Origin of the sequence: Flavobacterium panici (assembly GCF_903819335.1) — a bacterium.
Classification (GTDB): Bacteria; Bacteroidota; Bacteroidia; order Flavobacteriales; family Flavobacteriaceae; genus Flavobacterium; species Flavobacterium panici.
Genome location: NZ_CAIJDE010000031.1, coordinates 1 through 41,832, shown reverse-complemented (window position 1 = coordinate 41,832; position 41,832 = coordinate 1). Strand labels below are relative to the sequence as shown.

General features: G+C 33.9%; 32 protein-coding genes. 17 read left to right on the top strand and 15 right to left on the bottom strand.

All coding sequences use genetic code 11. The features are described from left to right. Window positions 1-442: 442 nt before the first annotated feature. Complete coding sequence (gene gldA, locus FLAPXU55_RS04955) at window positions 443-1,339, bottom strand: gliding motility-associated ABC transporter ATP-binding subunit GldA (protein ID WP_053470114.1); 897 nt, start codon at window positions 1,337-1,339, stop codon at window positions 443-445. A 147-nt stretch (window positions 1,340-1,486) separates the two neighbouring features. Here gldA and FLAPXU55_RS04950 point away from each other — a divergent pair, with 147 nt between their 5' ends. After that, the gene (locus FLAPXU55_RS04950; RefSeq protein ID WP_180856822.1) at window positions 1,487-2,068 is read left to right on the top strand and encodes an outer membrane beta-barrel protein; all 582 of its coding nucleotides are present in this window, start codon (window positions 1,487-1,489) and stop codon (window positions 2,066-2,068) included. 94 nt (window positions 2,069-2,162) lie between these two features. Continuing rightward, complete coding sequence (locus FLAPXU55_RS04945) at window positions 2,163-2,600, top strand: hypothetical protein (RefSeq protein ID WP_219637245.1); 438 nt, start codon at window positions 2,163-2,165, stop codon at window positions 2,598-2,600. Between the two features lie 93 nt (window positions 2,601-2,693). Here the strand turns inward: FLAPXU55_RS04945 and metE are convergent, their stop codons facing one another. Continuing rightward, window positions 2,694-5,015, bottom strand: a complete 2,322-nt coding sequence (gene metE, locus FLAPXU55_RS04940; RefSeq protein ID WP_180856821.1) for a 5-methyltetrahydropteroyltriglutamate--homocysteine S-methyltransferase — start codon at window positions 5,013-5,015, stop codon at window positions 2,694-2,696. Between the two features lie 157 nt (window positions 5,016-5,172). Between metE and FLAPXU55_RS04935 the strand changes: the two genes are divergently transcribed. Together FLAPXU55_RS04935 and FLAPXU55_RS04930 are read left to right on the top strand one after the other, a co-directional pair. After that, complete coding sequence (locus tag FLAPXU55_RS04935) at window positions 5,173-5,634, top strand: Lrp/AsnC family transcriptional regulator (RefSeq protein WP_029271860.1); 462 nt, start codon at window positions 5,173-5,175, stop codon at window positions 5,632-5,634. A gap of 271 nt (window positions 5,635-5,905) precedes the next feature. Then, on the top strand, window positions 5,906-7,252 hold the full coding sequence (locus FLAPXU55_RS04930; protein ID WP_053470117.1) for a deoxyguanosinetriphosphate triphosphohydrolase: 1,347 nt from the start codon (window positions 5,906-5,908) through the stop codon (window positions 7,250-7,252). A 72-nt stretch (window positions 7,253-7,324) separates the two neighbouring features. Here the strand turns inward: FLAPXU55_RS04930 and FLAPXU55_RS04925 are convergent, their stop codons facing one another. From FLAPXU55_RS04925 to FLAPXU55_RS04910, 4 genes are read right to left on the bottom strand one after another with little or no spacing between them, the layout of a single operon-like run. Further along, a complete protein-coding gene (locus tag FLAPXU55_RS04925) occupies window positions 7,325-8,326 on the bottom strand; it encodes a DUF3078 domain-containing protein (RefSeq protein ID WP_053470118.1) in 1,002 nt (333 codons plus the stop codon). A gap of 36 nt (window positions 8,327-8,362) precedes the next feature. After that, window positions 8,363-10,153 carry a 1-deoxy-D-xylulose-5-phosphate synthase gene (locus FLAPXU55_RS04920; protein ID WP_180856820.1) on the bottom strand — a complete coding sequence of 597 codons (1,791 nt, stop codon included), beginning with the start codon at window positions 10,151-10,153 and terminating at the stop codon, window positions 8,363-8,365. Window positions 10,154-10,205: 52 nt separating this feature from the next. Next, window positions 10,206-11,081, bottom strand: a complete 876-nt coding sequence (locus FLAPXU55_RS04915; protein ID WP_235991991.1) for a hypothetical protein — start codon at window positions 11,079-11,081, stop codon at window positions 10,206-10,208. A 3-nt stretch (window positions 11,082-11,084) separates the two neighbouring features. Further along, the gene (locus FLAPXU55_RS04910; protein ID WP_180856819.1) at window positions 11,085-11,852 is read right to left on the bottom strand and encodes an energy transducer TonB; all 768 of its coding nucleotides are present in this window, start codon (window positions 11,850-11,852) and stop codon (window positions 11,085-11,087) included. A 61-nt stretch (window positions 11,853-11,913) separates the two neighbouring features. Between FLAPXU55_RS04910 and FLAPXU55_RS04905 the strand changes: the two genes are divergently transcribed. From FLAPXU55_RS04905 to pbpC, 4 genes are all read left to right on the top strand, one after another. Continuing rightward, window positions 11,914-12,357, top strand: coding sequence for a nucleoside deaminase (locus FLAPXU55_RS04905; protein ID WP_180856818.1), 444 nt, complete (start codon window positions 11,914-11,916; stop codon window positions 12,355-12,357). A gap of 33 nt (window positions 12,358-12,390) precedes the next feature. Next, window positions 12,391-13,023: a hypothetical protein gene (locus FLAPXU55_RS04900; protein ID WP_180856817.1), complete on the top strand. Its 633-nt coding sequence runs from the start codon at window positions 12,391-12,393 to the stop codon at window positions 13,021-13,023. A 198-nt stretch (window positions 13,024-13,221) separates the two neighbouring features. Next, a complete protein-coding gene (locus FLAPXU55_RS04895; protein ID WP_180856816.1) occupies window positions 13,222-18,900 on the top strand; it encodes an alpha-2-macroglobulin family protein in 5,679 nt (1,892 codons plus the stop codon). Between the two features lie 110 nt (window positions 18,901-19,010). After that, the gene (pbpC, locus tag FLAPXU55_RS04890; RefSeq protein ID WP_180856815.1) at window positions 19,011-21,386 is read left to right on the top strand and encodes a penicillin-binding protein 1C; all 2,376 of its coding nucleotides are present in this window, start codon (window positions 19,011-19,013) and stop codon (window positions 21,384-21,386) included. A gap of 303 nt (window positions 21,387-21,689) precedes the next feature. Here pbpC and FLAPXU55_RS04885 read toward each other — a convergent pair whose 3' ends face one another. Both FLAPXU55_RS04885 and FLAPXU55_RS04880 read right to left on the bottom strand, forming a co-directional pair. Next, window positions 21,690-23,234, bottom strand: a complete 1,545-nt coding sequence (locus FLAPXU55_RS04885) for an Rne/Rng family ribonuclease (RefSeq protein ID WP_053470125.1) — start codon at window positions 23,232-23,234, stop codon at window positions 21,690-21,692. A gap of 382 nt (window positions 23,235-23,616) precedes the next feature. Beyond that, window positions 23,617-23,907, bottom strand: a complete 291-nt coding sequence (locus FLAPXU55_RS04880; RefSeq protein ID WP_007805026.1) for an HU family DNA-binding protein — start codon at window positions 23,905-23,907, stop codon at window positions 23,617-23,619. Between the two features lie 139 nt (window positions 23,908-24,046). Between FLAPXU55_RS04880 and mutY the strand changes: the two genes are divergently transcribed. From mutY to gldD, 4 genes are read left to right on the top strand one after another with little or no spacing between them, the layout of a single operon-like run. Further along, window positions 24,047-25,093, top strand: coding sequence for an A/G-specific adenine glycosylase (gene mutY, locus FLAPXU55_RS04875; RefSeq protein WP_180856814.1), 1,047 nt, complete (start codon window positions 24,047-24,049; stop codon window positions 25,091-25,093). Window positions 25,094-25,129: 36 nt separating this feature from the next. Further along, window positions 25,130-25,570: a single-stranded DNA-binding protein gene (locus tag FLAPXU55_RS04870; RefSeq protein ID WP_053470127.1), complete on the top strand. Its 441-nt coding sequence runs from the start codon at window positions 25,130-25,132 to the stop codon at window positions 25,568-25,570. Window positions 25,571-25,593: 23 nt separating this feature from the next. Further along, window positions 25,594-26,889 carry a gliding motility-associated protein GldE gene (locus FLAPXU55_RS04865; RefSeq protein ID WP_180856813.1) on the top strand — a complete coding sequence of 432 codons (1,296 nt, stop codon included), beginning with the start codon at window positions 25,594-25,596 and terminating at the stop codon, window positions 26,887-26,889. Beyond that, window positions 26,890-27,450: a gliding motility lipoprotein GldD gene (gene gldD, locus FLAPXU55_RS04860; RefSeq protein WP_053470129.1), complete on the top strand. Its 561-nt coding sequence runs from the start codon at window positions 26,890-26,892 to the stop codon at window positions 27,448-27,450. A 60-nt stretch (window positions 27,451-27,510) separates the two neighbouring features. Here gldD and FLAPXU55_RS04855 read toward each other — a convergent pair whose 3' ends face one another. Further along, window positions 27,511-27,888, bottom strand: a complete 378-nt coding sequence (locus FLAPXU55_RS04855; RefSeq protein ID WP_180856812.1) for a heavy-metal-associated domain-containing protein — start codon at window positions 27,886-27,888, stop codon at window positions 27,511-27,513. Window positions 27,889-27,989: 101 nt separating this feature from the next. Here FLAPXU55_RS04855 and FLAPXU55_RS04850 point away from each other — a divergent pair, with 101 nt between their 5' ends. Further along, a complete protein-coding gene (locus FLAPXU55_RS04850; RefSeq protein ID WP_180856811.1) occupies window positions 27,990-28,856 on the top strand; it encodes a DMT family transporter in 867 nt (288 codons plus the stop codon). 527 nt (window positions 28,857-29,383) lie between these two features. Continuing rightward, entirely contained in the window at window positions 29,384-29,617 is a 234-nt protein-coding gene (locus FLAPXU55_RS04845; RefSeq protein ID WP_180856825.1) for a hypothetical protein, read from the top strand. Window positions 29,618-30,063: 446 nt separating this feature from the next. On the opposite strand, the gene FLAPXU55_RS04840 is transcribed toward FLAPXU55_RS04845, so the two are convergent. Together FLAPXU55_RS04840 and FLAPXU55_RS04835 are read right to left on the bottom strand one after the other, a co-directional pair. Next, a complete protein-coding gene (locus FLAPXU55_RS04840) occupies window positions 30,064-32,112 on the bottom strand; it encodes a M16 family metallopeptidase (protein WP_235991990.1) in 2,049 nt (682 codons plus the stop codon). A gap of 12 nt (window positions 32,113-32,124) precedes the next feature. After that, window positions 32,125-33,447: a M16 family metallopeptidase gene (locus tag FLAPXU55_RS04835; RefSeq protein ID WP_180856810.1), complete on the bottom strand. Its 1,323-nt coding sequence runs from the start codon at window positions 33,445-33,447 to the stop codon at window positions 32,125-32,127. A gap of 276 nt (window positions 33,448-33,723) precedes the next feature. Between FLAPXU55_RS04835 and rplU the strand changes: the two genes are divergently transcribed. Both rplU and rpmA read left to right on the top strand, forming a co-directional pair. Further along, a complete protein-coding gene (gene rplU / locus FLAPXU55_RS04830) occupies window positions 33,724-34,164 on the top strand; it encodes a 50S ribosomal protein L21 (RefSeq protein WP_053472561.1) in 441 nt (146 codons plus the stop codon). Window positions 34,165-34,188: 24 nt separating this feature from the next. After that, the gene (gene rpmA / locus FLAPXU55_RS04825) at window positions 34,189-34,449 is read left to right on the top strand and encodes a 50S ribosomal protein L27 (RefSeq protein ID WP_012023622.1); all 261 of its coding nucleotides are present in this window, start codon (window positions 34,189-34,191) and stop codon (window positions 34,447-34,449) included. 347 nt (window positions 34,450-34,796) lie between these two features. On the opposite strand, the gene FLAPXU55_RS04820 is transcribed toward rpmA, so the two are convergent. After that, window positions 34,797-37,553 carry an AsmA-like C-terminal region-containing protein gene (locus FLAPXU55_RS04820; RefSeq protein ID WP_180856809.1) on the bottom strand — a complete coding sequence of 919 codons (2,757 nt, stop codon included), beginning with the start codon at window positions 37,551-37,553 and terminating at the stop codon, window positions 34,797-34,799. Window positions 37,554-37,598: 45 nt separating this feature from the next. Continuing rightward, window positions 37,599-38,180 carry a tRNA-(ms[2]io[6]A)-hydroxylase gene (miaE, locus tag FLAPXU55_RS04815; RefSeq protein WP_053472563.1) on the bottom strand — a complete coding sequence of 194 codons (582 nt, stop codon included), beginning with the start codon at window positions 38,178-38,180 and terminating at the stop codon, window positions 37,599-37,601. A 113-nt stretch (window positions 38,181-38,293) separates the two neighbouring features. On the opposite strand from miaE, the gene FLAPXU55_RS04810 reads away from it, so the two are divergent. Then, window positions 38,294-39,535, top strand: coding sequence for a glycosyltransferase family 4 protein (locus FLAPXU55_RS04810; RefSeq protein ID WP_180856808.1), 1,242 nt, complete (start codon window positions 38,294-38,296; stop codon window positions 39,533-39,535). Window positions 39,536-39,589: 54 nt separating this feature from the next. Here the strand turns inward: FLAPXU55_RS04810 and FLAPXU55_RS04805 are convergent, their stop codons facing one another. Both FLAPXU55_RS04805 and FLAPXU55_RS04800 read right to left on the bottom strand, forming a co-directional pair. Then, window positions 39,590-40,465, bottom strand: a complete 876-nt coding sequence (locus tag FLAPXU55_RS04805) for a helix-turn-helix domain-containing protein (protein ID WP_219637244.1) — start codon at window positions 40,463-40,465, stop codon at window positions 39,590-39,592. A gap of 92 nt (window positions 40,466-40,557) precedes the next feature. After that, window positions 40,558-41,097: a carboxymuconolactone decarboxylase family protein gene (locus tag FLAPXU55_RS04800; RefSeq protein ID WP_180856807.1), complete on the bottom strand. Its 540-nt coding sequence runs from the start codon at window positions 41,095-41,097 to the stop codon at window positions 40,558-40,560. Window positions 41,098-41,832: the final 735 nt, after the last annotated feature.

The window sequence follows — 41,832 nt, the reverse complement described above, 5'->3', positions numbered from 1 at the left end:
TTAAACTTAATCTAAAAGGAATGAGCCCGATACAATATCGAGCTCATTATTATAAAACTTAATTATTAATTTGTCTAAACTTTTGGGTGCAGTCTAAAATTAGCAGGCTCTTTTCTTTCAAAAAAAATAAAAAACAAAAAAAACAAGTTCAAGGGATTTAAATTCTATATGTTTGGAGTTAATGCAATAATAGGATTATCCAGATTATATCAATATAAATTTTACAGATGCAAATATAATATTATTTATAACAAGTCTAAATAAAAATAATTAAAAATTGCAATAAAATTTTACATGTTTGATACCAAGTAGATAAATATTTGATATTAAGAAAGATTAAGAGAGAAACAGAGATTCTTAGAAAAGAAAACCCGATTTATTCCTAAGAATAAATCGGGCTTTTATAATCTGAGACTGTAATCTGAGACTGCGACTAAAAAACTTACTTAGTAATTTCTCTAAAAACAGCTTCCAGGTTTTTATTTTTCTGGTTTAATTGTAATGTTTTTAAACCATTTTCTGTAGCGAAGTCAAAAATTGCAGGACGCATATCTTTATCAGTAACAAAAGTCAGTTCCCAAGTCATGTCATGCGTGTTTTTGTATGAAGAAATATTTTCTAATCTGGCTAAAAGCTGCTCTTCGACTTTATAATCAAACTCTACTTCAATAACTTGCTCTTTATTATCAGAAACTAAATGATCTAATTTATTGTCGGCAACAATTTGTCCTTTGTCAATAATTATGACACGATCGCAAATTGCTTCGACTTCCTGCATAATATGTGTCGATAAAAAAATGGTCTTATCCTTACCAATATTTTTGATTACGTTTCTAATTTCCATTAACTGATTCGGATCCAGACCTGTAGTTGGTTCATCCAAAATCAAAACATCAGGATTATGCAATAAAGCATTCGCAAGCCCAACGCGCTGACGGTATCCTTTTGAGAGCTGGCTGATCTTTTTATGGCTTTCCGGTGTCAGTCCTGTCAGTTGAATTACCTCTTCAATTCTTGACTTCGGTACTTTATATACATCGGCATTAAAAGCCAAATACTCACGAACATACAAATCCAAATATAACGGATTATGCTCTGGTAAATATCCTATCGACTGCTGCACTGCTTTTGCGTTTGTCATGACATCGTGGCTATTTACAAGGGCTGAGCCGCTGTCGGCAAGTAAATAAGTGGTCAAAATTTTCATTAAAGTAGATTTTCCGGCTCCGTTGGGACCAAGAAATCCTACGATTTCTCCTTTCTCAATTTTAAACGAAATTTCATTTAAAGCTTTTTGCTCTCCGTAACTTTTTGATATACTGTTTACTTCTATCGACATGACTTTTTATTTGCTACAAAAGTAAACAGAAATAGTCTCGATTGCTAAAATTTATCTTTTAAAGTAATTATAAAAAATTAAACAGCGCCCAGTATTCACGGCATCGTTATTGTTAAAGGAATGCTAAATTAAAATAAAACCCAAATTATGAAAAAAATTCTAGTGATGGCTGCATTGGCTATCTGCAGTTTTGCAAATGCACAAAAAGGAACAATCTTAGTAGGTGGAAACATCGGATATTCTTCTGAAACGGTTGATTATGGAGTTGGTGAAACAAAAACAAATCAATTTAGCTTTTCTCCTAAAGTAGGTTACCAATTTCACGAAAACTGGACAGTTGGAGGTGAATTTACGGTATCTTCAGCTAATGATGACAATGGTGCAAGAGAAATAAAAGATAATGATTTCAAATTAGGAGCTTTTGTACGTTATTCAGTGCCATTAAACCAAACTTTTTCTGTTTTTGCAGATATGGGCTTAGGTCTACAAAATAAAAAAAGAACTATTGATGGTCCTGGAAATGATTACTCAAAATCTAAAGCAGACGGAATGTACGTTGGAGTAACTCCAGCTCTTTTCATTAACATGAAAAAAGGATTTGGTTTAAACTTCAGCATTGGTGGTTTAGGTTACGATACTTACAGCTATGACAACAATGGTCCGGATGTTAGTAATTTCTACTTCAATTTTGGACAAACATTTAACATTGGAGTTTCTAAAAACTTCTAATCTTAAGTTACATATTCAATTTCAGAAAAGCACTCCAATTGGGGTGCTTTTTGTATTTTTGAAAAGAAAGTTATTCATTATAAATACGATGAAAATGGCATTGTTACCAATTGAAGCTAAAGAATTTATAGAAACTGCAAATAGGTTAGATATAGAAGTTGAATTATTGAACAAAGAGGATTCTCAAAAATATATTGAGAAAGTTTTAGATTCTTTTAAACCTTTTAGGGTAACAGGTCATTTAGGAATTGGAGATAATTCCATTTCAATACCATTAGACGAGAATGAATTTTCGTATTCTGAAAATTTAGATCAGGAAAGCGGTTATGTTTTTTTTGAGCAGTATAATTCTGAAGGAAAGACAACTGTTATTAAGATTGGAGATGTTAGAAAACTGGGAGAGATTATAGCGGATAGTTTTGGAATGGAATATTTTTTATCGAATGAAAAAATGGACTATCTAATAGCCGTTAATTGGTATGTTGTTGAAATTTCAGGAAATGCAAAAGAAAAGTTTAATCTAAAAAAATAATGTCCGCAAAAGTGAAGTCGAAACTAAATCATAACTAATTCCCGACTCCACTAAGCTGACACTAAAAAACAAAAATATATCTAAAAAGAACTATTAATTTACAGGACTTTCAACAGCTGCGCGCATTTCCTGAGCCGCAGCAACCATTTCGATTAAAGCTTTTTTGGTTTCATCCCAATGACGGGTTTTTAAACCACAATCAGGATTTACCCATAATTGATCGACCGGAATTACTGCCGAAGCTTTTTCTAATAAACGAACCATTTCTGCGCTCGAAGGCACACGCGGTGAGTGAATATCATAAACGCCGGGTCCAATTTCGTTTGGATATTTAAAGTTGGCAAAAGCATCTAAAAGTTCCATTTGCGAACGAGAACATTCAATCGTAATTACATCCGCATCCATATCGGCAATGTTTTGAATAATGTCGTTGAATTCGCTGTAACACATGTGTGTATGAATTTGCGTATCGTCATTTACACCACTTGCAGAAATACGGAAAGCTTTTACAGCCCAATCTAAATATTTCGCCCATTCTTCTTTTCGTAATGGTAAACCTTCACGAATTGCAGGCTCATCAATTTGAATAATTTTGATTCCCGCTTTTTCCAAATCCACAACTTCATCACGAATTGCCAAAGCGATTTGTGTACAAGTTTCAGAACGAGGCTGATCGTTACGAACAAACGACCATTGTAAAATTGTTACAGGTCCTGTAAGCATTCCTTTTACCCATTTTGGCGTTAGAGACTGCGCATATTTCGACCATTTTACCGTCATTGGGTTTGGTCTGGAAACGTCACCGTAAATAACCGGAGGTTTTACACATCGGCTTCCGTAACTTTGAACCCAGCCATTTTTGGTAAAAGTAAATCCGGCCAATTGTTCGCCGAAATATTCCACCATATCATTACGTTCAAATTCTCCGTGAACCAAAACATCAATTCCGGTTTCTTCCTGAAAACGAATCGTAGCTTCAGTTTCTTTTTCGATTAAATCATTGTATTGTTCCGTAGTTAATTCGCCTTTTTTGAATTTCGCTCTCCAGCTTCTCACTTCAGCTGTTTGAGGGAAAGACCCAATTGTAGTTGTTGGGAATAACGGAAGATTTAAAGCTTCAATCTGACTTTTTCTTCTCGCTGCAAAAGCACTTTTGCGTTTGTCATCAGAAGCAGTGATTCCGGCAACACGTGCTTTAACTTCGTTATTATGAATTAATTTTGAAGTCTTACGGTTTTCATTTGCGATTACGTTTCTTTCGTAATCAACAGAAGTTTTAATGTCAACTTCGCCTGAAGCAATTTGTTTTAAAAGTACAATTTCGTTGATTTTCTGCTTCGCAAAAGCAAGCCATTGTTTGATTTCCGGAGTTAGAGTCTGATCGTTTGTCTCTAAATCTAAATCGCAAGGACTGTGGATTAAAGAGCAAGAAGGCCCAACTAAAATTCTGTCTTTACCTAAAGCATCAGTTGCTTTTTTGATTAATTCTAAAGATTTTTTGAAATCATTTTTCCAGATATTTCTCCCGTCAACAACTCCCAAAGAAAGATTTACGTTTGAAGCCAGTTTTCCGGATTCTAAAATATCATCTAACTGAAGTGGACATCTAACTAAATCTAAATGGAAAGTATCAACCGGAAGAGCCAAAGCCGTTTCTAAGTTTTCTCCGAAACAGTCAAAATAATTCGCTAAAATGATTTTAAGTTTTGGGAAACGAATATTGATTTCGTTATAAACCTGTGTAAAAGTATTTCTTTCTTTATCTGTTAAATTTAAAGCTAAGAAAGGTTCGTCAAGCTGAATATATTCTGCATTTTCTGCTTGTAATTTTTCGAAAATTTCGAAGTAAACTGGCAATAAAGCATCAATAAGATCAATTCGGTTAAAACCTTCTTCCTTTTCTTTTCCTAAAAGTAAATACGAAATTGGCCCAATTAAAACTGGTTTTGTTGCAATTCCTAAAGCATTTGCTTCTTTAAATTCATTGATTATTTTTTCTGAAAACAATTCAAATTTTTGGGTCTTTGTAAATTCAGGAACAATATAATGATAGTTTGTGTCGAACCATTTTGTCATTTCCATTGCTACAACATCCTGACCTTCTTTTTGTGCGCCTCTTGCCATTGCAAAATACAAATCCAGAGATGAATTTTTTCTTGCAAATTCGTGGTAACGCTGCGGAATTGCACCAACTGTCAAAGTCAAATCCAAAACCTGATCATAAAAAGAAAAGTCATTTGACGGAATCAAATCAACTCCGGCTTGTGATTGTAAATGCCAGTTTTTGATACGAATTTCTTTTCCGGCATCGATAAGTTCATCTGCCGAAATTTTTCCTGCCCAATACAATTCACTGGCTTTTTTTAATTCTCTGTTGCTCCCGATTCTTGGATAACCTAAATTATTTGTTTTCATTTTGATTTCAGTATTTTTTACTGAACAAATTTATTGTATTAGATTTTATAACTTATATTTGATACTTATTTCAGTAAAATGTATTTTAAAAATGATTTTAAAAAGATTTTATTACTGTAAATATCTTTCAAACGAACCTTTAGCCGTAAAAAAAACTATGGAAAACCTGGATAAAACCGATTTACTTATCCTGAAACACCTTCAGGAAAACTCAAATATCAACACAAAAGACCTCGCCAGTAAATTATTTCTTACTGTAACGCCTGTTTATGAGCGTATAAAAAGGTTAGAAAGGGACGGATTTATAACAAAGTATGTGGCATTACTTGATAGAAAGAAAATGAACCGCGGTATGACAGTTTTTTGCAATGTCCGTTTAAAAGAACACGCTAAAAACGTGGGAAGTAATTTTGTAAAAGATATCGTAGCACTTCCTGAAATTATAGAATGTTATAATATTGCGGGCGATTACGATTTTATGCTAAAAATTCTCGTCCAGGATATGGCTAGTTATCAAGATTTTGTAATGAATAAATTGTCAACGATAGAAAACATCGGAAATACGAACAGTATTTTTGTAATGGGAGAAATAAAACACAGTACCGCATTAGAGTTTTAATCTTTTTTTTTGCCACAGATTGCACAGATTATAATGATTTTTTAGGATTGATGGTTAGGTTTTTTGCCACGAATTTCACGAATTTTCACAAATCATTGTGTATAAATTAATTCGTGAAAATTCGTGAAATTCGTGGCGAACAAAATATTTAATCTTTTAATTCAAATTAATCTACAGCCTATTTTTATTTGATATTATCCTAAAATAAAATGTATTTTTGACGTTTAGATCCTCAATCTAAAATCAATAATCTACAATCTAAAATAGAACAATGAACTGGGAACAACTTTTATCATTAAAACGTCAGGGAGATACAAGCAAAAGATTACGTGTAGAACAAGATGATACACGATTAGGTTTTGAAGTCGATTATGACCGAATTATTTTCTCGGCAGCATTTCGTTCTCTGCAGGATAAAACCCAGGTAATTCCGCTTTCTAAAACAGATTTCGTGCATACCAGATTAACGCACAGTTTAGAAGTTTCTGTTGTGGGAAGATCTTTAGGACGTTTGGTAGGTAAAAAAATCATCGAAAAATATCCTTATTTAAAAGAAATTCACGGTTATCATATGAATGATTTTGGGGCAATTGTAGCCGCTGCTTCATTAGCGCATGATATCGGGAATCCGCCTTTTGGACATTCGGGAGAAAAAGCAATTGGCGAATATTTCTCTACCGGAAAAGGATTAAAATACAAAGATAAATTAACAGCAAAACAATGGCAGGATTTAATTGATTTTGAAGGAAATGCCAATGGATTTTCGGTACTAACGGCAAGCCGTCCGGGAATTGAAGGCGGACTTAGAATTTCATATGCAACATTAGGCGCTTTTATGAAATATCCGAAAGAAAGTCTTCCGAAAAAACCAACCAATAATATTTCTGATAAAAAATACGGTTTCTTCCAGTCTGATAAAGCTTTTTTTGAAGAAGTTGCCGAAGATATGGGAATGATCCCAAATAAAGAAGATGGAGATATTGGTTTTGAAAGACATCCTTTAGCTTATTTAGTTGAAGCAGCAGATGATATTTGCTACACGATTATCGATTTTGAAGACGGAATCAATCTTGGTTTAGTTTCTGAAGATTATGCTTTAGAATATTTAATTAAATTGGTAAAAGACAATATTGGGGTTGCTAAATATAAATTATTAGAAACAAAAGAAGACAGAATTAGTTATTTGCGTGCCTTAGCAATTGGAGCCTTAATTAACGACGCCGTCGATGTTTTTGTTGAAAATGAAGAAGCAATTCTGGCCGGAAATTTCCCTTTTGCTTTAACAGACAAAAGTAAATACAAAGCACAGATGAATGATATTATCAACTTAAGCGTTGAAAAAATCTATCAAAGCCGTGAAGTTATCGAAAAAGAAATTGTTGGTTATCAAATCATTCAGACTCTGCTTGATAAGTTTATTACTGCATTCAATAACAAATACGAAGGGACAGCATCAAATTATGATAAATTAATCCTGAAAATGCTGCCGGAAAAACATAATTTAGAGAAAGGTAATTTATATGAACGTCTGCTTCATATTTGTCATTACGTTTCTCTTTTAACAGATGGAAATGCGTTAGAATTATACGAAATGATTCAGGGAAGAAAAAAGAATTAATGTTCAAATTATAGTATAAAAAAGTGCCTGTAAATATTTACAGGCACTTTTTTTTATAAAATGAATTTTTATTTATTGAAAAGCATAAACTAAACCAACACCAAGGACTTGACGTAATTGCGCTCTTGGTCCGTCGTTAACCTGAGAAGTACTTCCGGTTACAGGATCAACAACATCTTTTTTAGTTTTAATATCGTCATCATAAACTAAATGAATACCGATATTTGCTTTCACATAAGCATTTACAACAAGATCTAAACGAGTATCGTAATCAACGTCGACATTTCCAAATCTGTTTAAATAATCGGTATATAAACTTAATCTGTTTTCGTAAAAAATGTTTTTAAAGATTTCGCTTTTCATGTATGCCGTAAAAAGAATACCAAACTCCGCTTTTACTTTTTGTCCTTCCTCAATTAAAATTTGATTATTAGGATCTAAAGGATCTGGTGCATAAACCGCTTTTTTCACACCAAAAGAACCTTGATTTGCCAGGTATTGATCTAATACCAAAGTAGTTTTTAACGTAATAGGAGAGAAGTAAAAAGTTCTGTTTTTCTTTTTGTCTGAATTCTCAGCTCCCGCTCCCAGAAATATATAAGCTGGGGCAAAAGGCCTAGAGATTGCAATATCCCGGTTTGGATAATTGTAACCGTCTGTAAATTGTGTATTGAAGTTAAATTTAGCAGAATAATACCAGTTTGAAACCGTATCTTTTCTAAATCCGTATGTTGAGTTTAATAAAACAGCATCGTCTGTTTTTCTAAGTTCGGTCCCGTCTTGTTTGTTTAAACCATATTTAACAATAAGTTCGTTAACCCACTTATGATTTCCTTTTACAAAAGTTCGTCCAAATTCACCCTTAAATAAACCAGAAATAGAACTTGTTCCCCCGGCACTCCAATTCACAAAAGCGATCTCTGAAATATCAAAACCCACTTGATTTTTTTTAGTCCAGTTTGAAGGCAGTTTAGGTACTTGATTTGGATCTAAAGTCGTTTGTATAAGCTGCGCAAAGTTTTTTGAAGAACAGAGAAGCAACAGAAGCAAAAGGGTAGAACGTAATAATTTCATTAGGCTTATTTTTGTATTTTTGGTGTTGCAAAATAATTATTTTACACCGTTTGAAAAAAGATTTATTAAAGATTTAACGTCAATTTCACACAATTGTTGTAGCTGCAGCACGCTTCCATGCTCAATAAACTCGTCGGGAATACCCAAAATTTTGACATCATTTTTGAAGTTATTTGTGGCAGTAAATTCCAAAACAGCACTTCCAAATCCGCCTTTTTTTACTCCGTCTTCAATTGTAATTATATTTTCGAAAGTTGAAAAAATAGTATTTAATAGGTTGATATCTAGTGGTTTAATAAAAGAAAAATCATAATGTGCCAGATCATCAGAATTCGAACATTGATTTATAGCTTCGATTACATTATTTCCAATTGCCCCTGTAGATAAAATAGCTGTTTTTGTACCGTTTTTTAAGCAGTTTCCTTCTCCAATATTAATTTTTTCGTAATGTCCGAAATTTTCTACTTCCCAGTTTTGTAAGACGCCGCGTCCTCTTGGATATCGAATCGTAATGGGATGATTTAATAAGCCTAATTGAGCCGTATATAAAATGTTTTGAAGCGCAATTTCATTAATTGGCGCATAAATAATCATGTTTGGGATAGAACGCAGATAAGCAATGTCAAAAACACCGTGATGCGTGGCGCCGTCTTCGCCAACTAAACCAGCTCTGTCCAAACAAAAAATAACGGGTAAATTTTGCAACGCCACATCATGAATAACCTGATCGTAAGCGCGCTGTAAAAAAGTCGAATAAATATTGCAATACACAACCATTCCCTGAGTAGCCATTCCGGCGGCAAGAGTTACGGCATGTTGTTCTGCAATTCCCACATCAAAAGCACGTTCCGGCAGTTCATCCATCATAAATTTTAATGAACTTCCTGATGGCATTGCAGGTGTGATTCCGATTATTTTTGCATTCTTTTTGGCCAAATCCAAAATAGTTAAACCAAAAACATCCTGATATTTTGGAGGAAGATTTTCTTCTGATTTTAAATGAATTTCTCCAGTCGAAGCATCAAATTTTCCGGGTGCATGATATTTTACCTGATTTTCCTCAGCTTGCTGTAAACCTTTTCCTTTAGTGGTTACAATATGAAGAAACTTTGGGCCTTTTATCTTTTTTAATCTATTTAATTCTTTGATTAAAGTTGGAAAATCATGTCCGTCGATTGGGCCGGAATAATCAAAATTCAAAGATTTGATAATGTTATTCTGCTTCGGATTTTTTCCATTTTTAACAGCAGTCAGATATTTTTTTAAAGCACCAACACTCGGATCAATTCCAATCGCGTTGTCGTTTAAAATTACAAGAATATTAGCATCGGTAACTCCGGCATGGTTTAAACCTTCAAAAGCCATTCCGCTTGCGATAGAAGCATCGCCAATAACTGCAATATGCTGTTTGTCGAAATCCCCTTTTAGTTTAGAAGCAATCGCCATTCCCAATGCTGCAGAAATAGAAGTAGAGGAATGTCCAACCCCAAAAGTATCGTAAACACTTTCAGCTCTTTTTGGGAAACCCGAAATTCCTCCAATTTGTCTGTTCGTATGAAAAATTTCCCTTCTTTCGGTTAAAATTTTATGTCCGTAAGCTTGATGACCAACGTCCCAAACTAACAAATCTTCGGGCGTATTAAAAACATAATGCAAAGCAATTGTCAGTTCGATTACACCTAAACTGGCACCTAAATGCCCTTCTTTTACAGAAACCACATCAATAATAAACTGGCGTAATTCCTGAGCAACCTCAGTAAGCTGCTCTTCTTTTAAAAGACGTAAATCGGCAGGATTGTATATGTTCGAAAGTAAATTGCTTTTCATTGTAAGGTAAAAAGCAAATTTACGGTTTTAAATTTAATTTTATAAGTGAGATCTACTGCAATACTATTGGTAAAGAATACTGCATTTTAATTTTTTTTCCATTTGATTCTCCCGGCTGCCATTTTGGACATAAACTTAAAACTCGGATAAGTTCTTTTTCTAAAGGCTGGTCGACAGCAGGTTGAGATTGAAGATAAGATACAGAACCGTTTTTTTCTACAGCAAACGCAAGAATTATTTTCGCTTTTCCAATATTTGAGCCTTCTGGTTTTTTAAATTCTTTTGCAAAAAATGTGTAAAATTGATCAATTCCACCAGGAAATTCTGCATTTGTCTGCATAACCGCACCAGTAACAAATGTTGAATTATCTTCTTCTTCCACAGCTTTTTTACAATTTAGCTTTGCAGATTTTTCTTTTTTAGTATTATTTACAGGATTTTTTACAAATTTAACCTGATCAACTTTTGGAGGCGGAGGAGGTGGCGGTAAAGGGTTATGATGAGCATCATTCGGATTAATTGGAACGTCTCCAACCATAATTCTTTCTTTAGCAACGGTATCTTTTACAACTTCAACTTTATCAATTTTTTTCTTATTTCCTTCTTTATCTGCACAGCTAAACAAAGTTGTTCCCATTGCCACAAATAATGCCAATAAAAACATTTTATAGTAATTAGTCTGTGCATACAAAATTCGACTTGGAATTTGAATTGTAACAGAATCTAATTGCGATTTTCTAAATCTTCCGCAAATTTTATTATTTTGATTTTGAATGAAAAAATGCTGAATTTCATCAGGAAGCATTGCTGTAAAATCAACAACAGTTTTAGAGCAGCTTAAACAGAAACGACCATTTCCATCTGGAGTCATTTTGTTCCAGTCTTCATGACATGGTTCAGGAATTGTGATTTTATGTTTTCTATTCATTATTTATTGCTTAAAAGAAATTGGTAAGTTCAAAGATGTTCTAACGGCATGATTGTTTAATTTTCCCGGATTCCATTTTGGGGACATTTTTAAAACTCTAATAGCTTCTTCGCCAGTTCCGGTTCCGGCATCACGTAATATTTTGAAAGTACTTAAACTTCCATCTTTTTCTATTACAAACGAGACATATATTTTTCCGGTATATTTTTCTGTTTTATTGGGGATAACATAATTATCGTTAACAAAGGCATAAAACTTTTTCATTCCATTTTTTGGCTCAGGTATGACATCTAAACTTATTGGACTAAAAATATCATCATAATTAATAGTTATGTCTTCGGTTTTTATTTGATGATCATCGGGAACGACAGGCATACCCAATGTAGTAGCAGATATTGTATCATTCTCAACAATTTCTACTTTATCAATTTTTTGTTTCTTCTCATTTTTATCCTGACAGCTAAATAAAGTAGTCCCCATTGTAACAAACAAAGCCAGCAAAAACATTTTATGGTACTTCGTCTGCGTATATAAAACCCGACTTGGAATTTGAATTGTAATAGAATCTAATTGCTCGTTTTTAAATTTTCCGCAAATTCTTTCGTTTTGATTTTTAATGAAAAAATGCTGAATTTCATCAGGAAGCATGGAAGTAAAATCAACAACCGTTTTAGAACAGCTCAAACAAAACCGGCCATTTTCGTTTGGCGTCATTTTGTTCCAGTTTTCACCACAAGGTTTAGGAATTATTATTTTATGTTTTTCTTCCATATTCAAATATCAAAAAATAAATGTAATAAAAAATAAGTTCTAAAATCCTATTTTTGCAATTATGATAAACCCTTTCACCGACGAATATTTCATGAAAAAAGCTTTGCAGGAAGCGGAAGAAGCTTTTGCTAAAGGCGAAATTCCTGTTGGGGCCATTATTGTTGTAGCCGATAAAGTAATTGCAAGAAGCCATAATTTAACAGAATTACTTAATGACGTTACCGCTCATGCCGAAATGCAGTCCATAACCGCCGCTGCCAATTTCCTTGGCGGAAAATATTTAAAAGACTGCACACTTTATGTAACGCTTGAACCTTGCCAAATGTGTGCGGGTGCTTTGTACTGGAGCCAGATTTCGAAAATCGTTTTTGGTGCGCGCGACGAGCAGAGAGGTTTTATAACTATGGGAACAAAACTGCATCCAAAAACAACTGTGGTTTCTGGTGTAATGGCTAATGAGGCTGCAGATTTGATGAAGCGTTTTTTTCTGGAAAGACGTAAATAAAATCCTTTTGAATATTTTGATAAGCGATAAGTTATGACTGATTTTTCAATAATAAAAAAACTATTTCATATTACAGAACCTTTTGGTTTTATTTCTGATGAAGTTCAAACTATTGAAAATATTTTTGGGAAACTTCCCCAGGTTTTTGTGGATTATTATACAGAACTAGGTAAAATTCAAAATTTAAATCATACACAGGATTTACTAATTGTACCAGAGCGTTTTCAATATTATAAGCATGATGACTATTTGATTTTTTATTCTGAAAATCAAAAAGCTTGTGTTTGGGGAATACATAAAGACGATTTGTTGAAACCTGATCCGCCTGTTTATATGAGTTCTGATGAAAAAGATTGGAACTTAGAAACAGAAAAATTATCCGATTTTTTTACTGCAATGGCTTTTCTGCAAGCTGGTTTTGCATTACAATTTCCATGCAATACCTTTTTTGAATTAGAGCAGAAGGAATTAGATTTTATTAAAGAGAATTTTGCTGATAAAGGAGTTGGTTTTAAACAATGGCTTGATGGAATAAACTTTTACGGAAATTGTCCTGATGATGTAATTATTATTATGAGTGGAAATCAAATGTTTTATGCATCAAATTCAGAAAAGCATTTTGCCGAATTAAATAAGGTTTTGTCAAAATTAGGAACAGAACTTTAAGGTTTGATGCTCTTAATCAATGCTGCAATAACTTGCAAACTTCAACAAAAGTTAAATAATTATTACTAAAGAATTTTCTTCTTAAAGAATCAAAAAATACTTTACTTTTATTGTAATTTAATTTGCGTTTTGCTGTTAAGACTTTAAACAGCGATCATGTTAAATTACTAACTTGTTAACCATTAACTCTAAATAAAAGTGAAAGCAAAAGGTTTAGTTCTCGTATTTTTTGTGTTTTTTATTTTTCAATCCTGCGGCAGAAAATCGGCTGCAGATTTCAATTCAGATTTTTCATTATTTAAAGAGTACATAACCAGCTTTACCAGCGGAATCGTTTCCTCCGATTCTGATATCCGAGTCGTTTTGGCCTTCGATAAAAATGATTGGAAACCCAATCAGGAATTAGACGACGATTTGTTTGATATTTCACCAAATGTTCACGGAAAAGTGGTAGCACTTTCTACCAATACAATTGCTTTTATTCCCGAGAAAAAACTGAATCTGGGAACAGAATATCAGGTTACTTTAAACTTAGATAAACTGACAGCAATTCCGAAAGAAAAAGAAAAGGAACTTTCTAAATTCAACTTTACTGTTAAAACAGTTAAGCAGGATTTTATCATAAATACCGGCGATATTCAATCGTACAGTAAAGAATATCAATATTTAAACTGCGTTTTAAAAACTGCAGATAAAATTGATCTTGAAACGGCTCAAAAACTGGTTGAAGCCAAACAAAAAGGAAACAATCTTAAAATTAAATTTGAGAAAACGACAGGTCCTGCAAAAGAGTTTCGTTTTATAATCGACAGTATTCAGCGTTTTTCTGAAGCTTCAAATTTGGAGATTATATATGACGGAAATGATTTTGATATCGATCAAAAAGGACAAATCGATTTTCCGATTACAAGTATAAACGAATTTAAAATTATAAAAGTTGAAGTTCCCGATGGAAACAATCAATCGGTTTCAATTAATTTTTCTGAACCTTTAGAAAAAGGACAAGATTTTAAAGGATTAGTTTCGATTGAAAACACTAATAACTTAAAATTTTCTACACAAGGGAATTTACTAAAAGTATATTTTACAAACCAAAACGCTCCTAAAAAAGAGGAACCAGCTCCAGTTGTTGTTGAGGAAGAAACGGCAGAAGTTACCGTTGATTCTGCTGCAGTTGCTGTCGATTCTGCCGCTGCCGTTGTAGAAGCTCCGGTAGAAGATATAGTCGAAGTTGTTCCAGATGAAGAACCGGAACAAGTGATTACTGGAGAATTGCTTTTGGAAGTTTTCCAAGGAATTGAAAGCCAGTATGGCAAAAAAATGGAAGCGAACTATTCTGAAAAAATCTCTTTTGATCAGATTAAACCAAGCGTGCGTTTCGTTAAAAATGGAACAATTCTGCCAAGTTCAAACAATTTAAAACTGAATTTCGAAGCCGTAAATTTAAGTGCCGTTGATGTAAAGGTTTATAAAATTTACAAAAACAATATTTTGCAGTTTCTTCAATATAACGAATTAAATGGTGCGCAAAACCTCAAAAAAGTAGCGCAGCCTATTGCAAAAACCACACTTAATTTAAGAGAAAGTACGCTCGTAAATCTCACGAAATGGAATACGTATGCCTTAGATTTATCTAAAATTATAAAACCAGAACCGGGAGCGATTTATAGAGTTGAGTTTGAATATAAAAAGAAATACGCGCTTTATAAATGTGAAACATCAGATGGAGATCAGGATGAAACAGAGGAAGAAGAAGTTGACGAAAATGATGTAAACTACAGCGGAAACTCCTACGACGATTATTATTATGATGATTATGAGTGGAGAGAAAGCCAGGATCCTTGCTCTGGATCGTATTATTATAATGCGAAAATTGCAACTAATATTCTGGCCTCAGATTTAGGAGTTATTGCTAAAAGAGGTGAAAATAAATCGTATTTATTTGCTGTAAATAATATTGTAACGACTGAACCGGTTTCGAACGCGAGAGTTGATTTGTACAATTTTCAACAGCAAAAAATTTCGACGCAAGCAACAAGCAGCGAAGGAATTGCTTCTTTCCAGCTGGATAAATTCGCCTATTTTGCAATTGTTACTTTAGGCGATCAATCGACTTATGTGAAACTAGACGACGGACTTTCGTTATCTGTCAGTAATTTTGATGTTGCCGGAGAGACTTTGCAAAAGGGTTTAAAAGGATTTATTTACGGAGAAAGAGGCGTGTGGCGTCCGGGAGATAATTTATATTTGTCTTTCATTTTAAATGATGCTGCGAACAAACTTCCGAAATCACATCCGATAAAATTCAGATTGAACGATCCGAATGGAAAAACAGTTTATCAAACTGTTCAAAAAACAAACGATTTAAATCATTATGCCTTTATAGTTCCAACAAATCAAGATGCACCAACCGGAAATTGGGAAGCGATGGTAAGTGTTGGCGGAGCTAAATTCTACAAGAGCATTAAAATAGAAACGATTAAACCAAATCGTTTAAAAATCAAAAATACGTTTACCAGAAAAACACTTTCATCATCTTATCCAAATACAGATAATCTGGAAGTGACTTGGCTTCATGGTGCGATTGCTAAAAATTTAAATGTAGAAATGCAGGCTAAATTCTCGCAGCAAACCACAACTTTTAAAGGTTATGAAAAATATACTTTTGATGATATGGTTCGTCAGTTTAGTACAGAAGAAATCAATGTGTTTTCGGGTAAATTAAACGAAAGCGGAAAAGCTTCTGTAAACATTCAGCCAAAATTACAAGGTCAGGCACCGGGAATGCTTCGAGCTTCATTTATTACAAAAGTATATGAAGAAGGCGGAGATTTTAGTACCGATGTTATTTCGACAACGTATTCTCCATATAAAACCTATGTTGGGGTAAAATCGCCTGAATTAAACAAGTATAATATGCTTGAAACCAGAACGAATAATCGTTTTGAAGTAGTTACTGTTGATGAAAACGGAAGACCAAAAGCAGTTCGAAATCTTGAAGTAAGAATCTATAAAGTGGACTGGAGATGGTGGTGGGATTCTTCTAGCGATAACTTGTCGAATTATAATTCATCAAATTCGACAACATCTTATAAATCTGTGGTAATTAATACAGATTCAAGCGGACGTGGAAGTTTCCAATTTTCTTTAACCGATGAAGAATGGGGACGCTATTTAATTCGTGTTGAAGATCCAAACGATGGACACGCCACGGCTTTAACCGTAAATATTGACTGGCCAATCTGGTCTGGAAAAACTAGAAACAGAGATGCTTCAACCGCAAATATGTTAGTTTTTTCTACCGATAAAAAGAATTATGCCGTTGGAGAAAAAGCACAAATATCTTTCCCTTCAAGCGAAGGCGGACGTGCTTTAATTTCAATCGAAAATGGATCACGAGTTGTACAGACACTTTGGGCAGAAACCAAAAATGGAGAAACAAAAGTTGAAGTTCCAATTACGGGAGCAATGGCGCCAAATGTCTATTTTAATATCACGTTATTGCAGCCTCACGCTTCGACTAAAAACGATTCGCCAATTCGTATGTACGGAATCGTTCCGATTGAAGTGGTGGATAAAAACACGATTTTGGCACCAACCATTAATATGCCTGATGTATTAAAACCAGAACAGCCATTTACGGTTAAAGTGGGTGAAAAATCAGGAAAAGAAATGACATACACAATCGCAGTTGTCGATGAAGGATTGCTGGATTTAACTCGTTTTAAAACACCAAATGCATGGGATAGTTTCTATGTGCGTGAAGCTTTAGGCGTAAAAACCTGGGACGTTTATGATGATGTAATTGGTGCTTATGGTGGAAAAATAAATCAGATTTTCAGTATTGGTGGAGATCAGGATTTAGGCGGTGGAAAAGCTAAAAAAGCAAACCGTTTTAAACCTGTTGTATTGTATTATGGACCGTTTAAATTAGAAAAAGGAGAAACAAAATCACATCAATTAAAACTTCCAAAATACATTGGTTCTGTTAGAACAATGGTTGTCGCCGGAGATGCTGCGACAAGTGCTTATGGAAGTGTAGAAAAGGCAACTCCGGTTAGAAGTCCGTTGATGGTTCTGGCTTCGTTACCGAGAAAAATTTCACCTTCAGAAAAAGTGACGATTCCGGTTACCGTTTTTGCAACAGAAAATAAAATCAAAAATGTTTCTGTTCAGATTAAAACAAGTAACGGATTAAAAGTTGTGGGAAGTGCGGTTCAAAAACTAAGTTTTGCACAGCCAGACGAAAAAATGGCGTATTTCAATTTAGTTGTAGGTTCTGCAACAGGAATTGCAAAAGTGCAGGTTATTGCAACATCTGGAAATGAGAAATCAAGTTATGATGTTGAAATCGATATGACGAATCCGAATCCGGTAACAAGTACTTTTACAGATGTTATTTTGACTCCAAATAGTACAAAAACACTTTCGTGGAAAACATTTGGTGTTGCCGGAAGCAATAAAGCGAGATTAGAAGTTTCGTCAATGCCTTCGATGAATTTGAACGGAAGATTACAATATTTAATTCAATATCCACATGGTTGTGTAGAACAGACAACATCGTCGGTTTTCCCGCAATTATTCTTAAGTGATGTTGCTGATATTGATGCGAAACGCAAAGATATTATTCAAAAAAATATTGCAGCAGGAATTCAGAGATTAGGAAACTTCCAGTTATCAAATGGAGGATTACCTTACTGGCAAGGAGGTACAATTGCAGACGATTGGGGAACTTCGTACGCCGGACATTTCTTGATTGAAGCAGAGAAAAAAGGTTACGTACTGCCAATTAATTTCAAATCAAAATGGCTTTCGTATCAGCAGAAAGAAGCGAAACAATGGCGTTTTGAACCTAAATACGGAAATGATCTGGCTCAGTCTTATAGATTATATACTTTGGCTCTAGCCGGAAATGCCGATTTATCGTCAATGAACAGACTTCGAGAAACAAAATCAATTTCGAATGAAAGTAAACTTCGTTTGGCTGCTGCTTATGTTTTAGCTGGTCAGAAATCAGCAGGACAGAATTTGTTGTTAAACACAAGCATTGATGGAGATTCAGATGGTTATAATTATTACTATTATGGTTCTGAGGAAAGAAACAGAGCAATGGCTTTAGAAACGCTGCTTCTTTTAGATCAAAAACAAAAAGCATTTGCAACGGCAACAAAATTAGCCAAAGAAATGTCAGCAAATCAATGGATGAGTACGCAGACAACAGCTTACTGCTTGTATTCAATGTCGAAATTTGCGATAAGTAACGGTCCAAAAGGAATCAATATCCAGTTTAGCAAAAACGGTAAAGGAGAAACGATCAATACGCAAAAAACAATCGCAGATCGTAGTTTGTCTGCTGCCAGCGGAACAAATAGTATCACATTAAAAAATCTTAAAAATAATACAGTTTATGTTCGTGTATTGAATACTGGAATTTTACCAATCGGACATGAAAATGCTGTTCAAAGTGATGTTTCGGCATCTATTGTTTTCAAAAACAGAAAAGGAAGTACTATAGATGTTTCAAGAATAAGTCAGGGAACAGAATTTATTGCTGAGGTTACCATTAAAAACCAAAGAAATGAAAGTATTCAAAATGTGGCGTTATCGCAAATTCTCCCTTCGGGATTCGAAATTGTAAACACACGTTTCACAGATTATGGAGACGCAGTAAATAACATTGCCGATTATATCGATATTCGTGACGACAGAACCAATTTCTACTTCGGAATGAAATCCAGAGAAACGAAAGTGTTCCGAATTCTGCTAAACGCATCATATCTGGGGAATTATTATTTACCAGGCTTACAATGCGAAGCCATGTACGACAATACATTCCTGGCAAGAACAAAAGGATTCTGGGTTGAGGTTGTGAAATAAATTTATGGCCCACGGATTTTACGGATGAAACAGGTTTACACGGATATTTTAATATAATCTGTGTCAATCCGTTTCATCCGTAAAATCTGTGGTCTAAAACTTTAAATACGTTGAAAAATAAACTTATAGCGTTTTTCAAACGCATCATAAACTGGATTAAAAGAAATAAAATAAAATCAGCAATTGCATTTGTGTTCTTGCTGATTTACTATTTTTCCCTTCCTCGAACTTTATTCAAAGAGCCGTATTCAACCGTAATTGAAAGTAAAGAAGGCGAATTACTCGGAGCCAAAATTGCCCGCGACGGACAATGGCGTTTTCCGGCGCAAGACAGCGTTCCTGATAAATTCAAAAAATGTATTGTTTATTTTGAAGACGAGTATTTCTACAAACATCCGGGATTTAATCCGGGAGCAATGGTAAATGCTTTTAAACAAAACCGAAAAGCGGGTAAAGTAGTAAGAGGAGGAAGTACTTTAACACAGCAAGTTATCCGATTATCCCGAAAAGGAAAAAACAGAACCTATTTTGAAAAATTTGTTGAAATTATTCTCGCAACCCGATTAGAATTAGGATATTCTAAAAATGAAATTCTCGAAATGTACGCTGCTCATGCACCTTTTGGAGGAAATGTGGTTGGATTAGAAATGGCTTCATGGCGTTATTTTGGCGTGCAGTCCAATCAATTATCGTGGGCAGAAAATGCTGTTTTGGCGGTTTTACCAAATGCGCCAAGTTTAATTTATCCGGGAAAAAACCAGATAAAATTATTAAACAAACGAAACCGACTTTTACTGAAATTGCATCAGGAAGGAATAATCGACAAACAAACGTATGAACTTTCGATAGAAGAACCTTTACCTCAAAAACCGTATGATCTGCCTCAAATTGCACCGCATTTACTGCAAAGAGTAGCAAAAAGTGAAGAAGGAACACGAGTAAAAACGACCATTGATTATGCCTTGCAAAATAGGGTAAATCAAATCGCAAGATATTATTACAATCAATATAAACAGAATGAAGTTCATAATCTGGCGATTTTAGTAATTGATGTTCAGAACAGAAATGTAATGAGTTATGTTGGAAATTCTCCAACTGATAAAGATCATCAAAAAGATGTTGATATTATTGATGCTCCGCGAAGTACCGGAAGTATTTTAAAACCGCTTTTATATGGCGCAATGCTCGATGATGGGGAACTTTTACCAAACACTTTAGTAGCTGATGTTCCAACACAGATTTCAGGTTATATACCGCAGAATTTCAATTTAACATTTGATGGGGCAGTTCCGGCGCATCGTGCTTTGTCACGTTCGTTAAATATTCCGGCAGTATTAATGCTTCAGGAATTTACGGTCAATAAATTTTATGAAGAACTTCAAAAATTCAAACTAAAAGACATAAATAAAACTCCTGATCATTATGGTTTATCGCTTATTTTAGGCGGTGCCGAAAGTAATTTATGGGATTTATGCCAAACGTATGCAAATCTTTCTTCTACGGTTAATTATTACACTAAAAACAACGGAAAATATAGAACAAACGAATTCACAGAGCTAAATTATAAAAACGATTTTAAGCCTGATTTTGGTTCAGAAACCAATCAGAAGAATATCTTGGGTGCGGGATCAATTTGGTTAACGTATAATGCAATGGAAGAAGTGAACAGGCCGGAAGGGGACGAAGCCTGGAAATTTTATGACAGTTCATTAAAAATTGCCTGGAAAACAGGAACAAGTTTCGGAAATCGTGATGCGTGGGCCATTGGCACAAATTCAAGATATGTAGTAGGAATTTGGGTTGGAAATGCAACCGGAGAAGGAAGGCCGACTTTAACCGGAGTTACAAGTGCTGCCCCAATTTTATTCGACGTTTTTAATTTACTGCCAAGACAAAGATGGTTTGATATTCCGTATAAAGATTTAGAAGAAGTTGAGGTTTGTCGTTTAAGCGGATATCTGGCAAAAGAAAACTGTCCGAAAATTAAACAATGGGTTTCTAAAAAAGGAAAATCTACAGCAGTTTGTCCGTATCATAAAACCATTCATTTAGATAAAACAGAACAATTTCAGGTAAACAGCAGCTGCGAAAGTATCGAAAATATTGTGACAAAAAATTGGTTTGTACTGCCTCCGGTAATGGCTTGGTATTACAAAAGCCAGCATATAGAATATTTACCTTTACCGCCATTTAAAGAAGGCTGTGAGGGAACCCAAACTAAAACAATGGATTTTATTTACCCAAAAGCCAACAGTAAAATCTATTTAACGAAGGATTTCAATAGTAAAGTACAGCCCGTAATTTTAAAAGTAGCTTATTCTGAAAGGGATAAGGAATTATTTTGGTATGTTGATGATGTTTATAAAGCAACAACAAAAACCTTTCACGAACTGCCAATTACGCCAACAACGGGAATACATTATATTACAGTTGTAGATGCTTTTGGAAATGAAATTAGAAGGAAAATTGAGATTGTGAGGGAATAAAATTTAAAAGGAAATTCCAATTTTTAAATTCCAAATTCCAAAATTTGCTTCTTTATAAAAGATGAAAGGCATTGTATGTCAGGCTGAGCGAAGTCGAAGCCCACGTGCCAATTGGAGCGCCCTTCGACTTCGCTCAGGGTGACACTTTTGTATTCAAAATGACTTTTTAAACATAGTTTTAAGCCTAAATTTCCGCCACGAATTACACCAATTGACACAAATTAATTCGTGCAAATTCGTGTAATTCGTGGCAAAAAAAGAGCATAAAAAAACCGCCCCGATGCATCGGGGCGGTTTTGATTTTTATTCTGAAATAACATTTCCTTTTTTATCATAGAAATGATATTCTAAGTACGTGTAAGCGTCACGAGGTATGATTTTCACCCATTTCTTATGTTCAAAAAACCATTTTGAACGTAATGATGGAAAACCTTTGCTGAGGTATGCAGCCACAAACGGATGTGTATTAAGAACAACTTTATTGTGGGTTTTTAAAAGTCTTTCTAAGTCAGAGGTGATCTTGTCAATTATTAATATTGGCGCTTCAATTTCACCATTAACTTTATTTGGATCTTCTTCTCTAGTTTTTATATTAACTTCTGGTCTTACTCGCTGTCTTGTAATCTGGACTAAACCAAATTTACTCGGCGGTAATATTTTATGCTTTGCTTTATCGTCGCTCATTTCTTCTCGCAAGAAGTCGAACAAAACTTTCCTGTTTTCTGGATTAGACATATCGATAAAATCAACTACGATAATTCCGCCCATATCTCTCAGACGAAGTTGTCTGGCGATTTCTGCTGCGGCAATCATATTTACTTCCATAGCGGTGTCTTCCTGGTTGGTAGCTTTATTCGAACGGTTTCCACTATTTACGTCTATAACGTGAAGAGCTTCAGTGTGTTCGATGATAAGGTAAGCCCCTTTACTCATAGAAACGGTTCTGCCAAAAGAAGTCTTGATTTGTCTCTCTATATTGTATTTCTCAAAAATTGGAGTGTCATTTGATTGATAAAACTTAACAATCGATTGTTTCGAAGGTGCAATTTCTTGCAGATATTCCTTCGTTTGGTGGAACAACTCTTCATCATCTATTTGAATACCGCTGAAGGTATCATTAAATACATCTCTTAATATTGAAGAAGCTCTGTTAAGCTCTCCTAATACTTTTGATGGATGATGAGCAGTTGGTAATTTTTTACACATTGCAGACCATCTGCCAAGCAGGTTCTGCAAATCTTTTTCTAATTCGGCTACGTTTTTGCCTTCGGCTACTGTACGAACAATAACACCAAATCCTTTTGGTTTGATCGATAGAACAAGTTTTTTTAGACGATCCTTTTCTTTTTTGTCTTCTATTTTTTGAGAAATAGAAACACGATCAGAAAAAGGAACTAGAACGATAAATCTTCCGGCAAGAGAAAGCTCAGCACTTATTCTTGGGCCTTTGGTCGATATAGGTTCTTTAACTACTTGAACTAAAACAGATTGATTGGCACTTAAAATATCAGTAATGATGCCATCTTTGTCAATCTCTTTTTCAAACTGAAAGGTTTTTAGGGAGAAATCTTTTATTTTACCTGCGCTTACAAGTTTTATGAATTTCAGCTGAGAAGCTAAGTTTGGACCTAAATCGTGATAATGTAAAAAGGCATCTTTTTCGAAGCCTACATTTACAAAAGCAGCATTAAGTCCGGCAACTGGTTTTCTGATTTTGGCAATAAAAATATCACCAACCTGAAAGTTGCTTTTCTCTTCTTCTTTGTGTAATTCAATTAGTTTTCCATCTTTTAATAAGGCAAAATCTACGGCTTCAGAACTAGATCTAATGATTAATTCTTTATTCACACTGTAAATTTTTATCTGTTTTTTCAGAAAATAGAGTATAGAGAGAAGAGCATAGATTTAAAAAAATCTAAAATCTAAAATCTAAGATCTAAAATCTTATCTACAGATGGATTAAACAATATTTTAACAGGTATTGAACCCGGGGAAAACTAGCTGGCAGTTTCCAGTTCCAAGTAATCAGTAAACTGAATACTAAAATCTGATGACTGAACACTAATTCTCAATTTCAATGAACGTTTAAAAAGAAAAAAGTAGTTTAAAACTACTTTTTCTTTTTGTGACGGTTAGCTCTCGCTCTTTTCTTACGTTTGTGAGTAGCTACCTTATGTCTCTTTCTTTTTTTACCACTTGGCATATCGTGTCAGATTTATGTTAATTAATATTATTTTGCTTCGTTGTTAGTTTTAACTCCTTCTACAAATACTTTTGCAGGTTTAAACGCAGGGATGTTGTGTGCTGGAATTTTGATTGTAGTGTTTTTTGAGATGTTTCTACCAGTTTTTTCAGCTCTGGTTTTTACAATAAAACTACCAAAACCTCTTAGGTAAACATTGTCTCCTGTTTCTAAAGAAGTTTTTACTTCTTCCATAAAAGTTTCTACTGTTGCTTGAACATCTCCTTTTTCAAGACCTAATTTCTCTGAAATTTTCGCTACGATATCTGCTTTCGTCATTTTCTTTCCTATTTTATTTATAAATGGTGTACTATTTTTTTGAGTTTGCAAATATAGGAATTAAAAAAATAATTAATCAAGCTAATTCGTTAAATTTTAATTACATAAACATTTACTTTTGCATTTTAAGGATTTAACGATGAATTTTCATAACACGCTGATAAAATGGTATTTACAAAACAAACGTGATCTTCCATGGCGAAAAACGGCCGATCCGTACCAAATTTGGCTCTCAGAAATTATGCTGCAGCAAACCAGAGTCGCGCAAGGAATGCCTTACTTTTTTGCATTTACAGCGGAATTTCCTACAGTTTTTGATCTTGCAAATGCATCCGAAGAACAAGTTTTAAAACTTTGGCAGGGACTTGGATATTATTCCCGGGCAAGAAATCTTCATAAAACGGCAAAATACGTCGCAGAGAATCTAAACGGAAGTTTTCCTCCTTCTTATAAAGAACTTTTAAATTTAAAAGGCGTTGGCGAATATACGGCCGCCGCAATTGCATCTTTCTCCTATAATGAAGCTGTTCCGGTTGTAGACGGAAATGTATTTCGTGTACTTTCCCGATATTTTGATATTGAATCTGATATTGCGCTTCCCGCGACAAAAAAAGAATTTACAAAACTGGCTTACGAATTAATGCCAAAAGATAATCCGGCAATCTTCAATCAGGCAATAATGGAGTTTGGTGCGCTGCAATGCGTTCCTAAAAGTCCGAATTGTTCTGTTTGTGTTTTTAACGACAGCTGTTTAGCGCTGCAAAAAAAGAAAGTCGATTCTCTGCCTGTAAAATCTAAAAAAGTAAAAGTGACAAACCGTTTCTTTAATTATCTTGTTTTAGAAGATATATTAGGAAACACCATCATTCAAAAAAGAACGGCAAAAGGAATCTGGCATAACTTATATGAGTTTCCTCTTTTTGAAACCAGTGAAATTGCAGGTTTTAATACTGTTTCAGAAATAGCACAAAATGACCTGTTTTCTTCCTATACTATATTAGGTATAGAAGAATGCGCTGAAGCGACCGTAATACATAAGCTTTCACACCAGCATCTTCATATCCAATTTTGGAAAATAAAAATTAATGAAGTCCTCCAAAACGGAATTGATTTGAAAACTTTAAAAAGTTTTCCTTTTCCAATTGTTATATATAATTTTATAGAAAAGCAAGAAATAAATTGCTAAAAAAATGTATCTTTGGTAGAAATACCACTATTAATTATGAATGGAACATTAAATAAGGTTATGCTTATTGGTCATTTAGGCGATGATGTAAAAATGCATTATTTTGATGGAGGGAACTGTATTGGACGCTTTCAGCTTGCTACTAATGAAGTTTATATTAACAAAACGACCAATGAAAAAATAACATCTACAGAATGGCATAATTTGGTTGTGCGTAATAAAGCAGCCGAAATTTGCGAAAAATACCTATCTAAAGGGGATAAAATATATGTTGAAGGCCGTATTAAATCCAGACAGTGGCAGGCTGAAGATGGTACGACCAAATATACAACAGAAATTCAGGTTACAGAATTTACTTTTCTGACTACCAAAAAAGAAACGGGAAATCATAGGCCAAACCACGATCAGGAATCCGCAAAAAACACTAACTTTGATGCGCCAAACGAAGGCTTGCCCATTAATGATCTGCCTTTTTGATTGTTTAACTAATCTTATGTAATTTGGACCCGGAGCCCAGTTTATTATTTACTACAATTTTAGACACCAATTTAATCATTGGTTTTGTCGGAATATTTATTTTGCTGTTTCTTTCAGCAATTGTTTCAGGTGCCGAAGTTGCACTTTTTTCTTTATCTCAAAAAGATATTGACGACACGCTTCAGGAAAACCTATCAAAAGGAAAAATTATTTCTGATCTTTTAGATAAACCCAAAAAACTTTTAGCGACCTTATTAGTAGCCAATAACTTTTTAAATATTGGAGTCGTTATCCTGTTCTCTTTCATTGGCAGGAACATTTTTGCAGGAGTCGAATCGCCTGTTTTAAAGTTTATTTTAGAAGTAGTTCTCGTTACTTTCCTGATTTTATTGTTTGCCGAAGTTTTGCCAAAAGTTTACGCCAGCCGAAACAATATAAAATTTGCCAAACGTTTCGCTTATTCCATTTCTATCTTAGATAAATTACTGTCGCCAATAAGCTTGCCTATGCGCAGCGTTACTTTATATTTGCATAATAAATTAGGAAAACAAAAAAACAGCTTTTCAATAAATCAGCTTTCTCAGGCTTTAGAATTGACAGATTCTGAAGGAACATCAACAGAAGAGCAAAAAATATTAGAAGGAATTGTTTCTTTTGGAAATACAGATACAAAGCAGGTTATGAGTCCGAGGATTGATATATTTGCATTGGAAATTACAGAACCATTTTCGGCTATTTATCCTAAAATAATCGAGAAAGGATTTTCGAGAATTCCCATTTATCGAGATAATATTGACCAGATAGAAGGCGTTTTGTTTGTTAAGGATTTATTGCCGCATATTGACAAAGAAAATTTTGACTGGGCATCTTTAATAAGAGAAGCATTTTTTGTTCCCGAAAATAAAAAACTGGATAATCTGTTAAAGGATTTCCAAAGTCTTAAAAGTCACCTCGCAATTGTGGTTGATGAATATGGCGGAACATCCGGATTAGTTTCTTTAGAAGATATAATCGAAGAAATAGTGGGGGATATAAGCGATGAATTTGATGATGAAAATTTAAATTTCTCTCAAATCGATGAAAAGAATTTTCTTTTTGAAGGAAAAATAAATCTTAAAGATTTTTATAGAATTGTCGATGTCGACGAAGATCTATTTGAATCTCATAAAGGCGAAGCCGAAACGCTGGCCGGATTTATTTTAGAAATCCTGGGGAATTTCCCTAAAAAAGATCAAAAAATAGCTTTTGAAAACTGTGTTTTTACAATAGAAACCGTTGATAAAAAGCGTGTAAAACAAATAAAAGTAACAATAGAATAAATGTTTAAAAGAATAATTTCGGTAGCGGTAATTTTGCTCACATTAACAGTGGTAAGCTGTAAAGACGACGTTTTGCCAAAACCTGCAAGTTTCCTTAGATTAGATTATCCAGAAGCTAAATATGTCAATTTTGAAAACAATTGTCCGTTTGCTTTCCAGATGAATGAAGATGCGATTATTAAAGGTGAAAAAGACTGCGGATTTGCGATTACTTATCCAAAAATGAAAGCTACGATTTATTTAACCTATAAACCTGTTCACGGCGATATTGAAAAGCTTTTAAAAGACGCTCAAAAACTGACTTACGAACACGTTATTAAAGCCGATGATATTTTAGAACAACCGTATTTAAATACCGAAAAGAAAGTTTACGGAATGTTTTATCAAGTGGATGGAAACGCGGCTACAAACTCTCAATTTTACGTTACAGACAGTACAAAACATTTTATAACAGGATCGGTTTATTTTTATGCAAAACCAAATTTTGATTCTGTAATGCCGGCCGCAAGTTATATCAAAAATGATATGCAGCGATTAATGGAAACATTAAAATGGAAATAAAGAAATAATAAAAAAAGGCGTTCAAATTTGAACGCCTTTTTTTATGGAGAAATTTTAAAATTAAGATTTAAAGTTTGAAACTTTATATGTTTTTCCGTCTCCGGTTTCCTGAACAACTTTAGTCAACGATTCAGAATTTTGAACCGTTTTGTCGAATGTCACAGTTGCTAATTTTTTATCAAAATCAACAGTTGCTTTTTCTACACCTTCTAAATTAGATAATTCCGTTTCGATAGTTTTGGCGCATCCAACCGCACAAGTCATTCCTTCAATATTAAAACTTGCTGTTTGTACGTTTTCGGCAGCAATTGGTTTATGTTCTTTTGAAGTAGATTTTTCAGCATTTATTACTGCTAAACTTTTATCTTCTTCTTTTTTACAGCTTACTAATACTAAACCAGCAATTGCTAATGAAGCTATGATTTTTGTGAATTTCATATTATAAGAATTTAATTTACTAATAATGTTCTTTGCAAAATTACTAAAAATGAAGAGGCTAATTCGTAAAAATAGTACAAATTTGCAGTAAAATACTTTTTATGGATGCAAAACAGTTAAAGTGGGCTTACTTGCTAGTATTGTCACTAATTTGGGGAAGTTCTTTTATTTTAATCAAAAGAGGATTAGTTGGTTTAACCGCAATTCAGGTTGGATCTTTCCGAATTATTTTTGCAGCTCTTTTTTTATTGCTTGTTGGTTTTAAAAGTTTAAAGAAGATATCGCGCTCACAGTGGAAATTTGTTGCCTTGACTTCTTTTTTTGGCACTTTTACTCCAGCTTTTCTTTTTGCAATTGCAGAGACCGAAGTTGACAGCTCAATCGTGGCCATTTTAAATTCACTTACACCTTTAAATACTTTAGTTTTAGGAATACTTATTTTCGGAATTCAATTTCAAAAACGACAAGTTTTAGGAGTTTTTGTTGGTTTAATTGGATGTTTGCTTTTGGTTTTAAGCGGAGCATCGGCACATCCTGGGCAAAACTACTATTATGTTGGACTGGTTGTAATTGCAACTCTTTGTTACGCTATAAATGTTAATTTGATTAAAAGATATCTTCCTGATTTAAATTCGGTAAGTATTACAACAGGAAATTTTGCCGTTTTATTAATTCCGGCTTTGATTATTTTGAGCACAACAGATATTTCTCAAAAACTGACTTTTGAAGCAACACAGCATTCTATTTTCTTTGTAATGATTTTAGGTATTTTAGGAACCGGAATTGCCAATGTTTTGTTCTTCAAATTAATTCAGATTTCGTCTCCGGTTTTTGCAACTTCTGTGACTTATCTAATTCCTATTGTTGCTTTTTTCTGGGGATTATTAGATAATGAAATGCTTACGCCAATTCAGTTTTTTGGTGCTTTTATTATTTTGATTGGGGTTTATTTATCGGCTAAGAAATAGCTTTTAGTTTGTAAATATTATTTTAAATTGATAACGAATGTCACCCTGAGCGAAGTCGAAGGGCGCTCCAATTGGAACGGGGCTTCGACTTCGCTCAGCCTGACAAAGCAGAACGAAATAAAATTTATTTATATGTCACCCTGAGCGAAGTCGATGGGTGCAAAGAACGTCGACATTGACAAGCTTGACAAAGAAGGCTATAAAAGTTTTTTAGACGAAGTTTTGTCATTTCGACCGAAGGGAGAAATCGCACTAGAAACTCCGTAAAGAATGTCGCCAATCTTTGTCAAATCCCGCGTGCGATTTCTCCCTTCGGTCGAAATGACAAACTTTGAACAAATATATAATTTGTAGTATTTTTCTTTTATTTTTTAATATATTTGAAAGTTCCTATAAATGTCAAATATATGAAAATCAAAGAAATTTTGCCCGTGTGGTATGGTGGCGGTATTGGAAACAACCGTAACGCTTTTGACGGCGTAGGACACCTTAGCTATGCGGGTTTTTACTTCCTAATCGTCAAAATTATGAGTACAAACACCCTTTCAAAAGAAACAGAATTGAGATTAAATCATTTTTTCAACAATTCAATCGATCCTAAACTTATGGCAAAAACCATTCGAAAAGTAAATTATATACTTGCCTTAAGTATAATGCGGGATTGCGAAACAATGGAAACCGAAAAAATGAATCTTCAGGATGGTTTTTATTGGCTGAATGAATTAGCCGAAATTCTGAACCCTTATCTGGATGTTGAATGATCAAAACAAGAAAGGCTGTCGTAATTGATGGCCTTTCTTGTTTTTAAAGAATTGTTGCCCTGAGCGAAGTCAAAGGGCGTGCCAATTGAAACGGGGCTTCGACTTCGCTCAGCCTGACAAGCAGAACGAAGTATGTAAGTTATTTATATGTCACCCTGAGCGAAGTCGAAGGCGCAAAGAGCGGCGACATTGTTTGTCAAAGTTTTAGACGAAGTTTTGTCATTTCGACCGAAGGGAGAAATCGCACTAGAAACTCCGTAAAGAATGTCGCCAATCTTTCGAATCCCGCGTGCGATTTCTCCCTTCGGTCGAAATGACCAAACTGTGTAAACAAAAAAAAGCTTTGTCAAAGTTTAAAACTTTGACAAAGCCTATGAGAAAAAAACTTTAGCAACTCAGAATCTCAGAACCTTTGTCTCTTTGTTTCTTTGCAACTTTGAACCTCTCTAAAGAAAATCTGCATCAGAAACTCCTTCATTAATCTTGATATCTGTCATTTTGATATCTAATTCAAAACCTACATTTTGAACTAAATTAAAAGGAACTTTTACACCTTTTACTTCTCTGTAATCGTTGAAGTTTGTGATTTGCGTAACCGATTTTCCGTCTTGTTCACGAATTTTTGATTTTGCTACTTTCAATCCAGATTTCACATCATAATAATGAGTTGTGTTGCCATCTTTTATAGCATAAGCATCGCTTCCGTTAATTGGTTCAATGCTGTCAACTTTTAAATCTGTTCTTTTTACTAATTGTAATTCTTCAAAAGGAGCAGCGTTTGCTTTCATTTCTTTAAGATCATCGCCTTCAAGGTTTTTACGTTTTCCTTGCTGCTCGATATAAGCACCTTTATCATTTACAACCTGTTTCATCAAATTCATAGTTCCCATAGAAAGAGAAATCATCATTTTTCCTTTAGAATCCAGTTTTGAAGTAAAAGTTAGTGGAGCCGGAGCCTGCGGAACTTTTGTTGTTCCGTCCATGTAAAGCGTTTTTACTGCAGTTACTGCTTTTTCTCCGCCAATAGCTTTGATGTAATTTTCGAAAACAGTTTTTGCTGTAATTCCTGTTGGAGCTTCTTTTTTAACAGCCGGTTTTTCAATTGGATTTCCGTATTTATCAAAATAATAAATCGGAATTTGAAGTTTTTCTAAACCAGCAATCACGTCAGAACCTTTCCCAACAACAACAATTCGCATATTGTCAAGTAAAAAGTATTTGTTTGCTACACGATAAATATCGTCAGCAGTTACGTTTGTGATGGTCTGAATGTATTTTTCGTAGAAATCAGCCGGAAGTTTTTCTGTTTCAATGTTTAAAGCGTAACGCGCCACAGCCTGAGGCTTTTCAACCTGCATTACAAAACGGCCAATATATCCTGCTTTTACATTTCTTAAAACTTCTGGATCAACTCTTTCGGTACGAACTCTTTTAATTTCTTTTATAAACTGAACAACAGCGCTATCTGTTACCGCATTACGAACCGCAGACGAAGCCTTGAATTTGGTTACATATTTTCCGCTTCCAATACTTGAATTTGCGCCATAAGTCCACGCGTGTTGTTCGCGTAAATTCATATTTAAATAACTGTTGAAATCGCCTCCTAAAATTTGATTTGCAATAACAGCAGGGAAAAAATCCGAATCGCTCATTTTTAAATTTATAGTATTTACCAGCGAAATTTCTGATTGAACTGCATTTGGAACATCTACAAAATCAATTTGAAGTTTAGAGGCATTTTCAGGATTTGGATAGGTGTTTTTTGGAGCAGCTTGTTTTTTCCATCCGCCAAAAAGCTTTTCTACGGCTGATTTAGTTTCTTTAAACTTAACATCTCCAATAATAACTAAATAAGCATTTTCAGGTACAAAATAAGTAGCGTAATTTTTTTGAACATCTTCAAGTGTTACATTCTTTACAGTTTCTTCAGAAAGATATTCACCGTTAGGATGATTTTTTCCAAAAGCTAAAACATCAACAACACGATTTGCAATTGCAGGAACGCTTTTTTCATCGGCTTTAAGCCCTTCTAATAATTTTGCTTTTTCTTTGTCAAATTCAGTCTGTGTGAAATTTGGCTGTAAAGCACCTTCGGCTAAAAGTTCTAAAACACGACCTGAATATTTGGATAATGAACTTGCAAAAGCACCTTGTGAAGTAAAATTAATGTTGGCACCATAAAAATCAATTTCTTCATTAAAAGCTTCTTTCGTAGTTTTTTTTGTTCCGTTACCAATTAAACTGCTGGTTAATTCATCAACACCTTTTTTATTTCCTTCAGTAAAAGGAGCATTGTCCAGCGTAAGGTTAAAACTTACTCTTGGTAATTTATGGTTTTCGACAACCAGAACTTTCATACCGTTTGCCAAAACAAAGGTTTGAGGTTTTTTAATGTTAACTACAGGCGGGTTTCCTGGTTTTGGTTGTGGACGATCTTGTGCTTGCATAATTCCAGTTAGGAATAAAATGATTAAAAATGTATGTAGATTTTTCATGATTCGATATTCTTAGTTCTGAGATTTTGGGGTAGGAATGTAATCTAAAATTAATCTCTGATTAGGGTTTAGATACTTCTTGGCTACTTCTCTAATTTCTTCTCTCGTAATAGAATGGTAAATATCAATTTCGGTATTAATTAAATTTACATCTCCGTAAAGTAAATAATACGAAGCCAGATTTTCTGCAATTCCTTCTACGCTTGCATTTGCATTCACGAAATTGTTATCGAATTTGTTTTGTAATTTTTCGTAATCTTTCTCAGAAATCAAATCGGTTTGAAGCTTTACGATTTCTTCATCCATTTCTTTTAAAATATCGGCTGTTGTATTTGGCGCCATTGGCAATCCATATAATATATAAGTTCCGTAATCTTCCTGACTAAAACCAACAGCACCAATTTGAAGCGCCATTTTTTTATCATCGACAATTTTTTTGTACAATTTAGAACTTTTTCCGTCGCTTAAGTACGATGAAATTAAGTCTAAAACTCTGGCGTCTCTGGTTTTCATAGACGGCGTTCTGTACGAGGCTACAACCATCGGAATCTGAATATTCGGATCTTCGTAAGTTGCTTTAATAGTTTGCGTAATTGGTTCTTCGGTGTAAGTTTGTTTTTTAACTTCTTCACCTTTTGGGATTGGTCCAAAATATTTCTGAACCCATTCTTTAGCTTTCGTTTTGTCAAAATCTCCTGCAATTACTAAAACCGCATTATTTGGCGTATAGAATTTTTTATTAAAAGCCTGAAATTCTTCCAAAGTTGCAGCATCCAAATCTTTCATAGAACCAATTGTAGTCCAGCGATACGGATGATTTTTGAACATATTCTTTTTAACCTCAGGAAGAATATTTCCGTAAGGCTGATTGTCGTAACGCATTCTTTTTTCTTCTTTTACAACTTCATTTTGCGTATCAACTCCAATCTTGTTGATAATGGGGTGCATCAATCTTTCAGATTCCATCCATAAACCCAATTCTAAATTGTTTGATGGGAAAACTTCATAATAATACGTTCTGTCGTCAGATGTGTTGGCATTGTTCACGCCGCCATTTGCGGTAACGATTTTCATCCATTCGCCGCGTTTTATATTTTGAGTTCCTTCAAATAATAAATGTTCGAAGAAATGTGCAAAACCAGTACGATCCGGACGTTCGTCTTTTGAACCTACGTGATACATTACAGAAGTAATAACCACGGGTGCCGAAGGATCGTTATGCAGAATAACATGCATGCCGTTATCTAAATTGTATTCTTCAAAAGCCACCTTTTGAGCATGAGCTACTCCGCCAAGCATTAGTGCTGCACTTAACATCATTATCGAATTTTTCATAAAGATTAATAAATTTAAATACCTAATAAAATATGTAGGTAGCCAAGAGTTGATTATAGTTACATCAAAAATAACTTTTTTTAATTATCATTTAGAGGTTTATCTTTGTTTTGATTGCAATTTAACAATCTTTTACCTCTAATTGAGGATTGAATTCTTTTAAAAAACCTTGAAAAACAACGATTAAACAGCTTAAAATTTTTTTACTATAAGAGATTGCACAGTAAATTATTAGTTGTATATTTGCAACCTTAAAAATCAATAAATCAATTTGGTATGTATGCAATCGTAGAGATAGCAGGGCAACAATTTAAAGTAAGCAAAGACTTAAAGGTTTATGTTCACCGTTTAGCTAATGAAGAAGGTTCAAAAGTTTCTTTTGACAAAGTTCTTTTATTAGATGATAATGGAAATGTAACTTTAGGCGCCCCAGCTATAGAAGGTGCTTCAGTAGAAGCTAAAGTGTTACAACACTTAAAAGGTGATAAAGTTATCGTTTTCAAAAAGAAAAGAAGAAAAGGATACAAAAAAAGAAATGGTCACAGACAATATCTTACACAAATTGTAATTGAAGGTATTACTGCAGCAGGAGGAACTAAAAAAGCAGCAGCTAAAAAAGCGGTTGTAGCAGAAGAAGCAGCTACTGAAGAAGTAGAAGCTCCTAAAGTGAAAAAAGCAGCAGCTCCTAAAGCGAAAAAAGAAGCTACTAAAGAATAATAACAATATTTAAACTCATACGTCATGGCTCACAAGAAAGGTGTCGGTAGTTCGAAGAATGGTAGAGAATCAGAATCAAAACGTTTAGGCGTTAAGATTTATGGTGGACAAGCTGCTATTGCTGGGAACATCATCGTTAGACAAAGAGGTTCAAAACACAATCCAGGTGAAAATGTTTACATTAGTAAAGATCACACACTACACGCAAGAGTAGCTGGAGTTGTTAAGTTCCAAAAGAAAAGAGATAACAAATCTTATGTTTCTATTATTCCTTTCGAGGCATAATTAACAAGATTTACTTTTTATAAAAAACCCGTTCTGAAAAGATCGGGTTTTTTGTTTTTATTATTTAAGATTAATTAACCACAATCTTGTCATTTCGACGTAAGGAGAAATCGCATTAGTATTTCGATAAAGATTGGTCATTGCGAGGAACGAAGCAATCTCACGTGCTAAATCAATTCTGATCATTGTTAGTGCGGTTGCTTCGTTCTTTGCAATGACAAAAATTGCGAAAACAGGATCGTCAAAAAAAAACCTTTGTCAAAGTTTTAAACTTTGACAAAGGTCTATAAGATTTATTCTAAGCTGATGAGAATTGGAATTTGGAATTTAAAAAATTGAAATTTATTTTATTCAGTATCCTTAGTTTCCTCTAAATCCTCAGTTTTGCGTCCCACTTTTACTTTAGGATTATCCTGAGTTCCGGTAACAGTTAACGGAATTCCGAATATTCCTAATGGAGGCAAGCCTAAACGCATTTTTAAATTCAATTTTCCGTCTAAACTTGTTGTTCCTTCAATTCTTGGTCTAAAGCCCGCAAACTTAAATTTAAAGCGTTCTACGGTCATGATATTATTCTTGATCGTACTTTTAATGTCTACTTTTGAAACATCCGGATTTTTCATCGATTCAGAACTTGTTTGTTTGCTTACTGCATTAAACATTTTCAATCCTCGTACTTTTACATCTTTTACAGAAAGTACTCCACCGCCAACAAGCGAAGGATAAACAGGTTCCATCTTTCCGTTTAAACGTCCTTTTAATTGATAATCTAACGAAACAATTCCCTGCGCTTTTTCGGCTGCGCTTGCCATTTTTCTAAAAACTTCTATTTCGTTGTAAGCTCTTTTGATATCAAAGTCTGATGCTTTTATAGCATAATCAAAATTTGCCTTTTGCGGTGTTACAGCTTGATAATTAGCATTCATGGCAACTTTACAACCAATTAAATCAAATCCGGTATTCTGCATCGTTAATTTACCTTTGTTCATGGTTAAATGTCCGGTTGCATTTTGAAGATTTAGCTTATCGAAATTTACTTTTTGGGCATTTGCCAGTAATTGTAAATTCAGGTTTGTTGGAATAATAATAACGCCGGTTTGTGCTGTTTCAGTTTTTGTTTCTGGTTTTGGTGCTGCATTTTTTGTTACAGAAGCATTTGCTGACGTATTCGACATAAATTCATCCACATTAATATATCGCGCCGAAACATTAAAAGAACCTTTTAAAACGCCTGTATTTGTTGTGGCATAATTAAATACATTCTGCAAATAACCGTTCATTTTAAAATCAGATTGTCCGTACGCTGCCGTGAAATTATTAAACGACATTTTATCCTGATTGATTTTGAAAATTCCTTCTTTGATAATGAATTTTTTTGGCAGATATTCTGATGCAATCCCAATATTTCTTAACTCAAGCGTTCCTTTGTTGTATAATTTGCTGTAATTCCCTTTTTCGGCATCGCTTTGTTTTCCTTTTAAAACCAAATCGGCTTTTACGAAACCATCCAGATCCAGTCCTTTTTGAGAAAACACTTTATAGATTCTGTTTACATCCAGTTCTCCTTTTGCTTTAATATCATAAGCTAAATCATTAAAATCACTCAAATCAGCTTCTACAAAAACAGGTTTGCCTTCAAAAGTAAATTGAGCCGGTTTTAGCTTTATTTTTAAATCGTCAAAAGTTCCTTTTTGATTGTCGATTTTAGATTTTATCGTAATATTAGTGATCGGGTTTGGATAATATTTTGTTTTTACATATCCATTTTCTAAATCAAAAACACCTTTTGTAATAGGGAAAAACTTGTTTTTTTGATCAAATTTTCCGTTCGCCTGAATATCTCCGGCTAAAGAACCTTTTAATTCAACATCTGGAATTCCAAGTGCTTTTGTTAGTTTGCTAAGATCGATTTTAGCTTTAAAATCGGCATTAATTTCTGGTGTGTTTGCACCTTTTACAAAGAATTTCGATTTTATATAATCCTTGTTAATGTTTAAGGATAAGTTTTTAGCATCAACAGTTAAAAGATCCGGATTTAAAGACGGAACTTTTGTTTTAACTTCAAAATTTAAATTAGAAACCGGAAATGCACTTTTGTTATAATTCACAAATCCGTTTTCGATTTTAACATCAAGGTTTAAATCTGGAGCAATATTTTGCGAAGTAATATAATCACCTTTTAAAGTAAAAAGTAAAGTCGTATTTCCTTTTAATTCTGTTTTAGAAAGCCATGTAATGTACTTTGGCGGAAAAGCTGTAAATACATCATACAAATCACTGTTGTCAGATTTAATTACAAAATCCATATTGTAACCATCTTTTAAAATATCGAATTTCCCTTTAAAATCGACCAAAAGTTGATTTATTTTTAAGTTATTCTGCTGGAAGAAAAAAGATAAGGAGTTGATGTTTACTTTGGTAATTAAATCGGCATCAATTTTTTTATTCATTAAATACGGTTCATCTTCATAAATGATATTTAATTTTTCAATTTTTGCTTTTGAAGATAAATCGAAAACCGCTTTGTTCAAATCGCCTTTTCCTAAATAATTAAAGCCTAAAGCATCAAAATGAACTTTTGTTGATTTGTCATCATAGATAATTTTACTGTTTAAAATCTCAATTCTTTCCAGTTTTAAGGCAGTATCTGTGCTGTCTTTTGTTTCTGTGGCTTTGGCTTGCGACTTATAAATGTTGTAATTCGCTTCTCCGTTTGGATTAACTTTTACATTGATAAACGAATCTGATAAATATATCTGGTCAATTTTTACCGATTTACTAAAAATCAAACTGGCTACATTTATTCCAAAAGAAACCTCTTTTGCCGTAATGAATTTTTCGTTTTTGTATGGCGCTGAACCATTAAGACTTAAATTGTCTAAGGTCAAAGTCAATGATGGAAAATGACGAAAAAACGAAACCGAAACATCAGAATAATTCAATTCTGCGCTTAGTCTTTCGTTGGCTGTTTTTTTGATCTGTTCTTTAATCTGATCTTCAAAAACGATTGGCGTTAAAAATAATAGTGCTAAAATAACAGCGAAAGTTATTCCTAAATACTTCGCAATTTTGAATACGATTGATCTGGATTTACTTTTTTGCATAGCAATTTGTGGTGTTTAAATAATAGAGTGAAAAAAGAGCGTAATTTATCCGTGAACGGTTTCTGATTTACCGTAATTGGTAATGATAGAACCTTCATATTCAATCCATTCTTTCCATCGTTTATCGATGTCGATATTGTCCTGGTATTTTCTGGCAAATCCTAAAAAAGTAGTATAATGTCCGGCTTCAGAAATCATTAAATCGCGATAGAATTTAGCTAATTCTTCGTCTTTTATATTTTCAGAAAGTACTTTAAAACGCTCACAGCTACGGGCTTCGATCATGGCCGAAAATAATAAGCGGTCGCAGAGCGCATCTCGTCGGCTTCCGTCTTTTTTCATGAATTTAAAAAGCTCATTTACATAATGGTCTTTTCGTTCGCGTCCTAAAGTTAGACCACGTTTTTTTATAACATCATGAACCATTTGTAAATGCTCCAGCTCTTCGCGGGCAATTACAAGCATTTCGGTTACTAATTCTTCTAATTCAGAGTTGTAAGTCACGATACTGATTGCATTTGAAGCTGCTTTTTGTTCGCACCATGCATGATCAGTTAAAATTTCTTCAATATTTGACTCAACGATATTGACCCAGCGAGGGTCTGTAGCTAATTTTAATCCCAACATAATTTCCCAGCATTTAATTCTTGCAAAATTAGTGATTTTTATTACTAAAAGTCACGAAATGTCGTGCGATTGCGCGGAAAAAAGCATTATTTTGTATGTTAAAATAAATAACGATGAATCAGCTAAAAAAACTTCTCATAATTGGATTTGTCTGGCCTGAGCCAAATTCTTCAGCAGCAGGCGGAAGGATGATGCAGTTAATTTCTATTTTCAAGGAAAATGGATTTGAAATTACATTTGTAAGTGCGGCTCTGGATAGTGATTTTATGGTTGATTTATCTGAATTTGGAGTTACAAAAAAAAGTATCGAACTCAATTCTGCCAGTTTTGATGATTTTATAATCGAATTAAATCCAGATGTCGTTTTGTTTGATCGTTTTATGATCGAAGAACAATTTGGATGGCGTGTGACAGAAAACTGTCCAAATGCGATCAGAATTTTAGATACCGAAGATTTGCATTGTCTGCGAACTGCAAGGCAGAAAGCTTTTAAAGAAAATCGGAATTTTGAAATAGCAGATTTATTTTCTGAAGAAGTTGCAAAACGAGAAATCGCCAGTATTTTAAGATGCGATTTATCCCTGATTATTTCTGAATTTGAAATGAATATCCTTCAAGATGTTTTTAGAATAAATAAAGATTTACTTTTCTATCTTCCTTTTTTGGTTGATAAAATGTCTGAGAATGATCTTTCGAAATTACCTTTATTTGAAGATCGCAAGAATTTTGTTTTTATTGGAAATTTTCTTCACGAACCCAATTGGAACACAGTTCAGTATTTAAAAGAAGCGATTTGGCCTTCGATAAAGAAAGATCTTCCAGAAGCTGTTTTAGAAGTTTATGGCGCTTATCCGTCGCAAAAAGTATTGCAATTGCATCAGCCCAAAAAAGGATTTTTTATTATGGGAAGGGCAGTAGACGCAAATGAAGTGGTAAAAAATGCCAGAGTTGTTTTGGCGCCAATTCGTTTTGGAGCGGGCTTAAAAGGAAAATTATTAGAAGCGATGCAATGCGGAACGCCAAGTTTAACTACATCAATTGGTTCAGAAGCCATGCATGCCAATTTATCCTGGAATGGATTTATTGAAGATGATGCCTCCGAATTTGCCAAAAAAGCAATTGAACTTTATCAGGATGAAAATCTTTGGAAACAAGCTCAAAAAAACGGAATTGCCATTATTAATGAATGTTATCAGAAGGATAAATATTCAGATGAATTAGTGTCTTTCGTAAATTCATTATTGATGGATTCCAAAAGTCATCGTCTTCATAATTTTATGGGGAATTTATTGCAGCATCACGCTTATAAAAGTACCATGTATATGTCAAAATGGATTGAAGCGAAAAATAAGTAATCAGTAACAGTTTACAGTAATCAGTAGACTGAGACTGAAAACTGTAACTCTAAACTAAGCTTCCATTTTTCCAAAACCTACCGTTTCACGATAAATTTGCGGCGAAACATCGGCATTTGTTTTAAAAAATCGGCTGAAATAATGTTCATCGTCATAACCCAATTCATAAGCGATTTCTTTTACCGTTTTATTGGTCATGTATAACTCTCTTTTGGCTTCAATAATGATTCTTTCGGCAATTAAATCGGTTAAGGTTTTGTTGAAATAATTCTTAGATAATTTTGCCAATGCTTTAGGCGAAATGTTCAATAAATCAGCATAATTTCCCGCCGAATGTTTGGTTTTGAAGTTGAGTTCAATGGCATCTTTTAAATTTTGAAGAATCACAGGTTCTTTTGAATCCGGAACTGATTTCATTTCTTCTAGTTGTTCCGTTTTTAATCGGGAAGCTGTTATCAAAAAGATTTTTAAATACGAAATAAGCAATTCATATTGCGCCAGTTCTGCATTTTGAATTTCAGTTTTCATTTGGTCTAAAACCATTGTAAAAGTCTGCGCAGCTTGTTCTGAAATTTTCGTGTAAGGCGGCTGGTAAACATTGTTGAATAAAACACCGTTGCAGGAAACTTCTTTTTGATGCATATGAATGCAGAAAAAATCAGGATGAAAATGAATCGCAATTCCTTCAATTGGCTCGTTTACGCAAAGCATAAAAGGCTGATAAGGAGAAAAGGCGAGGAGTGAGTTTTCCTCAAATTGATGTTCAGCAAAATCGGCTTTTACTTTGCCTTTTCCTTTGGTAACCCAAATTAATGAGAAAAAATTATTTCGCTGTAAATGATCAAAATGGCTGTTGTCATCAAATGACAGCAGTTTAAAAGCTAAATTTCCATTTTGCGGATTAATTAAAGTGAAAACATTCTGACTCATGATTTGCTATGGTTTTTGGAAATATAAAGATAGTCATGAATTGAATTCACAACTATCTTTATAAATTGTTTTTTGTTTGAATTCTTTTGAAATTATAGGCTTGAAACTTCTGGGAAATCAATTTGTGTATTGGCAGTGTTGTTGAAATAGTTTGTTAAAACGTTCAATGCTACGTGTGCTACAGTTTCTGCAATTTCAGCATCAGAAACTCCTGCGGTTTTAGCTTTATTTACATCTTCATCACTTACTAATCCGTTTTTGCTGATTAAGGTTTTGGCTAATTGTAAAATAGCTTCTGTTTTAGCATCTGCAGAATTTCCTTTTCTTGCATCTTGTAAAACTTGTGCGTCTGTTTTTAATAGTTTTCCGCCAATAAAAGTATGAGCTGCCACACAGTAGTCACATGAATTGCTTTCTGAAACTGCTAAGGCAATTAATTCGCCTGTTTTTGCACTTAATTTTCCGTGGCTTAATGCGCCGCTAAAATTTAAATATCCTTCCAAAACTGCTGGTGAATTTCCCATTGTTCTCATCATGTTTGGAACTACACCTAACTTTGATTGTACTGCGTTGAATAAATCTTTAGTTTTTCCTGTTACTTCGTCTGGGTTTAATGCTGTTAATCGTGTCATTTTATTTAATTTTTTATGTTATTTATTAGTTGTTGTCTTTTGACATTACAAAGGTGCGACGATTACAGATTTTAGAACATGGAGAATTTACGCTATGTGGTGGACAATTTTCCCTGAGGTGTTTTTTGAATGAAAATTTCGATTTATATGAATTTTTTTAGGAGCTAATCCCGCTATCCGTTACAATCTTTTGTGTCTCGTTAAAGAAACGAGACACAAAAGGATTTCCACTTCTATCGGGGCTAGACATTCATTTTCATAAGAGTGTTTTCGTTTATTTGGCAGGAATGTCAAACGTTAGGAGTAGTAAACTTTGACAAAGTACATCGCAAAGCTCTTCCGCAATCTTGTCATTTCGAGGAACGAGAAATCTTCGCGAGAAGCTCGACAAAGATTGGATTCTCGTTGCGGAGTTACTTGCGAAGATTTCTCGTTCCTCCTTTAGATTTGTTTTTTGAATTTTTAAGTAAATTTATGATTGAGAAAGGAAGCAAAAGTAAACTATTCGTTCCTCTGAGTTTGTGACTCATATCTTGATTAAGACTTTAGCTTCCTTTTCATCAAAGACTCAGATAGAAATTTGGGCTAGTGACCCGTTATTAAGGAGTTGAGCTTATGATGAATTTCTCAAATCATTTGTTGAATCGTAAAAGCAAAGTTATGAAAAACATTATTATTGGCATTGATATCAGCAGCAAGACTTTAGATATTTGTGTAAAAGAAGAATCATTAAAT

Coding starts and splice junctions, on each gene's coding strand:
- FLAPXU55_RS04905 (WP_180856818.1), top strand. CDS start 11,914: ATGATAAACCCTTTCACCGACGAATATTTCATGAAAAAAGCTTTGCAG.
- FLAPXU55_RS04930 (WP_053470117.1), top strand. CDS start 5,906: ATGAACTGGGAACAACTTTTATCATTAAAACGTCAGGGAGATACAAGC.
- FLAPXU55_RS04870 (WP_053470127.1), top strand. CDS start 25,130: ATGAATGGAACATTAAATAAGGTTATGCTTATTGGTCATTTAGGCGAT.
- miaE (WP_053472563.1), bottom strand. CDS start 38,180: ATGTTGGGATTAAAATTAGCTACAGACCCTCGCTGGGTCAATATCGTT.
- FLAPXU55_RS04920 (WP_180856820.1), bottom strand. CDS start 10,153: ATGAAAAGCAATTTACTTTCGAACATATACAATCCTGCCGATTTACGT.
- FLAPXU55_RS04845 (WP_180856825.1), top strand. CDS start 29,384: ATGAGTACAAACACCCTTTCAAAAGAAACAGAATTGAGATTAAATCAT.
- gldA (WP_053470114.1), bottom strand. CDS start 1,339: ATGTCGATAGAAGTAAACAGTATATCAAAAAGTTACGGAGAGCAAAAA.
- rplU (WP_053472561.1), top strand. CDS start 33,724: ATGTATGCAATCGTAGAGATAGCAGGGCAACAATTTAAAGTAAGCAAA.
- metE (WP_180856821.1), bottom strand. CDS start 5,015: ATGAAAACAAATAATTTAGGTTATCCAAGAATCGGGAGCAACAGAGAA.
- FLAPXU55_RS04880 (WP_007805026.1), bottom strand. CDS start 23,907: ATGACGAAAGCAGATATCGTAGCGAAAATTTCAGAGAAATTAGGTCTT.
- FLAPXU55_RS04900 (WP_180856817.1), top strand. CDS start 12,391: ATGACTGATTTTTCAATAATAAAAAAACTATTTCATATTACAGAACCT.
- rpmA (WP_012023622.1), top strand. CDS start 34,189: ATGGCTCACAAGAAAGGTGTCGGTAGTTCGAAGAATGGTAGAGAATCA.
- FLAPXU55_RS04850 (WP_180856811.1), top strand. CDS start 27,990: ATGGATGCAAAACAGTTAAAGTGGGCTTACTTGCTAGTATTGTCACTA.
- FLAPXU55_RS04820 (WP_180856809.1), bottom strand. CDS start 37,553: ATGCAAAAAAGTAAATCCAGATCAATCGTATTCAAAATTGCGAAGTAT.
- FLAPXU55_RS04810 (WP_180856808.1), top strand. CDS start 38,294: ATGAATCAGCTAAAAAAACTTCTCATAATTGGATTTGTCTGGCCTGAG.
- FLAPXU55_RS04945 (WP_219637245.1), top strand. CDS start 2,163: ATGGCATTGTTACCAATTGAAGCTAAAGAATTTATAGAAACTGCAAAT.
- FLAPXU55_RS04915 (WP_235991991.1), bottom strand. CDS start 11,081: ATGAATAGAAAACATAAAATCACAATTCCTGAACCATGTCATGAAGAC.
- FLAPXU55_RS04925 (WP_053470118.1), bottom strand. CDS start 8,326: ATGAAATTATTACGTTCTACCCTTTTGCTTCTGTTGCTTCTCTGTTCT.
- FLAPXU55_RS04855 (WP_180856812.1), bottom strand. CDS start 27,888: ATGAAATTCACAAAAATCATAGCTTCATTAGCAATTGCTGGTTTAGTA.
- FLAPXU55_RS04910 (WP_180856819.1), bottom strand. CDS start 11,852: ATGGAAGAAAAACATAAAATAATAATTCCTAAACCTTGTGGTGAAAAC.
- FLAPXU55_RS04835 (WP_180856810.1), bottom strand. CDS start 33,447: ATGAAAAATTCGATAATGATGTTAAGTGCAGCACTAATGCTTGGCGGA.
- gldD (WP_053470129.1), top strand. CDS start 26,890: ATGTTTAAAAGAATAATTTCGGTAGCGGTAATTTTGCTCACATTAACA.
- mutY (WP_180856814.1), top strand. CDS start 24,047: ATGAATTTTCATAACACGCTGATAAAATGGTATTTACAAAACAAACGT.
- FLAPXU55_RS04935 (WP_029271860.1), top strand. CDS start 5,173: ATGGAAAACCTGGATAAAACCGATTTACTTATCCTGAAACACCTTCAG.
- FLAPXU55_RS04840 (WP_235991990.1), bottom strand. CDS start 32,112: ATGAAAAATCTACATACATTTTTAATCATTTTATTCCTAACTGGAATT.
- FLAPXU55_RS04805 (WP_219637244.1), bottom strand. CDS start 40,465: ATGAGTCAGAATGTTTTCACTTTAATTAATCCGCAAAATGGAAATTTA.
- FLAPXU55_RS04950 (WP_180856822.1), top strand. CDS start 1,487: ATGAAAAAAATTCTAGTGATGGCTGCATTGGCTATCTGCAGTTTTGCA.
- FLAPXU55_RS04800 (WP_180856807.1), bottom strand. CDS start 41,097: ATGACACGATTAACAGCATTAAACCCAGACGAAGTAACAGGAAAAACT.